Annotated in this window: 34 protein-coding genes and 1 pseudogene (1 of these 35 running past the window's edge); 15 read left to right on the plus strand and 20 right to left on the minus strand. The window is 45.8% G+C overall.

Annotation, left to right across the window (positions count from 1 at the left end; all coding sequences use genetic code 11):
* The 13 genes from Xind_RS00385 to Xind_RS00440 form a co-directional block, all read right to left on the minus strand.
* Positions 1 to 2,280, minus strand: the beginning of a protein-coding gene (locus Xind_RS00385) for an amino acid adenylation domain-containing protein (protein ID WP_187649234.1). The gene continues 4,917 nt to the left of window position 1, outside the view; only the first 2,280 of its 7,197 coding nucleotides appear in the window; it begins with the start codon at positions 2,278 to 2,280; its stop codon lies beyond the left edge, outside the window.
* A 300-nt stretch (positions 2,281 to 2,580) separates the two neighbouring features.
* The gene (locus Xind_RS21985) at positions 2,581 to 2,706 is read right to left on the minus strand and encodes a hypothetical protein (RefSeq protein ID WP_276511035.1); all 126 of its coding nucleotides are present in this window, start codon (positions 2,704 to 2,706) and stop codon (positions 2,581 to 2,583) included.
* Positions 2,707 to 2,839: 133 nt separating this feature from the next.
* Positions 2,840 to 4,381: an NAD(P)/FAD-dependent oxidoreductase gene (locus Xind_RS00390; RefSeq protein WP_187649235.1), complete on the minus strand. Its 1,542-nt coding sequence runs from the start codon at positions 4,379 to 4,381 to the stop codon at positions 2,840 to 2,842.
* An 83-nt stretch (positions 4,382 to 4,464) separates the two neighbouring features.
* Positions 4,465 to 4,806, minus strand: coding sequence for a DUF805 domain-containing protein (locus tag Xind_RS00395; protein ID WP_047680058.1), 342 nt, complete (start codon positions 4,804 to 4,806; stop codon positions 4,465 to 4,467).
* Positions 4,807 to 4,930: 124 nt separating this feature from the next.
* Positions 4,931 to 6,217, minus strand: coding sequence for a 4-aminobutyrate--2-oxoglutarate transaminase (locus tag Xind_RS00400; protein ID WP_187649236.1), 1,287 nt, complete (start codon positions 6,215 to 6,217; stop codon positions 4,931 to 4,933).
* Positions 6,218 to 6,232: 15 nt separating this feature from the next.
* Positions 6,233 to 7,003, minus strand: a complete 771-nt coding sequence (locus Xind_RS00405) for a cache domain-containing protein (RefSeq protein WP_047680061.1) — start codon at positions 7,001 to 7,003, stop codon at positions 6,233 to 6,235.
* Positions 7,004 to 7,056: 53 nt separating this feature from the next.
* Positions 7,057 to 7,794, minus strand: coding sequence for a FadR/GntR family transcriptional regulator (locus Xind_RS00410; protein WP_187649237.1), 738 nt, complete (start codon positions 7,792 to 7,794; stop codon positions 7,057 to 7,059).
* A gap of 53 nt (positions 7,795 to 7,847) precedes the next feature.
* Positions 7,848 to 8,621 carry a nuclear transport factor 2 family protein gene (locus Xind_RS00415; protein WP_187649238.1) on the minus strand — a complete coding sequence of 258 codons (774 nt, stop codon included), beginning with the start codon at positions 8,619 to 8,621 and terminating at the stop codon, positions 7,848 to 7,850.
* A gap of 15 nt (positions 8,622 to 8,636) precedes the next feature.
* Entirely contained in the window at positions 8,637 to 10,067 is a 1,431-nt protein-coding gene (locus Xind_RS00420) for a gamma-aminobutyraldehyde dehydrogenase (protein WP_187649239.1), read from the minus strand.
* Positions 10,068 to 10,333: 266 nt separating this feature from the next.
* Positions 10,334 to 10,672: a hypothetical protein gene (locus Xind_RS00425; RefSeq protein WP_052189433.1), complete on the minus strand. Its 339-nt coding sequence runs from the start codon at positions 10,670 to 10,672 to the stop codon at positions 10,334 to 10,336.
* 262 nt (positions 10,673 to 10,934) lie between these two features.
* A complete protein-coding gene (locus tag Xind_RS00430) occupies positions 10,935 to 11,369 on the minus strand; it encodes a GNAT family N-acetyltransferase (RefSeq protein ID WP_047680069.1) in 435 nt (144 codons plus the stop codon).
* A 60-nt stretch (positions 11,370 to 11,429) separates the two neighbouring features.
* Complete coding sequence (locus tag Xind_RS00435) at positions 11,430 to 11,735, minus strand: hypothetical protein (RefSeq protein WP_047680071.1); 306 nt, start codon at positions 11,733 to 11,735, stop codon at positions 11,430 to 11,432.
* A 62-nt stretch (positions 11,736 to 11,797) separates the two neighbouring features.
* Positions 11,798 to 12,163 (minus strand): VOC family protein, encoded by a 366-nt coding sequence (locus tag Xind_RS00440; protein WP_231571357.1) that lies wholly within the window; start codon positions 12,161 to 12,163, stop codon positions 11,798 to 11,800.
* A 142-nt stretch (positions 12,164 to 12,305) separates the two neighbouring features.
* On the opposite strand from Xind_RS00440, the gene ydfG reads away from it, so the two are divergent.
* The 3 genes from ydfG to Xind_RS00455 all read left to right on the plus strand — a co-directional run bounded on the left by ydfG (position 12,306) and on the right by Xind_RS00455 (position 13,908).
* Entirely contained in the window at positions 12,306 to 13,052 is a 747-nt protein-coding gene (gene ydfG / locus Xind_RS00445; protein ID WP_047680075.1) for a bifunctional NADP-dependent 3-hydroxy acid dehydrogenase/3-hydroxypropionate dehydrogenase YdfG, read from the plus strand.
* A gap of 129 nt (positions 13,053 to 13,181) precedes the next feature.
* Complete coding sequence (locus tag Xind_RS00450) at positions 13,182 to 13,544, plus strand: DUF1283 family protein (RefSeq protein ID WP_047680077.1); 363 nt, start codon at positions 13,182 to 13,184, stop codon at positions 13,542 to 13,544.
* 34 nt (positions 13,545 to 13,578) lie between these two features.
* A complete protein-coding gene (locus Xind_RS00455) occupies positions 13,579 to 13,908 on the plus strand; it encodes a DUF1161 domain-containing protein (RefSeq protein ID WP_338114321.1) in 330 nt (109 codons plus the stop codon).
* A 61-nt stretch (positions 13,909 to 13,969) separates the two neighbouring features.
* On the opposite strand, the gene bioD is transcribed toward Xind_RS00455, so the two are convergent.
* From bioD to Xind_RS00470, 3 genes are all read right to left on the minus strand, one after another.
* Entirely contained in the window at positions 13,970 to 14,518 is a 549-nt protein-coding gene (gene bioD, locus Xind_RS00460; protein ID WP_187649240.1) for an ATP-dependent dethiobiotin synthetase BioD, read from the minus strand.
* A gap of 139 nt (positions 14,519 to 14,657) precedes the next feature.
* Positions 14,658 to 15,878, minus strand: a complete 1,221-nt coding sequence (mlc, locus tag Xind_RS00465) for a sugar metabolism global transcriptional regulator Mlc (RefSeq protein ID WP_156115333.1) — start codon at positions 15,876 to 15,878, stop codon at positions 14,658 to 14,660.
* Between the two features lie 164 nt (positions 15,879 to 16,042).
* A complete protein-coding gene (locus Xind_RS00470) occupies positions 16,043 to 16,675 on the minus strand; it encodes a helix-turn-helix domain-containing protein (RefSeq protein WP_187649241.1) in 633 nt (210 codons plus the stop codon).
* Between the two features lie 323 nt (positions 16,676 to 16,998).
* Here Xind_RS00470 and tus point away from each other — a divergent pair, with 323 nt between their 5' ends.
* A complete protein-coding gene (tus, locus tag Xind_RS00475) occupies positions 16,999 to 17,925 on the plus strand; it encodes a DNA replication terminus site-binding protein (RefSeq protein ID WP_187649242.1) in 927 nt (308 codons plus the stop codon).
* 92 nt (positions 17,926 to 18,017) lie between these two features.
* On the opposite strand, the gene fumC is transcribed toward tus, so the two are convergent.
* On the minus strand, positions 18,018 to 19,412 hold the full coding sequence (gene fumC, locus Xind_RS00480; protein ID WP_047680089.1) for a class II fumarate hydratase: 1,395 nt from the start codon (positions 19,410 to 19,412) through the stop codon (positions 18,018 to 18,020).
* Positions 19,413 to 19,585: 173 nt separating this feature from the next.
* Between fumC and manA the strand changes: the two genes are divergently transcribed.
* The 3 genes from manA to add all read left to right on the plus strand — a co-directional run bounded on the left by manA (position 19,586) and on the right by add (position 23,637).
* On the plus strand, positions 19,586 to 20,761 hold the full coding sequence (gene manA, locus Xind_RS00485) for a mannose-6-phosphate isomerase (RefSeq protein ID WP_047680091.1): 1,176 nt from the start codon (positions 19,586 to 19,588) through the stop codon (positions 20,759 to 20,761).
* Between the two features lie 169 nt (positions 20,762 to 20,930).
* Positions 20,931 to 22,460 carry a YdgA family protein gene (locus Xind_RS00490; RefSeq protein ID WP_187649243.1) on the plus strand — a complete coding sequence of 510 codons (1,530 nt, stop codon included), beginning with the start codon at positions 20,931 to 20,933 and terminating at the stop codon, positions 22,458 to 22,460.
* Between the two features lie 175 nt (positions 22,461 to 22,635).
* A complete protein-coding gene (gene add, locus Xind_RS00495; RefSeq protein WP_187649244.1) occupies positions 22,636 to 23,637 on the plus strand; it encodes an adenosine deaminase in 1,002 nt (333 codons plus the stop codon).
* A 25-nt stretch (positions 23,638 to 23,662) separates the two neighbouring features.
* On the opposite strand, the gene Xind_RS00500 is transcribed toward add, so the two are convergent.
* Together Xind_RS00500 and Xind_RS00505 are read right to left on the minus strand one after the other, a co-directional pair.
* Positions 23,663 to 24,682 carry a bile acid:sodium symporter family protein gene (locus Xind_RS00500; RefSeq protein ID WP_047680097.1) on the minus strand — a complete coding sequence of 340 codons (1,020 nt, stop codon included), beginning with the start codon at positions 24,680 to 24,682 and terminating at the stop codon, positions 23,663 to 23,665.
* 25 nt (positions 24,683 to 24,707) lie between these two features.
* Positions 24,708 to 25,748: an oxidoreductase gene (locus Xind_RS00505; RefSeq protein WP_047680099.1), complete on the minus strand. Its 1,041-nt coding sequence runs from the start codon at positions 25,746 to 25,748 to the stop codon at positions 24,708 to 24,710.
* 140 nt (positions 25,749 to 25,888) lie between these two features.
* On the opposite strand from Xind_RS00505, the gene Xind_RS00510 reads away from it, so the two are divergent.
* The 8 genes from Xind_RS00510 (at position 25,889) to nth (ending at position 32,874) form a co-directional block, all read left to right on the plus strand.
* Positions 25,889 to 26,329: a DUF2569 domain-containing protein gene (locus Xind_RS00510; RefSeq protein ID WP_047680101.1), complete on the plus strand. Its 441-nt coding sequence runs from the start codon at positions 25,889 to 25,891 to the stop codon at positions 26,327 to 26,329.
* Between the two features lie 128 nt (positions 26,330 to 26,457).
* Positions 26,458 to 27,039, plus strand: coding sequence for an electron transport complex subunit RsxA (gene rsxA, locus Xind_RS00515; RefSeq protein ID WP_047680103.1), 582 nt, complete (start codon positions 26,458 to 26,460; stop codon positions 27,037 to 27,039).
* Positions 27,039 to 27,662: an electron transport complex subunit RsxB gene (gene rsxB / locus Xind_RS00520; RefSeq protein WP_187649245.1), complete on the plus strand. Its 624-nt coding sequence runs from the start codon at positions 27,039 to 27,041 to the stop codon at positions 27,660 to 27,662. The genes rsxA and rsxB overlap by 1 nt, the downstream gene beginning before the upstream one ends.
* A complete protein-coding gene (gene rsxC / locus Xind_RS00525) occupies positions 27,655 to 29,790 on the plus strand; it encodes an electron transport complex subunit RsxC (protein ID WP_187649246.1) in 2,136 nt (711 codons plus the stop codon). The genes rsxB and rsxC overlap by 8 nt, the downstream gene beginning before the upstream one ends.
* A gap of 12 nt (positions 29,791 to 29,802) precedes the next feature.
* Positions 29,803 to 30,882 (plus strand): electron transport complex subunit RsxD, encoded by a 1,080-nt coding sequence (gene rsxD / locus Xind_RS00530; RefSeq protein WP_187649247.1) that lies wholly within the window; start codon positions 29,803 to 29,805, stop codon positions 30,880 to 30,882.
* Positions 30,883 to 30,892: 10 nt separating this feature from the next.
* Positions 30,893 to 31,519 carry an electron transport complex subunit RsxG gene (rsxG, locus tag Xind_RS00535; protein ID WP_187649248.1) on the plus strand — a complete coding sequence of 209 codons (627 nt, stop codon included), beginning with the start codon at positions 30,893 to 30,895 and terminating at the stop codon, positions 31,517 to 31,519.
* The gene (locus Xind_RS00540) at positions 31,520 to 32,227 is read left to right on the plus strand and encodes an electron transport complex subunit E (RefSeq protein WP_187649249.1); all 708 of its coding nucleotides are present in this window, start codon (positions 31,520 to 31,522) and stop codon (positions 32,225 to 32,227) included.
* Positions 32,228 to 32,241: 14 nt separating this feature from the next.
* Entirely contained in the window at positions 32,242 to 32,874 is a 633-nt protein-coding gene (nth, locus tag Xind_RS00545; protein ID WP_187649250.1) for an endonuclease III, read from the plus strand.
* 50 nt (positions 32,875 to 32,924) lie between these two features.
* On the opposite strand, the pseudogene Xind_RS00550 reads toward nth, so the two are convergent.
* Positions 32,925 to 42,668: pseudogene (locus Xind_RS00550) on the minus strand (non-ribosomal peptide synthetase); the annotation flags it as partial.
* Positions 42,669 to 42,852: the final 184 nt, after the last annotated feature.

A 42,852-nucleotide genomic window follows, 5' to 3' on the forward strand; every position in this document is an offset into this window, starting at 1 on the left:
TTCAAAATACGATACATCGACGGTTGCCTCTGTTGGGCCATAGAGATTGATCAAAGCGGGTGCATTTAACCCAAAAGAGGAAAAAATATTACGGAACTGATTAACCCGTGTAGAAGGTAACGCTTCACCGCTGGTGAATACACGGCGCAGACTGGTTAATCTCTCTACTAACTCAGGTTCGGCTTCCAGAATATCTAAGAAAGGCTGGAGCATAGAAGGGACAAAATGCAATGTCGTCACATGATGTGTACTGATCGCTTTTATGATCTCTAAGGGGTCTTTGTGAGCACCCGGTGGTAATAAGTGAACAGATGCCCCAGAAATCGACCACCAAAATAATTCCCAAACAGATACGTCGAATGAAATCGGTGTTTTTTGTAGTATCACATCTGTGTTATCCAATGGATAACGTTCCTGCATCCATTCAATCCGGTTTACCACTGAATAATGATTAATCATCACGCCTTTCGGCTGACCGGTAGAGCCTGATGTATAAATCATATATGCCAGAGAATCCGCTGTAGATAAGTTGAGCTGCTTTACATTCTCCTGCGCTGAAATGTTACCTCCATCAATAATGATATAAGATGGAGCAATTAAAGACTGATTAATTTTGTCGGAGATGATGACCGTGACACCACTGTCCTTCAACATATAATCAATCCGCTCCTGCGGATAATTGGGATCTACGGGTAAGTAGGCAGCGCCTGCTTTTAATACCGCAAAGATAGCGGTTAACATATCTGTGCTGCGATCCATTAAGATGGCAACGATGTCTCCTTTCCTCACCCCCTCTTTCAGTAAAACCATCACCATATTATCGATCCGGGTCTGAAACTGAGTATAAGTAAGTGCAGGCTGACCACCAGAATTTGCGATAGCGACGGTTTCCCCGTGTAATGAAACCTGCTTATCAAATAACGTTGATAAAGTCTCTTGCTGCGAGAATTCTGTGATTGGCCCTTGCTCAAAAAGCGCCAATTGAGCCATTTCTTCTGCCGAAGAGAGGCTTACTTGTGAAACAGCTTGTGTGGGTGAGGCAATCAATTGTTTGGTAATACGCTCTAAGGAAGCTGTAAATGTTTCGAATGGATAATCATCATCGAAAACATCTGCCGCGCCGGTGATATCAACAGCGACTTCACTATTGCCCCCATAGGTATGTACGTGGATCGCGATAGCATCATTTTCATGGGCTGTTGCCGCCGCATAGATATCTTCGTTTTTATAGGTATCACGAGAAGTCGCTGTTATAGGTGAATGGTTATAAGATACAGTGACATCAAACCCTTGACGCTTTGTCGGTCCCATAGACTTAAGTAAACGCCCAAGAGGAATATGCTCAAACGTTTTTAGTTTTGTGATTTCTGTTTTAATACGAGCTGCCAACTCAATAAGGGTATCCTCTGCATTGACCTCAATAGCCAATGGCAGAGTATTAGCCCATTGACCTGCAATATTAAGTTGATTAATACGGCGGTTAAGCAACGGGATACCTATGGTTAGCTTGGTGTTATTATGTATTCGTGATAATAAAATAGTTACCGCAGACATAATAACTTGGTAGGGATTCACTCCTTGAGAAATAGATTTCTCAACATCAGCCTTAGCCAGTATATATCGATGCTGTATGAAACAAGATAAATGAGTTTTCTTTCTCCGATTAAAAAAAACGGGCTCGTGGCGTTGTGTAAGCAAAGCCAATTCTGTTATTTGTTGTTCTATTTCTGGTTTTGACAGAATTGTTTCTTGTTCAATGATTGCTGAGATATATTTCTCAGAATTGTGAGACAAACCTCTCGGATTAATTTCATTATTCTGATAGTAATCAGCAATTTTTTCTGCTAACTGGTTTATTCCCCAACCATCACAAACAATATGATGGGCACGAAGAAAAATAGCTATACCCCCATTTTTCAGATTTCGTAACAGGGCGATCTCAAGGAGTGATTTATCATCCAGATTAAAAACGCGCTCTGACCATTTTTTAAAGAGGACAGCAACATCTTCACCTTCTGCATCAATGACCTCTGCTTGATTATCGGTAATATTTTGTATCTGCTGACTTAACACACCCTCTTGTTCAATAATGCGCAATCGGCATGTCACATCATGACTAAGAACTTTATTAACTGAATAAAAAAGTTTTTCAAAGTTAATATTTTCTTTTAATATTCTTGCGATGGATATTGTGAATTGACTACTTTCTGGATTACGTTGAGATTCATAGCAAATTTCTTTTTGATACTGAGTAAGAGGTACAACTGGTAATGTGTTCATAGCTACTGACGTTCTAATTTAGAAAGCTATATTTTATTAATTACATTCTCCTCGGCACAATGCCTATTAGTTTATATTGCATTATATTTTCTCTTAAGGGTTTAATAAAACTCGGTTGATAGTGTGTGTATCGTGCAGAAATCGATCCATCAATCGCCTGCTGCTGTAATTCCATTACGGTATGCAATTTTAGTTATTACTTTATTACTCGATCCAGAGCTATAATTAACAGCTCTGGATCTTAATAAGATGTATTCTCTATTCAATAAAAGTACTTTCAATAAAAATACTATTCACTGTTCAACAAGGCCAATTCATCCGCCTATTTTCCAGAGCGCCACTTAACCATCCTGCATCACTATCAACAGGTAATGTTTCCTCTATATTTTTAAGTGCTTCAATACGCTGAGTATTACCATTCTTCATCCATCTCAGTGTCGCGACTAACCGGAATTATTCGAGATAACTCTCCACGCTGGTTATACGTACGGCAATTATGGTGTCCATCATTTACATCAATCGTGACCTTCTCTATTATCGGCTAATGGAAGACAGCCACTCAAAACGAAACCATATCTGCCGGATTAAATATACTTCTCGCTCCCAGAGCACCTTTAATCAATGGAATAACCATCGGAGAAAAGTAGGAACCCAACGGGATACTCAAGTGGTCAATGCGGGTAAGCATGGTAAAATCGTGGTTGCGTCCGGTGAGATCATCGCTGATGGCTTTGCCAATGCGCACCGTCTGCGCCACTCCATGACCACTCCAACCATGCACCATATACACTGGGACGCTGTCACCACTTTTGCGGGCATCGGTAGCACCATTCAGGGTCAGATCGCTGATCCCGCCCCAGGAGTATTCCAGTTCGGGATTTTCCAGATACGGGAACACGGTCTTGATACGATCTAATAAATAATTGTTCACATCACGCGGAGACCAAGAGTTCCCAGTGCCCTGTCCACCGAAGAGCAGACGGTTGTCGCGCACTGCTCGATAATAATCTATCTGTAACTGTGTATCGTAGACTGGCAGATCTGACGGGAGCAACTTTTTGATATCCATTGATAAAGGTGGAGTTACCGCTATATAGGTGAAAAAAGGCACTGTAGTGGAAGGACCGGAGATAAACTCACTGCTGGAACCATGTACTCCCAGTACCACCGCTTTACTTGCCCTGATAGCTCCCCGCTCAGTTTCTATAACCGTACGGTTGGCATCTTGCCTGATTTTCATCACTTTCGTACCGTCATAAACTCGTCCCCCCAGTCTGGCAAAGCCATAAATCAGGCCTCGCAGCAGCGCCAGAGGCTGAACCTGTCCACCAATGCTGTCGATATTGGCACCATGATAGATACCCGAACGCACATACTCTTCCTGCAATTCATGTGGCCCAACAATCTTTACCGTCGTATCTCCCAACTGACACCGGGCATCGGCATTAGCCACCAATGGTCCCATATGACCTGAATGTATCGCTGCTGTAATATGACCGTATTTGCGATCGCATTCAAAACCGTAACGCTCGCAGAGTTCATCCACAAGATCCATTGCTTCAACTGATGCAAAACGCCATAAACGTTTGGCTTCATTGAGTGAGAACTTCTCCAGTATAGTTTCCGCTCCCCAACGGGCTATACCGGGTGTCATCTGTCCCCCATTACGGCCAGAAGCGCCTGAACCGATGCTATCCTTTTCGACCAGAATCACATCCACCCCCGCTTCTGCAAGATGCAGCGCTGTGGAAGCCCCTAGCAACCCGCCACCAATGACTACAACTTCACAACTCTGATCTTTAGAAAAGCCACCAAAAGCTGGCCAATCAGCCAGAGCAGCCTCATAGTAGTTGGCTGGCATGGCCTTGGCCGCTACATCTCTGTGCCAGTTCCAGATACGCGGATCCAACCCCAACCGGCTGGTTCTATGCTGTGCATCCTGCAACAGCGTCGGCCGGAATCGGTCAATATGAACGGACGGATCGTCGACCGCAGTTAAGATCTGGGCGAGCAGAGATGTTGTGGGAAGTATAGATGAAAGTACTCCCCCCCCTGCGAGCGTCGCGACAGTAGAGATAAAATTTCTTCTATTCATTGTCATTTCAGCACCCCTTTAGTGATCCGGAATCACCCGTTAGCCAGAACCGGGATATTTTCTTGTGAGTGAATTCGGTTCTCTGAACTTTATTTATTACGGTCCGCCTGCCCTTTTAGAGCCGCGAGAGCCAGTAGGATAACAGTACCGACAAACGGGATAAGATGTAACAGTAACCACCGAGCGCTACAGTTAATATCGTGCAGACGGCGGGCATTTACCGCCAGTGCTGGCAAAAATGTGAGCAACAGATAGATAGCGCTGAACCACCCTATATAAATTTCGGGATTGGCAACAGCAAACAGCCTTTCCAGGAAAGAAATGATGAGAACAGCCAAGCTCTGGAACAAAATAAAATACCAAAATTCCTTACGCCGGGCTCGCCCACTGAAACAAGCATAATTCTTTAAGACATTTAAATACCAGTGCATGATTGTCCTCTCCTGTGACCAGCAAGTTCCCCCTGCTACCACGCGCATTTTGGATTTGGGGGAAAACACTGACTCACTCAGCATTACTCTTAATCTGTTAACGAAGCATGACTTAGTTAAACCCTCACTTTCCCTCTTTACAATTCAGATCGAGCAGCACAGATTTCAGAATGTTGAGCGCTTCGTCAAAAACATCATCTTGTATGGTCAGCGGTGGAAGGAAGCGGATCACGTTGCCGTGTACACCGCATGTCAACAAAATCAGACCACGTTCCAGTGCCTTCTGACGCACCGCGTTGGTAAAAGCAGCGTCGGGTTCCTGACTGTCTTCACAGTTAAACTCCACCGCAATCATCAGCCCAAGCCCACGCACGTCAGCTATCTGTGGGACACTCGACCGCAGTTCATGCAGATATTGTTTCAACCGCTCTCCCAGTTGCGTCGCACGTGTTGCCAGTTTCTCTTCTTCGATCACATCCAACACCGCATGGCCAGCCGCAATCGCCACTGGATTACCTCCATAGGTTCCCCCCAGACCGCCCGGTACTATAGCGTCCATGAGCTCTGCCCGTCCCGTTACAGCCGCCAGCGGCAATCCCCCCGCCAGTCCTTTTGCCATCGTGGTCAGATCAGCCGCAACCTCATGATATTCCATGGCAAACAGTTTTCCCGTACGTGCGAATCCAGTCTGGATCTCATCGGCAATGAGTACAATACCGTAACGATCGGCAATTTCGCGTAGGGATTTGAGTAATTCGGAAGGTGCAGAGTAGAAACCGCCCTCTCCCTGTATCGGTTCGATGATGATGGCTGCAATGCGCATGGGATCAATATCGGTTTTGAAGAGATTTTCCAGCGCGTTCAGCGTCTGTTCCACGCTGATACCGTGCTGCTCTACCGGAAACGGAACACGGTAAACATCGCTAACCAGCGGGCCGAACCCCATTTTGTACGGCACAACTTTGCCGGTTAATGACATACCAAGGAAGGTACGTCCATGAAAAGCACCGCTGAAAGCCACCACACCACTCCGCCCGGTAGCCGCTCGCGCGATCTTCACAGCATTTTCGACTGCCTCAGCCCCAGTAGTAACAAAGACGGTTTTCTTCACAAAATTACCTGGCACCAGACGGTTCAGTCGTTCGGCTAGTGCTACATAATTTTCGTAAGGCACAACCTGATGACAGGTATGGGTAAACTGTTCCAACTGCTCTCTGGCTGCGGCAATAACGCGCGGATGACAATGACCAGTATTCACCACGGCGATACCAGCGGCAAAATCAATATAGCGTTGTCCCTGAACATCCCAGATTTCGGCATTTTTCGCGCGTTCAGCATAAACTTGTGTGGTTACGCCAACGCCTTTGGCGATAGCCGCGCTGCGCCTTTTAGCTAACATAGATTCAGTCATAAGAAAAAATCCTGATTAATCAGAAGAATGGACTTCAGCAGACAGCACCTTGTGTGATTCAGTGTGTGGTGACGGCAAGATCACCAGACGCAATGAAGGCACTTCACCTTCGGCCGATCGGTTAATATCTTGGCTCTTCAATAATGAACCTGAACGCACTCCCGGCACAGTCGAAGTCACAACACGTGCATCATCATTAATAATCAATGCTGGCTTACCGATAGCGCCCAAAATCGGCAGAAGTAACCGATCCAACGTCGACACCAGCATATCCACTGCTGCAACACCGACAAACTCCTCACCAATAAGCACTGGATGAGCTATCGTAATCGTGTAGGCACCATTGCAGACATAATCCACATAAGGGCCGTCAATGATAGGTAGATGGCGACTGGCTGGCTGACGAAACCATTCAAATAATCGGAAATCCAAACGCTTACGCTGTTCCTGATTGTGCTCCAATTGTGCATATTGAATGATATTCCCTTCCTGACGCCACCACTCCAGCGTCCAGTACCCTTTCTCTTCCCCAATCGCTTCTGTTACCGTATAGCTGGCAAATCCCGCCCCATTACACCAAGTGTTGTTATGCAATACTTCGTGGATATGTTTTTGTAATGCCCCGCGCTGCTCCTGCGCCAATCGGATACCTTTCGTATGATATAACGGCAATTCCAATAAAATACGCGCTGTCTTATCCGCTAAAGCTGCGGTGGCCTGCTGCGCTGCGACCAAGATATCGTTCAGGATGTTCTTGGCTCGCTCTATGTGTATGTCGTTGTACATATGCCTCCCTCTTTCCTGGGATGAATGCAGCCGCGTTACTCGCGATCAGATCTCTACAGTAATGACGCATCAGTATCCATACGAAATTTGCATTCAAGCAGGTGGTCGGTAATTCGGGTAATCATCTCCTGTGCCAGTCGGTAACAAGCGAGGTCATCCCCCTTATACAGAGCCGCCAAGAGTGTACGCCAGGCGGCAGCAACTTCGTTGTGAATGGCAGCCTCTCGGTACAGAAGCTCCATCAAAGGGGCCCATTCGGCTTGAATCTCCAGTTCCTGATTAGCAAGCCTGGCTGACTGTGCCTGAGATGCCAGAGTTAGCAGACAGCGCATATCTGTCTGTATACGGGCATCAGGTTGTATCGCGGCCGCAAAACTGTCGATTAGTTGCTCAAGTTTTCTCAGTTCACCCGTCGTTGAACGTTGGGCCGCAAGCCTCGCACTGTGGCCAATCACAGCACAGTGAAACTCACTGAAATCCGCCAGTTCACCCGAAGCTATCAGCCGCAACGGGTGATATTTCCGCATTATCTCAACGGAAACCTGGCACACAAAACTACCACCATGACGTCCGCGCCGTGTCTCAATCAACTGCCTGGCACGCAGTGTGTTCAGGGCGTCACGAACGGTGACCGGTGATACACCTAACAACCGCGACAGCTCGTTTTCATTAGGTAGCTGTTCATCGGTTTGTAATATACCGGAGATGATCGCGTTACTTAAACGTTCCACAACCTGTTCGGTCCGGGTCGCCTGATCAAGTGGTGCATAGACGATGGAATATGCTGTCATTCTCTAATTCCTGATCGTAATAACACGGGATTTCAGCATGTCTGCAAACAACGCTAAAAAATACCGTGGGGATGCAACGCTTGGGCATCTTCTGGTACTGGGGTGATCGCATCCCAAAGTTCAGCCACCTGGCCGTTCTCAATACGCCATAGCTCAAAGTAACTGTGACGTGCTCCAGCAATACTTCCCTCCGAATGAGTCAGAACAAACTGCCCGTCAGCGACTGTACGGTGGATTTTTGCATAATGCAGGCCCTTTCCTTCCTCTCTGAGTTGCTTAAGAAACGCAATGACCGCAGCCGTACCATCGGGAATATCGGGGCTGTGCTGGCGAAACTTCTCACCATTGGAGTAGTTACCAAACTCATCATAGTGTCCTTCGATCAGGGTTCGCGTGAAAAAGTTAACCACCAGTTCACGGTTTTTCTCCCTGTCATGGCTATAGCCCGTTTCAGTCGGGCCATCTAACTGAGTTCGGCCACTGGCGTTGGGTGCGGACTGCGGTACTAAGCCATCCCAATGCTCCACAATTAAACCATTGGCAACCCGGTACAGATCAAAACCGACCAACGGCTGATCGTCTAATCCCGTAAAACGCCCGTGGATAGCAACCAGATCACCGTCCTGTAGTACACGATAGGTTTCATGGTGTAGTTCAGGATGTGCCTGGACCAGCTCCCGCAATCCGGCAAGACCATCTTTGACCAACGGCGAATGCTCAATGAAATTTGGCGCAAAATAACGCTCAAGCGCCTCCACATCACGGTTAGTAAACAACTCGTGTTGCGCGTGCGACACCAGGTCGCGTGGAGATCTAGTTTGATTCATTGTGGGTGTCCTGTATCAGTCGTTGGAACTCATCACGTGTTTAATACGCGTATATTCATCGAAACCATAAGCTGACAGATCTTTACCGTATCCAGAGTTTTTAAAGCCACCGTGCGGAGCCTCTGCCGTAAGAGGAATATGGGTGTTAATCCAGACCGTTCCAAAATCAAGTTCACGAGACAAGCGCAACGCACGACCATGGTCGCGGGTCCAAACACTGGAGGCTAGCCCATATTTGACATCGTTAGCTTTCTCTATGGCATCTTGTTCCGTTAAAAACTTCTGCACAGTGATAACAGGACCAAAAATCTCGGTCTGAATCATTTCATCGTGCTGCTCCAAACCAGTAATCACCGTAGGTTCAAAGTAATATCCCGAACGATCAGCCTGACAGCCTCCTGTTTCGATACGGGCATGTGCGGGCAGACGTGCAATGAACCCTTTGACCTGTTCTAACTGACGAATATTATTAAGCGGCCCATACAATGCCTCTTTATCTTCTGGATCACCAAAACGGATGGCCTTAGATGCTGCTACCAGTTTAGTAATGAAGATATCGTAAACAGATTCATGTACCAGCACACGTGAAGCTGCCGTACAATCTTGACCAGCGTTGAAGTACCCCGCAGTAGCAATGATTTCCACCGCTTTGTCTATATTCGCATCGGCAAAAACAACCACTGGTGCTTTACCTCCCAGCTCCAGATGTGCTCTGGTGAGATTAGCCGCCGCCGAAGAGGCAACCTGCAAACCTGCACGTACAGAACCCGTGATGGAAACCATAGCCGCCGTTTTGTGTGAAACTACCAAGGCACCCGCGCTGGCATTACCCAACACCACGTTGAAAGTACCTGTCGGGAAGAGCGGAGCGGACAATTCAGCCAGCAACAGAGTGCTCTCCGGTGTGGTATCGCTCGGTTTAAGTACCACAGCATTACCTGCTGCCAGAGCAGGTGCTATCTTCCACACCGCCATCATCAACGGATAGTTCCACGGGGTAACCTGCCCCACTACGCCCAGCGGTTCACGCCGGATACTGGTGGTCATACCAGAAAGATATTCAGCAGTAGCCTTACCCTCCAAAAAACGAGCTGCACCAGCGAAGAAACGGATATGATCCACCGACGTCGCAACTTCCTCGGAAGCAATCAGGTGCTTGAGCTGCCCTGTATTGCGGCTTTGCACCTCAATCAAACGTTCAGCGTTTTTTTCTACTATATCAGCCAGCGCTAGCAACGCCTGCTGACGTTCCGAAGGTGTGCAGCGTCCCCATATTTTAAATGCTGCTTTGGCCGATGCATAAGCATCATCAACATCTGCTGCACTTGCGTTAGGAGAACGCGCATAAGATTTACCAGTGACCGGACTTACCAAATCAAAATATTCGGAACCTTTAGATTCAATATACTGACCATTAATAAAATGCCTGAGAGTTGGTATCGGCATTGCTACCTCCTGGTGGATTGAAGATAAGATATAACCTATGATTTAATATATTTAATGGTTGTATTATCGTCAAATTTGTAGCAAAAATGTAAAATCAAGATAATTTAGATACATACATGCAACTTTCAGCATTTCCATCAGAAAAAATATGCAAATCTGTGAGTAAGATCGAGAATTTCATATCACCAATAAAAAACAGGCAGATTGTTATAATGCAGGCGATGTTCTCGCCTGCCATGCTTGGTTATAATTTTGATCTCCCAAAATTATTCTTCTATAACTTCTTCATTTAGCCTGTTTCGGAGTATTTTCAAAACACGGTTCATGGTATGGATATCTTCCAATGATATTCCTTCTGCCAGTTGATTCATCCATGGTGCTTCCAGCGCCATGGCATGACTGAAAGCCTTGCGACCGTTTTCCGTCAATACGACCAGATACGGGTTGGTAAGTCTTGCAATACTGATGACTATGACAGGAGGTTCTGGATTTTCGTTAAGTAAGAACAGGAAAGGTCGCCTAATCGACGAAAAGAAAAAACGTATGCCGGTCATTGGTATCAACGGGCTACTGGTCATGATCCCAGCAGCCATATTTCTGAACATAAGGGCCTCTGAAAGGATGTTTGACATCTGGTTCTACACAAGTTCAGGCTCTGGAGCTAGCAATAGGCTTTGTGCAATTAACCCTGATGAGCAGAAATTTCCAGGCAGGCTTACGACTGACAGGACGTTTACGAGTAAAAATTTCCCGTTGAAAACATGGTCAGTCGCGGTTTTTTGTTCATGTTGCATGTGACTTTCTAGACCTCGACTGACAAGTATGTGTACATTGAACCCATGTTGATTAAGATCTAAAGAGTCATACCTAAACCTTGATAATAGCCAGCATCTCTTCAGTTTCCTCATCCATGCCAACCTCAACGAAACCAAAACTGGCATAAAGATTTTTCGCAACGAGATTATTCGGATCATAACTAATTGCTATTGCTTCTAACTGATTTGTGCGCCTGATTTCATCAAGCGCCAACAATAGTGCTTTACGTCCAATACCCTTGTTTTGATGGTTTTTATCCACCATAAACCGCCAAATCGTTATTCTTTGGTCAGCATCGGGGACCCACATGAAAAAACCAACGGGCTTCCCACCCAGACAAATTGCACGCGTTTGGTATGAAGAGTGAAATTTGGATTGAACAAGGGACCACACATTTTCCGCAATATAGCCAAGTTGGTCATCAGTGACTGATAGGCCGCAGATAGCTTCAAAATTGTTCTTGTTTACGTCAGTTAAGGTAATCAACTACACTGCTCCAATATAGGATTATAAGAAGGAACTATCCAAAATTTTTCTGTATTAATTTTAGTCTGTTTTTTTGAGCATTAACCCAAATAAAGGGTTATCAATAACAGGGATAACTGCAATATCGAATTTGTCTGGTTCCGGCAAAAAATCAATATCCATTAATGCAGCAAATTGTGATGTTGCCAAATGGGCTTCTTCGATATCATCGGCGTATATCACCATCCCAAACTCATTTTCATTCAGCGTCACAAATCGACGGTTACGCGTGTTAAACAGTACATAACCAACCACATCAGGATCTCTTTCAATGAGTCCTAATGTATCGAGCTCTTTCTGAAGTTTTTTTAGTTGCTTCTTTTTCATTGTAAATTTCCATTAGTTATCACTAGCCATTCTGTTACGGGTCAAAACTTAGCCGTTTCAGATTATTTTATTATCTGGAAGTTTCCCCGCAATCCGATTAAATTGCCAAATGGTTCTTCTAATTGGCACATTCCTAAACCGTTTTCGATCATCATCGGGCCTCGATATAATTTCGCGCCTATTGTCTGAAAATGCTGAATTGCTGTTTTAAGACAAGGGACTGACCAATACATAACAGTGCCATTTTTTCCTGAATAAACTTTATCATCAGCCTGCACTATCTCCAGAATAAAATCTTTTATTTTTAATAGAGTAAAATCAAATTCTTCCAGATAGATACATTCTATTCCTGGGAATGCGCGTTTATACCATTCAAGGCCTAAGTTAACATCAGGTACAGGAATTAAAAGTGTGGCTGGTTTCATCATAATTACCCTTGTTATAGTAACCTGTCAATTCTATCGTCCCGAAAGAACTTATCAAATTCTTTCTTGACTAAAGATAAAGGACTTTCTCTAATTAATAGTTAAATGAAAAAATCAGTTAACCAGCTACAAAAAGAGGGCAACTATGATTGTTTTTGTGACAGGGGCAACCGCTGGTTTTGGTGAAGCGATTACACGAAAATTCATTAAACATGGCTCTGTGGTCATTGCTACAGGACGCCGTAAAGAGCGCCTGGATAGATTAAAAGAAGAATTAGGTGAAAATGTTTATCCTATTCAGCTAGATGTAAGAAATCGAGATGCAATTGAGCAAGCTATACAGGAATTACCTGATCACTTACGTAATATTGATGTTCTTGTGAATAATGCTGGTCTTGCATTAGGGTTGGAACCAGCACATCAGGCTAACCCTGATGACTGGGAAACTATGATTGATACCAATACTAAAGGATTGGTGAACATGACCCGAAGTCTATTGCCTAAGATGGTAGAGATCAATCACGGTCATATTATTAACATTGGTTCAATAGCAGCAAGTTGGCCATATGCGGGTGGTAACGTATACGGGGCGACAAAAGCATTTGTGAAACAGTTTAGTTTAGGGCTTCGCGCTGATTTGCTAGGGAAAAATATTCGGGTAACGGATATCGAACCAGGGTTGGTTGGAGGAACAGAGTTTTCTCAGGTTCGCTTTAAAGGTGATAATGAAAAAGTGAGCAAAACTTATGAAGGTGCTGATGCCCTGACCGCTGATGATGTTGCAGAAGCTGTATTTTGGGTTGCGAATTTACCTGCCCGTGTCAATATCAATACATTAGAAATGATGCCGGTTTGCCAAACATTTGCAGGAATGAATGTACACAGGAATTAATATTCCATCTTTTGATGAATCATTAGTGTTACAAGTGTTATTTTATACTAGAGATAACGCAGGTTTTTAATACTAATGTATTTTATTTCGGGTATCACTCAATGAATACTTTATGAAAGAGGTTGAAACATGAATATTCATCGTTTTTTAATAGCCAAGATTATTCCTATATTTTCCCTCCTTTTGCCACTATTTTGGCAGACGCCTGTTTTTTCCAATCCTTGTACATCAAGTAATTGCATCACTATTAATGGTGGTGGTGAAAACTCAATGACTAAAGAAGATGCCCGACAGAGCAAGGAGGAATGGAATGATCAACGGTCCCTACGCAATAAGGTTAATAAACGTAGGGAAAAAGATTTTGATAAACATGAAATTGATGTTGACAATCGTGATACTTGTTTGAAAAATTCTAACTTGAATGCTTATTGGGAACCGAACACAAAACGCTGTCTGGATATCAATACAGGTCGCCCTATTGACCCCGAATAAGTCACACCTACATCAATAAGATAAGGAGGTAAAGGTGAAAAAACTCTTGTTAACCGGGGCTATATTTATTGCTGCTTTTGTATCTTCTGTTTCACAAGCTTCGCAAGATCCACAAAACCGAAACTCACAAAATGTGAGTTCGAAAAATCAAAATATAGTGACGTGCGAAAGTCTGAAAGAGCAAATTGCACAAAAAATCATCAATAATGGTATTAAAGAAACAGATTTCAACCTTGAAGTTGTTGCGAGTGATCAGATGGATTACGGCAGTGGGAAAGTTGTTGGAAGCTGTAATCGTGGTAAACAAAAAATTATTTATACCCGATTCACTCACTCCGCTGACGAGAAAAAGTCCGGTAACTGACACAATTAAAAAAACAAAAAAGGGAGTTAACATACACTCCCTTTTTTGTTTCCATTTTTTCTCAATTATCAAATGCCGATATAACTGGAATATCCAGATAATGAGACAAATCCCGTTCTTCTGGCCTAAAAAGATAGGGAATTTCACCTAGTTGAGGCGCTGGTATGTGACAACGTAACTTATCTAATACTATTGCGTAATGTGCTAATCCAGGATTAATACGATTGGGTATCCAACCAATCAGTGGTAGCCCGTCATTAATAATCGATTGGGTAGTCAGAATGGCATGGTTGACACATCCGGCCTGGATCCCAACGACTAAAATAACAGGCAGTTTTTCCTTCACTACCCAATCAGAATAGAACGCATTATCTTGTGATAATGCACGCCAGCCACCTTTTCCATCAACAATTACGCGGTCTGCTTTATGACTCAATTTGTTAAGACAGTTTGTCATTTGAACAAAATCAATTTGATTTTCTTCCCTTGCAAGAAGTTCATATCCTACTGCGGTTGTCCCTTCACGATTAAAAACTTGCAGTAATGCGCGGGTAACAACTGTTTTACCGATGTTGGTATCCGTGCCTGTAACAAATAAGCGCGTTAACATAAATTCATTTCCGTGGTAACAGATAAACTGGCTACTCTTTAAAACGTCTGTTTATAAAGTTTATAGCGAGCAGACTTGAAGTGTAGGGGATGTATTTAAGATAGGGATTGCGTTAGCTCAATGTTTTGTCAAATGTGTTCTATCCTTGCATGATTTCAAGCAGCAACTGGCCACTGTATAGTGATTGCTTAATCAATGATGCTGCTGGCAGAGTTCCTGAATTAGTAAATTCAGTAGCAATAATATCAACTTGTTGACTGTATCTCGGAAGTGAAAGCTGAGTGATTTTCTTTTGAATAACAGGATAAAGAATTTGTTGCGCTGCGTTCAAAGGTGAACCAATCAATATTTTGTCAGGATTGAAGATGTTGACCATAATCGCCATGATGTTCCCGATTCTCTTCCCAACATCACGGATAATTTCTATTGCAGAAAGATCACCTTGCTGTGCAGCCTGACAAAGCAACTCAACCGTTAGTGGTGTTTTAGTAAACATTAACGAATCGGGCTGTTTTTCAGCTAACTGCCGGGCTTTTATCAAAATATTTTTGATGCCGATAACAGTTTCCAGACAACCAGTATTGCCGCAATAGCAATGTTCACCATCAGGCTCAACTTGAGTATGTCCTATTTCGACAACACTTTGATTTCCTGCATGAAGTATTTGCCCGGCGATCATAATACCGACACCGACATTATCATCAATGACAACCTGGATAATATTCTGACAATTCTTCCCTGCTCCGTATAAAGATTCTGCAATTGTCCACGCAGTAATACCATGCTGCAAAAAAATAGGCACTCCGATACACCGATATAAGAATGAACCAAGAGGAAGATTCTGGATATTGTAATACGGTGAGCTATGAATAATTCCATTAATCGGATCAACAATCGCATTAGTGGTAATACTGATAGCAGTCAAACGCTCAAGATGAGATTGATACCGAAAGAAAAAATCATCAATCAGGGCAACAAGATTGTCCAGAAAACTTTGATTTTCGGATGAAAGAAATGGTAATTCTTGTTCAGCAACCAGGTTATTGCTTAAATCCCGAAGCCCAAATGCGACACGACCATTATCAATACGTATACACAGAAATTGCCACCCCTGACTATCAACTTTCAATCCGGTTGCTGGGCGACCACGAAACCCAAGATCAGGAAACTCAACTTCTTTCACTAAGTGAGCATCAAGTAGCTCTCGTGTAATTTTCGTGATACTGGCAGGAGCCAACTGTGCTTTTTTAGAGAGTGCAATACGTGAAATAGGTCCATATTGATCAATCAGACGATAGACCAAACCGATATTAATTTGTTTAATCTGGTCAACATGGCTTGGCTGTACGTCCACACTCACTGCTCCTCCCGCTATTTAATTTGCGCCTCTAAATAATTAGTAACGATTATGTCGCGGTTTAAAGCAGAAGATATCCGTTTGAAGCAGAAATGTGATCTTTCACACGAACTTCTCGTGATTTTTTGGGATGAAGCTCAATAAATTAACAGTATAGGGTTTAATAACTAATAATGTGATTCTGTTGGTAATGAATTAACCTTGCTTAAATAACCATCGATTATTTCGATACGTTTGTCTTTTTTCAGAGAAAATAATATACGCTGTATACAACTACGTGAAAGTGTGCACCGCTGTTCTATGTATTTGATAACAGATATATTTTCTCTGAAATCATCTGGCAAAGTGATAAGGCGAGATAATAAGCTACATACGATCTCTTTAGCACCATGACGAAATATACTGATATCCCTGGCATACAAAAAAGCCATTTTATAAGAAATTACTCTCATCCACTCCCTGTAAAGATCATGTTTCTTTATAGCACCTAATGCACTAATACGAGGTAATTGATATATCTTACAGTCAGGGCCGAGTTCAATAGAGTAATAAACTTCTGCGCCTGAATAGAAAGATAACCCCAGAACATACGGTGAAAATACCGTTGCAATGATTAAATCATCATCTAACCTGCGAATATTTACATATCCCTTCTCAAGTAAAAAAAACTTAGCAAATTCACGCTCAACTTTAATCAACGTACCTTGTGTTGGTTGTTCAGATGAGACTGACTCAGAATATGGTAATAATGTATCAACGATTTTGGTAAAAGAATTTACGGGCTTAATTAATTTATTCATATTAAACCACCTCTGCATATAATTTTTACAAATAACACTTTTAAAATTAAAAGATTTTCTTATAAATTTGCTAACTAATTAGTTATTCACGATCACTAATTTAAAAAATTAAAGGAATACTTGTTACTTGTTTCTAGTTTTTAACACAATCTATAAATGTTTATCAATAACCCATTTCAAAGATTAATTTTCTTAATTTACCCTGTTGAGCTTTATTTTCTTCTTTTTTTGGGTATTTGTGTTGTTTTTAATTTGTGTTTTAAAGTATGTTGTAACTAAATATAAGAGATAAACCGTTAGTCTACGAATCAGAGTAATAGAATATGAATAAATACCTTTCAATAGAATCACTTACATCCTGTTTTAAAAAACAGGAAGAAAAATTGGCTGAGTTGATCGAGTTATTGATGAAATATCCACTTATTGATGCCAGGGTATTTCAATTACCACAAATTGAAAAAGGCGAAGAACATGAACAAATTACTGAGATTGATGTTAATCCATTACAAGGAAATGAAGCAATTAACTTAGGTTTGAGGTTCTATCAGAAGCTATTCATACACCATAACCACCCTAATATCAGCAGCAAGGCGGCAAGCCGATTGCCAGGTGCGCTATGTTTTTCTGTAAGCCACCAGCAATATAAAACCGCAATGAATGTTATAGAGGAAGTTAATCAACTCAAAGCCGAGCTGGAAAACATCGTAACTAAAGAATCAGGCGTCAGCAAAGAACAACGATTTGAATTTGTCCACGATCATTTACGTGGTTTAATTACCTTAAATGCCTATCGCACGATAACTCCCCTCGTAAACCCAGATACCATCAATTTTGGCTGGGCCAATAAGAACATCATTAATAAAGTGACCAAACAACAAGTTCTTGAACGGTTGGAAAAAAGTTATAATGCCGGTAAAACAGTTCCCCCCTACTCCAGCGATCAATGGGCTGCATTGGTTGCACTAGAAATCACAGATATCAAAAAGCTACCTGATGATGTAGTTTTGAAAATTAAACGACCAGTAAAAGTACAACCCATAGCTCGCGTTTGGTATTCAGAAATACAAAAACAGGTTCAATATGCCTGCCCTCTGCCAATCATCGCTTTTTATACTGAAGATAGCGAAATCAAACCCAAAGTAGGTACGTTATCGAACTATAATGCCAATGCAATTAAATACCGCCATAAACCTAAAGCAAAACCACTTGAGCTCGTGATACCGCGTTTACACCTTTATCGGGAAATTTAAGGCGTACAATAATATGGAAATAATATATAGATAGAAAAACCGGAGGATTTACCCTCCGGTTCTACATCAGCCAATACCAAAATTAGCAAGAATTATTTCATACTGCCAACCATATCTTCCGGACGCACCCAAGCATCAAATTCAGCTTCGGTCAGATAACCCAACTGCATTGCTGACTGTTTTAGAGTCAGACCTTCTTTATGTGCTTTCTTAGCGATTTCTGCCGCTTTGTCATAACCGATATGGGTATTCAGCGCAGTTACCAGCATCAGAGATTCATTCAACAATTGAGTAATACGGTCACGATTAGGCTCAATACCGATAGCACAATGTTCATTAAAACTACGCATACCGTCCGCCAGCAAACGAACAGACTGCAAGAAATTATGAATAACCATCGGGCGGAAGACATTCAGCTCAAAATTACCGGACGCGCCACCAATGTTAATAGCTACGTCGTTACCCATGACTTGCGCACATAGCATAGTCATAGCTTCACACTGAGTCGGATTAACCTTACCTGGCATAATAGAGCTGCCCGGCTCATTTTCAGGAATGGAGATTTCACCGATTCCACAACGAGGACCAGAAGCCAGCCAGCGAACATCATTAGCAATCTTCATCAATGATGCAGCCAGACCTTTCAATGCGCCATGGGAATGAACCAGTGCATCACAAGTACCCAGTGCTTCAAATTTATTTGGTGAAGTTACAAAAGGTTGCCCGGATAATTCAGCGATTTTTTTCGCAACACGAACTGCATATTCAGGATGGGTATTCAAGCCCGTTCCAACGGCTGTTCCACCTAACGCTAATTCACATACATGAGGAATGCTATCTTCAATATGCTTCAGATTATGAGCCAACATTGCGGCCCAACCTGAAATTTCTTGACCTAAAGTCAGCGGGGTCGCATCTTGCAGGTGAGTACGACCAATTTTTACGATGTCTTTAAATGCTTCTGCTTTATCTGCCAGTGTTTTTTGCAGTACCTTCAGCTCAGGCAGTAGATGCTCACTCAAGGCGATAACGGCTGCAACGTGCATTGCTGTTGGAAACACGTCATTCGAACTTTGACTCTTGTTAACATCATCATTAGGATGGACCAGACGTTCATTACCTCTTTGACCGCCAAGGATCTCACTACCACGGTTCGCCAGCACTTCATTCATATTCATATTGCTTTGAGTGCCCGACCCCGTCTGCCAGATAGCAAGAGGGAATTCTGTTGAGTGTTTGCCTTCTAACACCTCTTTCGCCGCAGCAATAATTGCCTCACCACGCTCCTTCGGTAAGAGGCCCAGATCCATATTGACACTGGCCGCAGCCTGTTTAGTCAATGCAAGAGCATGGATCAACGCAACCGGCATTTTCTCCTGAGAAATGCGGAAATGTTCCAGTGAACGTTGAGTCTGCGCTCCCCATAATTGGTCAGCAGGTACTTCAATTGGCCCCATTGAGTCTTTTTCAATGCGAGTGGCTGCCATTACTATCTCCTTAGCACACAGAATAATTGAATACGCCGGATCAAACTTTGCAGATAAATTAGTCGGCATTTCTTTATAATGCCATAAATTTATTATCGATAATGCGACCTAATCGTGTTTATTGTATTGTTGTTATATAAATAAGTTTATTTTTTATTATAGGAAATCCAGCCATGCTGAAAATGACCAACCAGATCCAACATTATGATTGGGGAAGTAAAACCGCCCTGACAAATATTTATGGCATCGAAAATCCGGACAATCAGCCAATGGCAGAATTATGGATGGGAGCACATCCGAAATGCAGTTCTCTGGTTACTGATCCTGAAACAGGAGAACCTATTGCCTTAAATCAGCTTATTGCTCAAGATCCGGAAAGGCATCTGGGTAAAAAAGTAGCGGATCAGTTCCAGCGTTTGCCATTTTTGTTTAAAGTGTTATGCGCCGCTCAACCTCTGTCTATTCAGGTACATCCTGATAAGCCTTCGGCAGAAAAAGGGTTTACTAAGGAAAATGCAGCGGGTATTCCTTTAGATTCACCACAACGCAATTACAAAGATGATAACCATAAGCCAGAACTGGTGTATGCGCTAACGCCATTCAGAGCAATGAATGCTTTCCGGCCTTTACCAGAAATTGCTGCGCTTCTTAGTGATGTTTCTGGCGCACATCCCGATATTCAAACATTTATGCAGAACCCCACTGAGCAAAATTTATCATTTCTTTTTTCTCAGTTACTGACCATGCAGGGCAAGCAAAAAAGTTTAGCCATCGCAGTATTAAAATCAGCATTAAATAGCCGCCGGAGAGAGCCCTGGGATACCATCAGAAAGATGACTGTGTTCTATCCTGATGATAATGGCCTGTTTACCCCTCTTCTGCTCAATATCGTTGAACTGCAACCAGGACAGGCAATGTTTCTCTATGCTCGCACTCCTCACGCTTACCTTGAAGGCGTTGCATTAGAAGTTATGGCTAATTCAGATAACGTTCTGCGGGCTGGTTTAACCAGTAAACATATGGATGTCCCTGAATTGATGGCTAATCTGGATTTTAACTCTAAATCAGCCGATATGTTGTTAACTATCCCAATTCAGGAAAAAGACACTCTAAATTACCCTGTTCCTGTCAACGATTTTCATTTTTCTATTTATGCTGTTTCAGAACAACCCATCGCGTTAAAGAATGATTCTGCATCAGTCTTATTTTGCTGTGATGGTCAGGTGATTATACATTCTGGTGAACAAGAATTGAGAATAGTCTCAGGTGAATCAGTCTTCTTATCTGCTATAGAGAAAAACGTGACGGTTCATGGCAATGGTAAAATTGCCAAGGTATCAAATAAATAGATTAAATTCATAGAGTTATAATGTTATTCATTGGTTGTTAATCACACTTTTATTGAAAAGCGATTAAAAGTTCTTTAGTTAACCTATACAATTAACAACTATTTTTACTCAAAGACATATCGCATATACCAATGATGATATATGCGCAAAATAAGGATGGAATTTCCACATGAAAAAATCGTTAGTGGCTGTAGGTGTAATTGTTGCTTTAGGTGCAGCGTGGACAGGTGCATCCTGGTACACAGGGAAGAAAATTGAAGCTTACATGGATAAAACAGCCCAGAAGATGAACACAGAACTTACAGATGCATTCCCCAATAGTAAGCTTGAAGTGCAGGTAAGAGATTTCCAACGTGGTATTTTCAGCTCTGATGTCCGTTTTGTCCTGAGCGTAAAAGATGACGCAAAAAATGCGGATGTGAAGGCAAATAATGAAGAAATTATCTTCAAATCTCATATCGATCATGGCCCATTCCCAACTTCCGCCCTGAAAAAATTCAATTTCGTCCCTAAAATGGCTTCTACCCATTCAGAAATTGAACAGAATGATCAGCTAAAAAAACTGTTTGAAATTACTAATGGTAAGTCTCTGTTTAACATTGATGCTAGTGTGAGTTATGGTGGCAACTTATCTTCCAATATTGAGATTGTGCCAGTCGAACATACGGATAAAGACGGAACCAAGATCACTTTTTCCGGAGCCAAAATCAACACAGATATCAGTCGTGATTTAAATGAGATCGCTTTCAATATCAAAAGTGATGAACTGACTGTAGATATACCAGCAGAAAAAAGAGTTATTACTCTCAAGGGTATTAATTTTAACGCTGATGACAACAAAAAAGGTAAATTCGATCTCTATCTGGGCGATCAAAACTATGTTATCGGCGAAATAGCCTCGAAAAGTTCCAGTGATAAGGATGATTTCCTTCTCACGAATTTAAAAATCTCTATCAAAACGAGTGAAAACAAGGAAAACGTGAATACTGGCGTTGCTTATGAAATCGGTGGATTCAAAATGGGCAATCTGGATTTCGGTTCAGGTAAACTAGTGTTTAACGCAGATAATTTGGATGGTCAAGCCGTTCATAAATTTTCGCAAACCTACAATGATATTATAGCAAAATCGTTTTATAACAAAGAATTAGAGAAATCATCTCAAGATATGGCCGCTGATCTTTTCAGTCATTTGCCAATATTGCTGAAAAACAATCCACACTTCAGTATCGCTCCATTTAGCTGGAAAAACAGTAAAGGTGAAAGCACATTAGATTTTAAGATTGCACTGCAAAACATACCTGAAGATCTGAATAAAATTGTTCAAATGGGAACAGAAGAACAGCTCCGTACCCTGCTTCAGGAATTGTCACTTAATGTCAAATTGTCTAAGCCCATGCTGATTGAACAAATCTCCAAATCAGGCGAATATTTAGGTGAAGATAAGAATAAAGCTGAAAAAACCGCTAACATGCAGGTTCAATTTATAGCTGCTCAAGGTGCTGCACTTAACATAGTGACTAACACCGATGACGCCATTGACCTTAATCTCCACTACGTCAACGGCAAAGTGAAATTAAATGGTAAGGAATCCAGCTTACATCAATTCCTGCTTGATAATCACCTCATCGACTCCTATGATGATGCTGGTGAGTCAAATCAGCATGATAGTGAGGCTGAACTCCCTGCTGCTGCTGAATAATAGTCGTTACAGCAAACAGAATCCGATTAGGGTTCCCTACAAGAAAGTACACGCTGAGGGTTAAAAAGACCGACGCAGTAAAAACATCGTAAAAAATCGATAGATAGTGCTTTCATTGCCAGTCAATGCATTGACTGGCTTTTTTGTATATTTTTCTGATAAGAAGGATAAAAAAATGATTGATACACGGCTTCCGCTCACTGACTTACACCGTCATCTTGACGGTAACATTCGCCCTGGAACCATTCTGGATCTTGGCCGTCAACATAATATCGTACTCCCTGCATATGAACTGGAAACTCTGCGTCCCCATGTCCAGATCATTGAAAATGAGCCAAATCTTATTAGCTTTCTGCAAAAACTTGATTGGGGTGTTGCTGTACTGGCTGATTTGGATGCTTGCCGTCGGGTTGCGGTAGAAAACGTAGAAGATGCAGTCAATGCCGGACTGGATTATGCTGAACTCCGTTTTTCACCTTATTACATGGCAATGAAACACCAGCTTCCGGTTGAAGGTGTCGTAGAAGCTGTCATTGATGGCATCCATTCCGCCAGCAGACAACACGATATCCAGATTCGTCTGATTGGTATTCTGAGCAGAACATTCGGAGTAAGAGCCTGCTCTCAAGAATTAACAGGCTTACTTGCCCATAAACAACATATCACTGCGATGGATTTGGCGGGTGATGAACTTGGTTTCCCCGGACATCTATTTGAACAACATTTTATTCAGGCACGTGATGCGGGTTGGAACATCAGTGTACACGCAGGAGAAGCAGCAGGCGCAGAAAGCATCTGGCACGCGATCCGTGAGTTGGGAGCAACCCGGATCGGCCACGGTGTTAAGGCTATCACCGATCCTGCGCTGATGGATTATCTGGCGGAAAACCGTATTGGTATTGAATCCTGCCTGACATCAAACCTGCAAACCAGTACCGTCAGCGCCTTATCAGCTCACCCGCTGAAAAAATTCCTTGAGCATGGCATTCTGGCTTCAATCAATACCGATGACCCGGCCGTTGAAGGAATTGAAATTCGCAATGAGTATAATGTAGCTGCACCCGCCGCTGGATTGTCTCCAGAACAGATCAGACAGGCACAGAGCAATGGGTTGGAAACAGCATTCCTGAGTGAAACAGAGAAACAAGCACTAAGAGCCAAAGTAGCAAACCGCTAACAACTGTTACTTTTAAAGGCAGAGATTACTCTGCCTTTTTTGAGCGGGCAGCATATCGATTTGCAAGTACCGCACAAACCATCAATTGGATTTGATGGAAAATCATTAACGGCAACAACATAATACCAACCATTGCAGCCGGAAATAAAACATTCGCCATCGGCACGCCATTGGCGAGGCTTTTCTTAGAACCACAAAAAACGATGGTAATTTCATCTTCTTTGCTGAATCCGAATAAGCGTGCACTATATACATTAATGGTTAATACTACTGCCAGCAAAACACAACAGACAATACCAATCATAACCAGTGAATAAGCATCAATTTTATGCCAAATGCCTTCTACAACTGCTTCGCTGAATGCAACGTACACCACCAGCAAAATAGATGAACGATCCGTCATATTGACCAACTTTTTATGCCGTTCTACCCAATTGGCAATCAATGGGCGTGACAAATGACCAATAATAAAAGGTACCATTAATTGCAGGATAATATCTTTTATCGCTTTCCATGTGTCAGGATGAACCGCACTATTACCAGTACTGCTAACACTACTGTCACCAGCACCGCCATGAAGCTGGATTAGAAAACCAACAAGCAATGGAGAAAGAAAGACGCCCAACAGGCTGGACGCTGAAGCACTGCATATCGCGGCGGCGACATTCCCTCTGGCAACAGAAGTAAAAGCAATCGCTGATTGCACAGTGGCTGGTAAAGCACAAAGATACAGAAATCCCATATAGACCGTTGGCGACATCCACTCTGGTACAATGACATATAATCCCATACCTAACATAGGGAATAAAACAAAAGTACTAAGAAAAATAACTAAATGCAGGCGCCAATGCCCTATTCCTGCCACAATCGCATCACGTGAAAGTTTGGCTCCATGCATAAAAAACAACAGTGCAATGGCTGCTGTAGTCAAATGTTGAAACCACGTTTTTACCTCACCTTCACAGGGAAAGAATGACGCAATGATTACTACGGTAATCAGTGTTAACAGAAAAGGATCGATTTTTAACTTTTGCCACCAGCTCATCAATGTTGTTCCTCTTACTTTAAGGTTAATCAATAACCACAGTACGTTGCTCTTTCGCTGATTTTTCTCCGGCCTCAATCAACTTCATAATCAAGATAGCTTCATCTGCGGTCACAGGGTTAGGTTTTCCCGTCAGGATAGCATCACGGATAGCGGCATAATAAGCACTATAGTTACCCGGTAAATTAGGAATAGCTTGCGTAATCAAGTCATTATTTTGTGACAACGTCACATATCCATCGCGCGCATCATGTCCCCAACCTTCTTGTGATGGCTTTTCGCCTGCTTTCAAATGCTCTTCCTGCGTATCTAAACCATATTTCACGTAACTGCCCGCCATTCCATGCAGGGTATAAACGGGAGATTCCGCGGCGACAAGCATTGATGCATGTAATATCACTTTTAACTCTGGGTACTTGAGTTGTGCATGAAAATAATCTGGTGTTTCAGCATTTGGGCGCATCATACCCAGGTCTGTTGTAATGGTCTGAGGTTTACCAAAAAGCTGGACAGCCTGATCCAATAAATGAGGGCCCAAGTCATACCAGATCCCACTACCCGCTCCTGCGGCTTCTCTCCAGCGTTGACGAACAGCCGGACGATAGCGATCAAAACGGGATTCATAATACTTTAATTCTCCCAATACATTTTTTTTAATCAGCGATTGAACCGTCAAAAAACCTGCATCCCAACGTCGATTATGGAAAACAGACAACAATAAGTTAGCCTCTTCCGCCTGCTTCTTAAGTGCCTCTGCCTCTTCCACCGTAACCGTAAAAGGTTTATCAACCACAACATGTTTACCAGCAAACAATGCTTTTTGCGCTAATGGGTAGTGGGTATCGTTGGGAGTCGGGATAACAATGAGGTCAATATCCGGATCATTGAATAACGTTTCTGGTGAAGAGACAACATTAATGGTTGGCCAATCTTTTTTAACTTTTTCTATATCACTACTGGAAACAGCAACTAATTCAACACTTGGTGTCTCTGCAATCAATGGTGCATGAAATGTCTTACTGGCATAACCATATCCAACTAAGCCAACTTTCAGAGAATTATTCATAACTGCCTCTCAACATTTGTAAAACTGTTATAACAAGGCATCAGAAAATACCACCAGCTCTTATTCATTAGCAAATAATCTTAATTCCTGTGTTACTATCTTTTGGTATCTGAATACCCATCATGGAGAGAATATTTTTTATGTATCAATCCAATGATTATTACCGTATAAACGGTTGGTTATTGGCTCCTGCCGCTTATTTAATCATGACACTTATTGCCGCCAGCTCGATGTTAGTGTTATATGCTATAACTTTTTTCCAACAAGGCACTGTAATTCACCAGGCAGGAGGTAATTTCACCATTCTGTGGTATATCTCCGTATTAACCACGGCTATTATGTGGTGTTTTACGTTTTGGGTATTAAAGTTGCTTTTTATTCGTTCAAAACGATTCCCGCATATTTTTATTATCTGGTTGACACTTTCTGTTCTTATTGCCATTAAAGCATTTGCTTTTTCTCCTATTCCTGACGAAATAGCTATTCGCTCCCTACTTTGGCCCCTATTAGCTGCTGCTGTTTTTGTTCCTTATATCAAGCGCTCTTATCGGGTTAAAATGACTTTCACACAAGATCGATAACATCGCCTAAAATTGATTGTTATCATTGCCCCCACTTGCCTCACCGCAAGGCGGGGGGAGTTTCTGTCATTTTCACGACTACAAACAGTATATTGTTTTCATCACATCTCTTATTTTCAGGTATAGCAATGACTGAATACCTTCTGTTATTTATTGGCACGGTCTTGGTCAATAACTTCGTTTTGGTGAAGTTTTTAGGCTTATGTCCATTTATGGGAGTATCCAAGAAACTCGAAACAGCCATTGGCATGGGGATGGCAACTACTTTTGTCCTGACCCTCGCTTCTATCAGTTCATGGCTGGTAAATACTTTCATTCTTGTTCCGCTGGATCTAGTTTATTTACGTACCTTAAGTTTTATTCTTGTGATTGCCGTTGTCGTCCAATTCACCGAATTGGCAGTTCGCAAAACCAGCCCTGCACTCTATCGCTTATTAGGCATTTTTCTGCCATTGATAACAACAAACTGTGCTGTGCTCGGTGTGGCTTTACTGAACGTCAACCAGTCACATAATTTTTTACAGTCTGCCATATACGGTTTCGGGGCCGCCGCTGGATTTTCCCTTGTCATGGTGTTATTTGCCGCAATTCGTGAACGTTTAGCGGTTGCCAATATTCCAGCCCCTTTTCGCGGTTCATCGATAGGGCTTATTACTGCCGGGTTAATGTCCCTTGCATTTATGGGCTTTAGTGGTTTGGTGAAATTCTAATGATATCTTTATGGATTGCTATCAGCGTATTAAGCGTACTCGGATTAATCTTTGGGTTAATTCTGGGTTTTGCCGCTCGCCGTTTTAAAGTGGAAGAAGATCCGATTGTTGAAAAAGTCGATAATTTGCTGCCACAGAGCCAATGCGGGCAATGTGGTTATCCGGGTTGCCGTCCTTATGCAGAAGCTGTTGCCAACAATGGAGAAATGATCAATAAATGTGCCCCAGGCGGAGAGCAAGTGATGCTCAAGATGTCAGAATTACTGGGGGTTGACCCACAACCATTAGATGGCGATGAAAGCATACAAAACCCGGTTAGGAAAGTTGCCTTTATTGATGAAGAAAACTGTATAGGTTGTACAAAGTGCATTCAGGCATGTCCTGTTGATGCCATTATCGGCGCAAATCGCGCAATGCACACTGTAGTTGAAGATCTCTGCACGGGCTGTGACTTATGTGTCACACCTTGCCCGACCGACTGCATTACGATGATCCCCGTTGCAACCACAACATCAAACTGGAAATGGGATTTAAACTCCATTCCGGTTAAAAATATTCCAGTTGAGTCAGAACCCATGTTTATATCTTCTGCTAAGCCTGTTGAGGTTAAAGCCAATGTTTAATCTATTCAATTTGCTTAACAAAAACAAAATATGGGATTTTGATGGCGGTATTCATCCGCCAGAGATGAAACTGCAATCCAGCCGTACACCATTACGCTATGCTCCGTTACCAGAAGAATTGATTATTCCCTTACAACAACACATCGGCCCAGAGGGAGAATTGCTGGTTAAAGCCGGGGATAAAGTACTTAAAGGCCAACCACTGACAATAGGGATTGGTAGAATTGTACCCGTTCATGCATCCACTTCTGGTACTGTCACCGCGATTGAACCCTGTGTTACAGCCCATCCTTCTGGATTGAAAGAGCTCTGTGTCAGCCTGCGTCCAGATGGAGAAGATCAATGGTATGAACGCATCCAAACCTCGGATTACACATCCCTTGATGCTGATACTTTGCTGCAACGCATTCATGAAGCCGGTATTGCGGGTCTTGGTGGTGCAGGATTTCCAACAGCCACAAAATTAAAAGGCGGCGGAAGTCATATCAGTACCTTGATCATCAACGCTGCGGAATGTGAGCCTTATATCACGGCTGATGATCGCTTGATGCAGGAACATGCCGGTGAAATTATCGAAGGCATACGCATTTTGATACATTTGCTCAATCCGAAACAGGTTTTGATCGGGATTGAGGATAACAAACCTGAGGCAATTGATGCCCTGAAAAGTATTCTGAAAAGCGATAAATCAATTGTTGTGCGTGTTATTCCAACAAAATACCCATCTGGCGGTGCAAAACAGCTCACCAAGATCCTGACGGGCAAAGAAGTTCCTTCTGGCGGACGTTCTTCCGATATTGGTATTCTTATGCAAAATGTCGGTACAGTGATGGCCATCAAACGAGCCATTATTGACGGAGAACCCTTAATAGAACGCGTTGTCACTCTGACAGGAGAAGCCATCAGCTCACCCGGTAATTTCTGGGTTCGTTTAGGTACACCTGTTCAATTTCTGTTACAACAAGCCAAATTTAAACCTCAGCCAGAGCAAATGGTCATTATGGGTGGACCATTAATGGGCTTTACCTTACCTGATCTGAATGTGCCTATCGTCAAGATCAGCAACTGCATACTTGCTCCTTCCCCCCATGAAATGGAGCCGAAAGCGGTTGAAGAAGCCTGTATCCGTTGTGGGTTATGCGTTGAAGCCTGTCCAGCCGGGTTATTACCTCAGCAACTTTACTGGTTCAGCCGTGGTCAAGAACATGAAAAAGCCAAGAGCCACAACTTATTTGACTGCATTGAGTGTGGTGCTTGTGCTTATGTATGCCCCAGCAATATTCCTCTTGTTCAGTACTATCGGCAGGAAAAAGCTGAAATACGCACTATCGATGCCGAAGCTCGTCGATCATCTGAAGCTAAGCTCCGGTTTGAAGCTAAACAAGCACGTATGGAACGCGAAAAACTGGCTCGCGAAGAGCGCCATAAAAAAGTTGCAGTTCAAATAGATAATCAGGATAAAAGTGCTGTACAGGCGGCTCTCGCTCGCGTGAAAGAAAAACAGTCTAACGCTGGAGAGACAATCACCGTACAAGCCGGACAATTACCTGATAATGCGGCAGCCATTGCAGCACGCAAAGCCAGAAAAGAACAACTACGTGCTCGTCAGGCAGAAAAACAGGTATCGAATACTCAAACCGCAGCAACAATAACATCCGCTGAAAGTGATGATCCTCGTAAAGCTGCTCTTGCCGCAGCTATCGCCAGAGCAAAAGCGAAAAAGGCCACACAACTAAACCAAGAAGTGACAACGTCACAAGAGGTTTCACAACAAAATAAAAATAGTGTGGATGAAAAACAAGATCCCCGTAAAGCCGCTGTCGCAGCCGCCATTGCTCGTGCAAAAGCGAAGAAAGCCGCTCAAACTCAGCCTGAACCTGTTCCACAGCAAGAAGCTCAAACCGTAGTTACCGAAGAGGTCGATCCCCGCAAAGCCGCTGTCGCAGCCGCCATTGCTCGTGCAAAAGCGAAGAAAGCCGCTCAAGCTCAGCCTGAACCTGCTCCACAGCAAGAGGCTCAAACAGTTACCGAAGAGGTCGATCCCCGTAAAGCCGCTGTCGCGGCCGCCATTGCCCGCGTAAAAGCGAAGAAAGCCGCTCAGGAAAAACAAGAAACTCTAACAGAATAGTGATATTTATCGATGAAATTTAGGCCAGTCAAAACTGATAATAACCTGTTAAAAGTCGCCAGTTCGCCTTTTACACACAGTAAGAAAAATACCAACCAGATTATGTTATGGGTGGCTTTAGCTGCTATACCGGGTATCGCTGTGCAAACCTATTTCTTTGGCTATGGAACTCTGATCCAAATCCTGTTGGCAATCATTACCGCATTAATGGCCGAATCTGTAGCTATTGCATTAAAGAAACAACAGGTCATTCCCTACCTTAAAGATAATTCGGCATTAGTGACCGGATTACTGCTCGGTATTAGTCTGCCACCATTGGCACCGTGGTGGCTTATCATACTCGGTACTTTCTTTGCCATCATTATTGCTAAACATCTTTATGGCGGACTTGGACAAAATCCATTTAATCCAGCTATGGTAGGTTATGTTGTCTTACTTATCTCATTTCCTGTACAAATGACAAGCTGGATGCCACCAGCCTCCTTACAAGCCGTGACTTTGACTCCATGGGATTGCCTTATGGTGATCTTTACAGGACATACACCTGATGGTTCGACTCTGATACAACTTCAACAAGGAATTGATGGGCTAAGCCAGGCTACGCCACTGGATAGCTTCAAAACCGGCAGACTGACCCACGACGTTAATGAAGTGTTACAGCAACCGATACTGCAAGGTAATCTGGCCGGAATTGGCTGGCAGTGGGTCAATGTAGCTTACTTGATTGGTGGATTAATCATGCTGAATCGCAAAGTGATTGGCTGGCAAATCCCGACCGCATTTATCCTTGTACTGGGAAGTTGTGCTTTGCTCAGTTGGCTTATCGATCCGAGCCGTTATTCACCTCCTTTATTGCAAATCTTTTCCGGCGCAACCATGTTAGGTGCATTTTTTATTGCGACAGATCCTGTCAGCGCATCAACAACACCGAAAGGTCGTCTGATTTATGGAGCCATAATTGGTTTGCTGATTTGGATTATTCGTGTCTATGGTGGCTATCCGGATGCCGTGGCTTTCGCTGTTTTATTAGCAAATATCTGCGTACCACTTATCGATAATTACACACAACCTCGTGCTTACGGCCATAAATAAGGGAGCTGTCATGTTAGAAACTATGCGACGTCACGGTATTACCCTCGCAATTTTTGCCGCTTGTACCACCGGGTTAACGGCAATTGTTTATTCATTCACAAAAGACCGGATTGCAGAACAAGCAGCGTTACAACATAAGGTATTATTAGATCAGGTTGTTCCTCCTGCGCTGTATGATAACAACATGCTAAATGAATGTTATCTGGTAACAGCAGATGCTTTAGGTAATCAACAACCCCATCGTCTCTATCTGGCACGTAAAAATGGAACTCCGGTTGCTGCTGCAATAGAAAGCACTGCACCCGATGGCTATTCAGGGGCTATCCAACTACTGGTCGGGGCAGATTTTTCTGGCAAGGTACTCGGTGTGCGTGTTACCGAACATCATGAAACTCCGGGGTTAGGGGATAAAATTGATACCCGCATATCCGATTGGATCTCTGTTTTTTCTGGCAAGAAAATCACTTCCAATAATGATCCTCATTGGGCAGTTAAAAAAGATGGCGGGGAATTTGACCAGTTTACGGGAGCAACCATCACTCCTCGTGCTGTTGTCAATACAGTGAAACGGACAGCTCTCTATATGGAAACCATGCCAGCACAACTTTCTTCATTATCCACATGTGGAACAAAATAAATGAGTGAAACTAAAAACCTATTTCTTCAGGGGTTATGGAAAAACAACTCCGCATTAGTACAGCTTTTAGGACTTTGTCCCCTTTTAGCAGTCTCTTCTACTGCCACTAATGCACTGGGACTGGGATTGGCAACAACACTGGTTCTGTTGAGCACCAACATCGCCGTATCCGCTTTACGCCGTTGGGTTCCTCACGAAATCCGTATTCCTATTTATGTGATGATCATTGCATCTGTTGTCAGTGCCGTTCAGATGTTAATCAATGCCTTTGCATTCGGATTATATGAATCATTGGGGATTTTTATCCCGCTAATTGTGACTAACTGTATCGTTATCGGACGTGCGGAAGCCTACGCATCAAAAAACTCAATCTATCACTCAGCGCTTGATGGTATTGCAATGGGTCTTGGTGCAACATTTGCCCTATTTGTGCTTGGCGCCATGCGTGAAATCCTGGGTAATGGCACACTTTTCGACGGTGCAGATCTATTATTAGGGAGTTGGGCTAAATCATTACGTATTGAAATTGTGCATATGGATTCCCCATTCCTGCTAGCCATCTTACCACCAGGTGCATTTATTGGATTAGGTTTGATGCTGGCCGGGAAATATATCATTGATGAACGAATTAAAAGCCGTACAGATGCTAAAACACGTCGCTATGACAACATAGAAAAAGGCTGCGATAGCCGTATCACAAGAGGATAAAGGCGTAATCAGGTATGAATAAACAAAAACGGGTCGAAATTTTAACCCGCTTACGGGATAACAACCCTAATCCAACGACTGAATTGGTTTTCAATTCACCATTTGAACTGCTGATTTCAGTATTGCTGTCAGCACAAGCAACAGACGTCAGCGTCAATAAGGCAACGGCAAGACTTTATCCGGTTGCCAATACGCCACAAGCCATCCTTAATTTGGGCGTCGATGGCTTAAAAGAGTATATAAAGACTATCGGGTTATATAACACTAAAGCCGAGAACGTGATTAAAACCTGCCGGCTCTTGCTGGAAAAGCATCAAGGCGAAGTACCGGAAGATCGCGCAGCGCTCGAAGCATTACCGGGCGTCGGTCGTAAGACAGCCAATGTTGTTTTGAACACGGCCTTTGGCTGGCCGACAATAGCTGTTGATACCCATATTTTCCGTGTCAGCAATCGGACTCAATTTGCTCCGGGAAAAAATGTTGATGAAGTCGAAAAAAAGCTATTGCAAGTTGTACCTGATGAATTCAAAGTAGATTGCCACCATTGGTTAATTTTACATGGTCGTTATACCTGTATTGCCCGTAAACCACGCTGTGGATCTTGTATTATTGAAGATCTGTGCGAATATGCGGATAAAACTGAGTAATACATCTCTCCTATTAACTCCCGCCTGATCTGGCGGGAGTTAGCCCTAATTTACAGAGAAACAACAATTTCCCTGATCCGCTGTTGGGGATTATCCACCATGATTTGCAGTACAGTGAGCAAATAGTCAATGTGCCGTTCTATGGTCGATTGGTCAAACAGGGCGGTGGCATAACTTACCGCTCCGGCAACTATGCCATTCTCTTCAAAAAACTCTATTTCGAGATCATAGTTGGTAATATTTAAATCATGAGCAATTGATGACGCTGTCAGCCCCGGCAATGTCCAGTCAGAATCTTCATAATCCTGCCAGGCAAATACGACCTGACACAACGGTATATGGTCTAGCTGGCGTGACGGTTGTACAATTTCCATCATCTGTTCAAACGGCAAATCCTGATGCGCCTGTGCCGCTAGCGTGGTTTGCCGCACTTGTGCCAGCAACTCCGCTACCGTCAACTCACCCGAAACTCTTGTGCGTAACGCCAGTGTATTCACGAAGAATCCAATTAATGGCTCCACTTCCTGACGACTACGGCCAGAACTGTGGGTTCCAACAATAATATCCTCCTGACCGGACAAACGCGATAAGACCACCGTCCAGGCGGACAATAATGTCATAAATAACGTGACATTGTGCTGTACACTCAGACGCTTCAAGGCGGTTATTAATTCCACATTCAAATTGATGGGTAAAACTTGACCGGCAAACGACTGCTCCGATGGGCGTGGCCGATCTGTCGGTAAATTCAGCAGAGTCGGTGCATCAGCCAACGCCGTGCGCCAATAGTCAACTTGCTTCTGCATATGTTCGGAAGAAAACCACTGCCGCTGCCAGACTGCATAATCAGGGTACTGGATCGCCAGCACGGGTAAAGGATTCGGTTGCCCGGCCAGAAAAGCCGTATAGAGCGAGTTCAGTTCATCTATTAGTACCTTCACTGACCAACCATCGGAAATAATATGGTGCTGGGTCAGCAAAAACTGATAGTCGTCATCCGCCAACTGGATAAGCCTCGTCCGAACAAGCGGCCCCTGGCTGAGATCGAATGGCGCATACACCTCCTCAGTACGCAGTCGTTTTAACTCTGTTTCGGCATCCTGGCACCCACGCAGGTCATGATGAACCAACGGCAGCCCACGATCTGCCGCCAGCAGGCGAACCTGAGGCTGACCGTCAACAGAAACAAAGACCGAGCGCAGGGCTTCATGACGAGCAAATAACACATCCAGTGCCTGCTGCCAGGCTGCAATATCCAGTTGTCCACGCAAATGTAACACGAGCGGCATATTATAGTGTTCACTGGCACCTTTAAATTGCGTCAGAAGCCACATGCGCTCTTGAACGAATGACAGTGGCAATCCCCCCTCACGGGAGACAGGCAAGATAGGAGGCAATGTACTTTGTTGATCAAACCGAATATGAAGTTTTTCAGCCAGAGCTGCCAAAGAAGGGGAGTTAAACAGCTCACTCAGTGGCAAATCCATCTCTAAAGCCGCTATCCGGTTCATTACTTGCATCGCCAGCAATGAATGGCCGCCCAGTGCAAAGAAATTATCATGCCGACTAATTTGCTCGACGCCTAAGACCTCCTGCCAAATCGCTGCCAATGCGATTTCCATTTCCCCCTGCGGGGCTTCATAGATCTGCCGGACAAAGGCGTCGCCGTCCGGGGCCGGCAGGCTCCGGCGATCCAGCTTGCCGTTCGGGGTCTGCGGGAAACTGTCCAGACGGACAAAGGCCGCCGGCACCATATAATCCGGCAACACTGCACTCAGGTGAGTGCGCAGGCGGTTAACCAGTGTTTCATCAGCTTCCGCCACGATATAGGCTACCAGCCGTTTACCCTGCCCGTCATCCCGTGCCAGCACGACCGCCTCCTGCACCGCCGGGTGTGTCAGTAAACGGGTTTCAATTTCCCCCGGTTCAATGCGGAAGCCGCGGATTTTCACCTGCTGGTCGTTACGACCCAAGAATTCCAGACTGCCGTCCGGCCGGTAACGGGCCATATCCCCGGTACGGTACATCCGGGCACCCGATACGGGGCTAAAGGGATCAGGAATAAACCGTGCTTCACTTAAGCCGGGCTGGTTCAGATACCCCCGCGCGACCCCTACCCCACCGATATAGATTTCCCCCACACCGCCTAACGGCACCGGTTGCCCGTGGCTGTCCAGCAGATAAATGCGGGTATTGCTGAGCGGCCGGCCGATAGAACGATCATCGTCCGAAGAGAAGACTTCTTGACAGGTGGCGGTCACGGTATTTTCCGTCGGGCCATAAGCGTCTAATAACCGGGGACGGTGACCCGCCTGGGCAAACCAGTCCTGAAGGGCTTTTTTCTGCACGGCCTCACTGCCGATGATAACCAGCCGGAGCACGTCCGGCAGCACTAATCCCGGTTCTCTGGCAGCCAGTTCAGACCAGAATAATGTCGGCAGGAACAGCACCGTGATACGGTTTTCCCGGACCAAAGTAATAAATTCCGGCATAGAAGCCAGCCAGCTATCATCGCGGATCACCAGCGTGGCGCCATGACATAATGAGGAGAAACACTCCTCAACGGCGACATCAAAGGCAAACGCCGCAAACTGCAACACCCGGTCCTGCGCCGTCACACCATACCGTTCATTGACACCCAGCGTACGGTGATAAATCGCCTGATGCTCGACCATCACCCCTTTTGGCTGCCCGGTTGAGCCGGAGGTGTAAATCACATAGGCCAGATTTTGCGGTGTTAACGTGGAAACCTGTGGGTTACTGTCCGGTTGATCCGGCAACACCGTCGGGTCAAGAACGGCCCACTCAGCCAGCACCTTGTCACCCAAAATAGACTGCCCGGCCCTATCCGCTAATATCACCGATGGCGCACTGTCATTCAGGATATACGCCAGCCGCTCTGCCGGGTAGGTTATATCGAGTGGCACATAAGCCCCACCGGCTTTCAGTACCGCCAAAAGAGATATGATCATAGACGGGGAGCGTGCCACACAAATCGCGACCCGTTGCTCCGGCTCCACCCCTGACTCAATCAACTGATGCGCCAGCCGGTTAGCGCGGGCATTTAATTCGGCGTAACTGAGTGTGTGTCCTTGATACTCCAGTGCCGTGGCCTGCGGGGTGCGCTCTGCCTGCTGTTCAAACCACCGATGTATACACAAGGCCGCAGGATACGGGGTCTCCGTCCTGTTCCAGGTGGTTAATAATAAGGTACGCTCCGTTTGCGGCAGAATTTCTAATGCCCGTACCGGGGTTTCCGGGACTTTTTCCAGCGCGTCCACCAGACTTTCCAGTGCCTGCTGCATATAGCCCCATATCCGCTCCGGTTCAAACGGCGGCACCACACTTGCCGTCAAGCCCAGCACCTCACCAAAATCCTCCACCGACAGCCCAAAGGGGTAGTTGGTCCGTTCCTGGCCGTCTAAAAATTCAATGCCTTCAAATGGTTCATCCGACGACGCTGAGAGACTATTGTGCCGGTAATTGAGCAAAGCGCTAAAGAGCGGCGTACCGCGTTCAACCCCGCTACACTGTTGCGCCAGCGCCAGTGACGCATGCTCATGGGTTAATAATCCCGCCAGCCGGTGATGGGCGGCCTGCACGCTATCCCGTACCGGGGTGTCATCCATATCCAGCCGTAACGGCAGGGTATTAATAAACAGGCCCATTCCCCCCTCTGTTCCATCTCCGCCGGTCATACGCCCAAACAGTACGGTGCCGAACACCACATTTTCTTGTCCGCTACTGCGCGCCAACACCTGGGCCCAGGCCAGATGACACAACGCCGCCAGACTCACCCCCTGCTGCCGGGCCTGACGGCGCAAACGGTCATTCAGTTCTGGTGACAGCAGCCGGTAATATTCCCTTTCCTGCGTTCCATCCAGATGGACGTCCGCCAGCCCGAATGGCAGGGTCGGCTCCGTCACGTCCGCCAGCATCCCGGTAAAGAAAGCAGTATGGGCTGCCTGACTCACGCCCAACCGGGCCTGTGCCACCAGATTGCGGAACGGTACGGGCACAGCCAGGCTCTGCTCTTGCCCTGTCAGATAAGCCTGCACTTCACGGTGCATCACTTCCACCGTTTCATGGTCACCAATCAGGTGATGGTGCAATTCCAGCAAGCACCAGCGGCCATCGGTTTCCTGCGCCACCACAAAATGCAGTAACGGCGCCTGACTCAAATCAAGACGATAATGGCGTGGATCAAAACGCTGACTTAACTGGTCCATAACCGGGCCATCAGCCGGATCCAGTGTCAATTCTGTTACGGATAAGGGGGCCTGACGCCAGACAACCTGCACTGGCACAGACACGCCCTGCCAGATAAAGGCGGTACGTAAAATATCGTGCCGGTCGACTATCCGTTGCATTGCTGCCAGATAACGATCCAGCAACGCGCGGTCAGAAAATGCGGTCCGGCCACTTAACAGGTAGGTATCTCCTTCCTGTTCCAATACATGGTGGAACAAAATCCCGTCCTGCAACGGCGATAAGGCATAGATATCCTGAATATTTGCCACGCCGCCCGGCACCTGTCTGACAAGATGGTCAATGTCCGCCTGGGTTAAATCCACCAACGGCAACATCGCCGGGGTCAGTTGCTGCGTTTCGGGGGTTATCATATTCGGTGGGATTTCGATAGCCCGGTGCTGCCCCACTGTTTGCGCCAGATCGGACAACACCGGCGACCGGAACAACGCCCGCGCTGTCAGTGCTAATCCCTGCTGACGCAGGCGTTCAATCATACGTACCGCAAGCAAGGAGTGCCCCCCCAGCGCAAAGAAGCTGTCATGACGGCTGATTGGCTCAATACCCAGTAATTCCCCCCAAATCGCTGCCAGCGTCATTTCGGTTGCCCCCTGTGGCGCTTCATACGCCTGCCGGGCAAAGGCGTCGCCGTCCGGGGCCGGCAAAGCACGGCGATCCAGTTTGCCGTTTGGTGTCAATGGCAACGCGTCCAGACGGACAAAAGCCGCCGGCACCATATAATCCGGTAACACCGTACTCAGATGAGTACGCAGGTTGTTAACCAGCATTTCATCGGCTTCTGCTGCCCCCGTTTCCGCCACGATATAGGCCACCAGCCGTTTACCCTGCCCGTCATCCCATGCCAGCACGATCGTCTCCTTCACCGCCGGGTGTTCCAGCAAGCGGGTTTCAATTTCTCCCGGCTCAATGCGGAAGCCGCGGATTTTCACCTGCTGGTCGTTACGGCCCAAGAATTCCAGGCTACCATCCGACTGGTAACGGGCCATATCGCCGGTGCGGTACATCCGGGCACCTGAGACAGGGCTAAAGGGATCGGGGATAAACCGTGCTTCACTTAAAATTGGCTGATTCAGATACCCCCGCGCTACCCCTACACCACCGATATAGATTTCCCCCACACCGCCTAACGGCACCGGTTGCCCGTGGCTGTCCAGCAGGTAAATGCAGGTATTGCTGAGCGGCCGGCCGATAGAACGGTCATCCTCAGGGGAGACAACTGCTTGACAGGTGGCGGTGACGGTATTTTCCGTTGGGCCATAGGCGTTTAATAACCGCGGACGGTGACCCGCCTGGGCAAACCAATTCTGAAGGGCTGTTTTTTGCACCGCTTCACTGCCGATAATAACCAGCCGGAGCGCGTCCGGCAGCACTAATCCCGGTTCTCTGGCAGCCAGTTCAGACCAGAATAATGTCGGCAGAAACAGCACCGTAATACGGTTTTCGCGGGTTAAGGTAATAAATTCCGGTATGGATGACAGCCAGCTATCATCGCGGATCACCAGCGTGGCGCCATGACATAATGAGGAGAAACACTCCTCAACGGCGACATCAAAGGCAAACGCCGCAAACTGCAACACCCGGTCCTGCGCCGTCACACCATACCGTTCATTGACGCCCAGCGTGCGGTGATAAATCGCCTGATGCTCGACCATCACCCCTTTTGGCTGCCCGGTAGAGCCGGAGGTGTAAATCACATAGGCCAGATTTTGCGGTGTTAACGTGGTAACCCGTGGGTTACTGTCCGGTTGATCCGGCAACATCGCCGGATCCAGTACCGTCAACCCGGCCAGTACCTCATCACTCAGTGCAGCTTGCCCGGCCCGGTCTGCCACTACCACGGATGGCGTGCTATCACTCAGGATATAGATCAGACGCTCTGCCGGATAGGTTGTGTCGAGTGGCACATAAGCCCCACCGGCTTTCAGTACCGCCAACAGGGACACTACCATGGCCGGTGAGCGTGTCACACAAATCGCGACCCGTTGCTCCGGCCCGATCCCTAACGCAATCAACTGATGGGACAGCCGGTTAGCCCAGGCATTGAGTTCGGCGTAACTGAAGGTTTGTCCTTGATATTCCAGTGCTATGGCCTGCGGAGTGTTCTGTACCTGCAGTTCAAATAACTGATGAATACATAACGCCGCAGGATACGGGGTTTCCGTCCTGTTCCAGGTGGTTAATAATAAGGTACGCTCTGTTTGCGGCAGAATGTCCAATGCCCGCACTGGCATAGCCGGGGTGTGCTCCAGCGCGTCCGCCAGACTTTCCAGTGCCTGCTGCATATAGCCCCATATCCGCTCTGGCTCAAACGGCGGCACCACACTTGCCGTCAAGCCCAGCGCCTCACCAAAATCCTCCACCGACAGCCCAAAGGGGTAGTTGGTGCGTTCCTGGCCGTCTAAAAATTCAATGCCTTCAAATGGTTCATCCGACGACGCTGAGAGACTATTGTGCCGGTAATTGAGCAAAGCGCTAAAGAGCGGCGTACCGCGTTCAACCCCGCTACACTGTTGCGCCAGCGCCAATGACGCATGCTCATGGGCAAGTAATCCCGCCAGCCGGTGATGGACGGCCTGTACGCTGTCTTGTACCGGGGTGTCATCCATATCCAGCCGTAACGGCAGAGTATTAATAAACAAGCCCATTCCTCCCTCTGTTCCTTCGCCGCTGGTCATACGTCCAAATAATACGGTGCCGAACACCACTCTTTCTTGTCCGCTACTGCGCGCCAACACCTGAGCCCAGGCCAGATGACACAACGCCGCCAAACTGACCCCCTGCTGCCGGGCCTGACGGCGCAGACGGTCATTCAGTTCCGGTGTCAGCAGCCGGTAACATTCTCTTTCCTGCGTTCCATCCAGATGGACGTCCGCCAGCCCGAATGGCAGGGTCGGCTCCGTCACGTCCGCCAGCATCTCGGTAAAGAAACGGGTATAGGCTGCCTGACTGACGCCCAACCGGGCCTGCGCCACCAGATTACGGAACGGCACCGGCGCAGGCAGGCTTGCCTCTTGCCCTGTCAGGTAAGCCTGCACTTCACGGTGCATCACTTCCAGCGTTTCATGGTCACCAATCAGGTGATGCAGTAATTGCAGGGCAATCCAACGGCCATCCGTTTCCTGCGCCACCACAAAGCGCAATAATGGTGCATCGCTCAGGTTAAGACGATAATGACTGACGTTAAAACGGGCCGCCAATTGGCGGCTCACGGGTCCCTCTGCCGGATCCAGTATCAGTTCAGTCACGGATAAGAGGGCGTGACGCCAGACAACCTGTACTGGCACGGACACCCCTTGCCAGATAAAGGCGGTGCGTAAAATATCATGACGGTCAATCATCCGTTGCATTGCTGCCAGATAACGATCCAGCAAAGACCGATCAGCAAACGCCATCTGACCACTTAACAGGTAAGTATCCCCTTCTTGTGCCAGTAAATGGTGGAATAAGATCCCGTCCTGCAACGGCGATAAGGCATAGATATCCTGAATATTTGCCACGCCGCCCGGCACCTGTCCTACAATGTAGTCAATATCCGCCTGCGTTAAATCCACCAGCGGTAACATCGCCGGAGTCAGTTGTTTTGTCGCGGGGGTAATCACATTCGGCGGAATTTCGATGGCCTGATGCTGCCTCACTGTTTGCGCCAGATCGGACAACACGGGCGACCGGAACAACGCCCGCGCTGTCAGTGCTAATCCCTGCTGACGCAGGCGTTCAATCATACGTACCGCAAGCAAGGAGTGGCCCCCCAGCGCAAAGAAACTGTCATGGCGGCTGACCTGCTCCATACCGAGTAATTCACGCCAAATCGCCGCCAACGTCATTTCGGTTTCTCCCTGCGGGGCTGCATAGACTTGCCGGGCAAAGGCATCTTCATCCGGTGCCGGCAATGCCCGGCGATCCAGCTTACCGTTTAGCGTTAAGGGAAACGCATCCAGACGCACAAAAGCCGCTGGCACCATATAATCCGGTAAAGTCGCGCTCAAATGCGTTCTCAGGCTGTTCGCCAGTTCCTTCTCCTCTTGCGCAACCACATAAGCCACCAGCCATTTTTCAGCGCCATCACCCAGTGCCAGTACTGCCGCCTCACGCACTGCCGGATACTCTGTCAGCCGGGTTTCAATTTCCTCAGGTTCAATACGGAAACCGCGAATTTTCATCTGCTGGTCATTACGGCCGAGGAACTCCAGATTGCTGTCTAGCCGGTAACGCGCCAAATCTCCGGTGCGGTACATTCGCGCATCTGGGGTATCATTAAACGGATCGATAAGGAACCGTTCGGCCGTTAACTCAGGTCGGTTCAGATAGCCACAGGCTACGCCGTCTCCCCCCACATAAATCTCACCAGTCACCCCCAACGGTACGGGCTGACCATGACTATCCAACAAATAAACCCGGGTATTGGCGATAGGCCGGCCAATGGGGAGCCGGATCATGCCCTCTTCCAGTGCCTCAATAGGATACATTGTTGTAAAGGTAGTGCCTTCTGTCGGGCCATAAGCCTGCAACAGTTGTTGCGGTGGACGATGTTTCAGTACTTGAGCAATCAGCGGTAAGTCGGGGATATCACCGCCAAAAATCAGCGTTTTTATCTGCGGCAGCACCGGGGACAACTCTACCACCAGCCGGTTAAATAGCCCGATGGTCAGCCACAAGATCGTGATACGATGGGTCTGCAAAGCCCGGACTAACTCCGCCGACGTCAATAAAGTGGTGTGATCAATGACTACCAATGCCCCTCCGTTGAGCAACGGCGCCCAGACTTCAAAGGTACTGGCATCAAACGCCGGATTCGCGGTAAAAGCCACTCGATCATCCTGCTCAATGGCCGCGTAACCATTATTGATGACCAGCCGAACCACGGCACGATGTGGCACCAGCACGCCTTTTGGTGTCCCGGTGGAACCGGAGGTGTACATGATATAGGCCAATGCCGTGCTGGCACACGGTAAGTCAGGGTTAATACTATTTTTCTCGTTGGCTTGCTCACTCGTCGTCTTATCCTCATCGGAAAGACGAAGCAGCGGTACAATCAGGTTAGCCGGGATCGCTGTCTGTGTATCGGTGAGTAACAGTTTGGCAGTACAGTCATTGATCAGCCAGTTTTTCCGCTCATCGGGCATCCTGGGATCGAGGGGAACGTAAGCTGCACCGGCTTTAAGCACGGCCAGTTGCGCCACGACCAGCATGATGGAGCGCTCAAACAGCAGCACAATAGGATCGCCGGGGCAAACACCTTGTCTGATTAACTGATGAGCCAACTGATTCGCCTGTGTATTCAGCTCACTGTAGTTCAGGACCTTATCGCCCGCTATCAGGGCTGTCGCTTGCGGCGTTTTTACCACCTGCTGTTCAAACAATTGATGAATACACAAGGCCGCAGGATACGGGGTTTCCGTTGTGTTCCAGGTAGTTAATAATAAAGTCCGCTCCGCTTGTGGCAAGATATTCAATGCCCGTACCGGGGTTTCCGGGGCTTGTTCCAGTGCGTCCACCAGACTTTCCAGTGCCTGCTGCATATAACCGCATACTCGTTCCGGATCAAACGGCTGAACAACCTGAACTGTCAAGCCCAGTGCCTCACTAAAGTCTTCCACCGACAGCACAATGGGGTAGTTGGTTCGCTCTTGTCCGTCCAATAACTCAACCCCCTCCAGCGTATTATCCAACTGGTTCGATTGATCATTGTGCCGATAATTTAACAGGGCA

It is taken from the genome of Xenorhabdus indica (genome assembly GCF_014467235.1).
GTDB lineage: Bacteria > Pseudomonadota > Gammaproteobacteria > Enterobacterales > Enterobacteriaceae > Xenorhabdus > Xenorhabdus indica.

Excerpts from the sequence above, each read along its gene's own strand:
- Xind_RS00420 (WP_187649239.1), bottom strand. The coding sequence starts at position 10,067 with ATGCCGATACCAACTCTCAGGCATTTTATTAATGGTCAGTATATTGAA.
- fumC (WP_047680089.1), bottom strand. The coding sequence starts at position 19,412 with ATGGCAGCCACTCGCATTGAAAAAGACTCAATGGGGCCAATTGAAGTA.
- Xind_RS00395 (WP_047680058.1), bottom strand. The coding sequence starts at position 4,806 with ATGCACTGGTATTTAAATGTCTTAAAGAATTATGCTTGTTTCAGTGGG.
- manA (WP_047680091.1), top strand. The coding sequence starts at position 19,586 with ATGCTGAAAATGACCAACCAGATCCAACATTATGATTGGGGAAGTAAA.
- Xind_RS00540 (WP_187649249.1), top strand. The coding sequence starts at position 31,520 with ATGAGTGAAACTAAAAACCTATTTCTTCAGGGGTTATGGAAAAACAAC.
- Xind_RS00450 (WP_047680077.1), top strand. The coding sequence starts at position 13,182 with ATGAATATTCATCGTTTTTTAATAGCCAAGATTATTCCTATATTTTCC.
- nth (WP_187649250.1), top strand. The coding sequence starts at position 32,242 with ATGAATAAACAAAAACGGGTCGAAATTTTAACCCGCTTACGGGATAAC.
- Xind_RS00410 (WP_187649237.1), bottom strand. The coding sequence starts at position 7,794 with ATGACAGCATATTCCATCGTCTATGCACCACTTGATCAGGCGACCCGG.
- Xind_RS00470 (WP_187649241.1), bottom strand. The coding sequence starts at position 16,675 with ATGAATAAATTAATTAAGCCCGTAAATTCTTTTACCAAAATCGTTGAT.
- rsxG (WP_187649248.1), top strand. The coding sequence starts at position 30,893 with ATGTTAGAAACTATGCGACGTCACGGTATTACCCTCGCAATTTTTGCC.
- rsxD (WP_187649247.1), top strand. The coding sequence starts at position 29,803 with ATGAAATTTAGGCCAGTCAAAACTGATAATAACCTGTTAAAAGTCGCC.
- Xind_RS00500 (WP_047680097.1), bottom strand. The coding sequence starts at position 24,682 with ATGAGCTGGTGGCAAAAGTTAAAAATCGATCCTTTTCTGTTAACACTG.
- Xind_RS21985 (WP_276511035.1), bottom strand. The coding sequence starts at position 2,706 with ATGAAGAATGGTAATACTCAGCGTATTGAAGCACTTAAAAATATAGAG.
- Xind_RS00435 (WP_047680071.1), bottom strand. The coding sequence starts at position 11,735 with ATGAAAAAGAAGCAACTAAAAAAACTTCAGAAAGAGCTCGATACATTA.
- bioD (WP_187649240.1), bottom strand. The coding sequence starts at position 14,518 with ATGTTAACGCGCTTATTTGTTACAGGCACGGATACCAACATCGGTAAA.
- rsxA (WP_047680103.1), top strand. The coding sequence starts at position 26,458 with ATGACTGAATACCTTCTGTTATTTATTGGCACGGTCTTGGTCAATAAC.
- add (WP_187649244.1), top strand. The coding sequence starts at position 22,636 with ATGATTGATACACGGCTTCCGCTCACTGACTTACACCGTCATCTTGAC.
- Xind_RS00510 (WP_047680101.1), top strand. The coding sequence starts at position 25,889 with ATGTATCAATCCAATGATTATTACCGTATAAACGGTTGGTTATTGGCT.
- Xind_RS00490 (WP_187649243.1), top strand. The coding sequence starts at position 20,931 with ATGAAAAAATCGTTAGTGGCTGTAGGTGTAATTGTTGCTTTAGGTGCA.
- ydfG (WP_047680075.1), top strand. The coding sequence starts at position 12,306 with ATGATTGTTTTTGTGACAGGGGCAACCGCTGGTTTTGGTGAAGCGATT.
- Xind_RS00440 (WP_231571357.1), bottom strand. The coding sequence starts at position 12,163 with ATGATGAAACCAGCCACACTTTTAATTCCTGTACCTGATGTTAACTTA.
- rsxC (WP_187649246.1), top strand. The coding sequence starts at position 27,655 with ATGTTTAATCTATTCAATTTGCTTAACAAAAACAAAATATGGGATTTT.
- rsxB (WP_187649245.1), top strand. The coding sequence starts at position 27,039 with ATGATATCTTTATGGATTGCTATCAGCGTATTAAGCGTACTCGGATTA.
- Xind_RS00505 (WP_047680099.1), bottom strand. The coding sequence starts at position 25,748 with ATGAATAATTCTCTGAAAGTTGGCTTAGTTGGATATGGTTATGCCAGT.
- Xind_RS00400 (WP_187649236.1), bottom strand. The coding sequence starts at position 6,217 with ATGACTGAATCTATGTTAGCTAAAAGGCGCAGCGCGGCTATCGCCAAA.
- Xind_RS00405 (WP_047680061.1), bottom strand. The coding sequence starts at position 7,003 with ATGTACAACGACATACACATAGAGCGAGCCAAGAACATCCTGAACGAT.
- Xind_RS00415 (WP_187649238.1), bottom strand. The coding sequence starts at position 8,621 with ATGAATCAAACTAGATCTCCACGCGACCTGGTGTCGCACGCGCAACAC.
- Xind_RS00390 (WP_187649235.1), bottom strand. The coding sequence starts at position 4,381 with ATGACAATGAATAGAAGAAATTTTATCTCTACTGTCGCGACGCTCGCA.
- Xind_RS00425 (WP_052189433.1), bottom strand. The coding sequence starts at position 10,672 with ATGTTCAGAAATATGGCTGCTGGGATCATGACCAGTAGCCCGTTGATA.
- tus (WP_187649242.1), top strand. The coding sequence starts at position 16,999 with ATGAATAAATACCTTTCAATAGAATCACTTACATCCTGTTTTAAAAAA.